At 43.8% G+C, this 49,883-nt stretch carries 45 protein-coding genes and 1 other RNA gene; 23 read left to right on the forward strand and 23 right to left on the reverse strand.

Going from position 1 to position 49,883, the window contains the following annotated elements:
- The 3 genes from JHD69_RS08530 to JHD69_RS08540 form a co-directional block, all read right to left on the reverse strand.
- Nucleotides 1-540 (reverse strand): hypothetical protein (locus JHD69_RS08530; RefSeq protein ID WP_199139323.1); only part of this gene is annotated, 540 nt, incomplete at its 3' end.
- A 350-nt stretch (nucleotides 541-890) separates the two neighbouring features.
- Complete coding sequence (locus JHD69_RS08535) at nucleotides 891-1,250, reverse strand: hypothetical protein (protein ID WP_199139325.1); 360 nt, start codon at nucleotides 1,248-1,250, stop codon at nucleotides 891-893.
- A 214-nt stretch (nucleotides 1,251-1,464) separates the two neighbouring features.
- Nucleotides 1,465-3,459, reverse strand: coding sequence for a beta-mannosidase (locus JHD69_RS08540; RefSeq protein WP_199139327.1), 1,995 nt, complete (start codon nucleotides 3,457-3,459; stop codon nucleotides 1,465-1,467).
- A 167-nt stretch (nucleotides 3,460-3,626) separates the two neighbouring features.
- Here JHD69_RS08540 and JHD69_RS08545 point away from each other — a divergent pair, with 167 nt between their 5' ends.
- The 6 genes from JHD69_RS08545 to JHD69_RS08570 all read left to right on the forward strand — a co-directional run bounded on the left by JHD69_RS08545 (nucleotide 3,627) and on the right by JHD69_RS08570 (nucleotide 8,067).
- The gene (locus JHD69_RS08545; protein WP_199139329.1) at nucleotides 3,627-4,004 is read left to right on the forward strand and encodes a hypothetical protein; all 378 of its coding nucleotides are present in this window, start codon (nucleotides 3,627-3,629) and stop codon (nucleotides 4,002-4,004) included.
- A gap of 136 nt (nucleotides 4,005-4,140) precedes the next feature.
- Nucleotides 4,141-4,914, forward strand: coding sequence for an MbnP family protein (locus JHD69_RS08550; protein ID WP_199139330.1), 774 nt, complete (start codon nucleotides 4,141-4,143; stop codon nucleotides 4,912-4,914).
- Between the two features lie 3 nt (nucleotides 4,915-4,917).
- Nucleotides 4,918-5,949, forward strand: a complete 1,032-nt coding sequence (locus JHD69_RS08555) for a cytochrome-c peroxidase (protein ID WP_199139331.1) — start codon at nucleotides 4,918-4,920, stop codon at nucleotides 5,947-5,949.
- Nucleotides 5,939-6,919: a hypothetical protein gene (locus JHD69_RS08560; RefSeq protein ID WP_199139332.1), complete on the forward strand. Its 981-nt coding sequence runs from the start codon at nucleotides 5,939-5,941 to the stop codon at nucleotides 6,917-6,919. Before JHD69_RS08555 ends, JHD69_RS08560 begins: the two co-directional genes overlap by 11 nt.
- Nucleotides 6,920-6,989: 70 nt before the next feature.
- Complete coding sequence (locus JHD69_RS08565) at nucleotides 6,990-7,643, forward strand: SCO family protein (RefSeq protein ID WP_199139333.1); 654 nt, start codon at nucleotides 6,990-6,992, stop codon at nucleotides 7,641-7,643.
- A gap of 1 nt (nucleotide 7,644) precedes the next feature.
- The gene (locus tag JHD69_RS08570) at nucleotides 7,645-8,067 is read left to right on the forward strand and encodes a c-type cytochrome (protein ID WP_199139334.1); all 423 of its coding nucleotides are present in this window, start codon (nucleotides 7,645-7,647) and stop codon (nucleotides 8,065-8,067) included.
- Between the two features lie 37 nt (nucleotides 8,068-8,104).
- Here JHD69_RS08570 and JHD69_RS08575 read toward each other — a convergent pair whose 3' ends face one another.
- A complete protein-coding gene (locus JHD69_RS08575) occupies nucleotides 8,105-9,313 on the reverse strand; it encodes a hypothetical protein (protein ID WP_199139335.1) in 1,209 nt (402 codons plus the stop codon).
- A gap of 52 nt (nucleotides 9,314-9,365) precedes the next feature.
- Between JHD69_RS08575 and rnpB the strand changes: the two genes are divergently transcribed.
- An RNA gene (gene rnpB, locus JHD69_RS08580) (RNase P RNA component class A) lies at nucleotides 9,366-9,740 on the forward strand.
- Between the two features lie 58 nt (nucleotides 9,741-9,798).
- Nucleotides 9,799-11,202 (forward strand): sigma-54-dependent transcriptional regulator, encoded by a 1,404-nt coding sequence (locus JHD69_RS08585; RefSeq protein ID WP_199139337.1) that lies wholly within the window; start codon nucleotides 9,799-9,801, stop codon nucleotides 11,200-11,202.
- Nucleotides 11,203-11,289: 87 nt separating this feature from the next.
- On the opposite strand, the gene JHD69_RS08590 is transcribed toward JHD69_RS08585, so the two are convergent.
- The 5 genes from JHD69_RS08590 to gatB form a co-directional block, all read right to left on the reverse strand.
- Nucleotides 11,290-13,080, reverse strand: coding sequence for a chloride channel protein (locus tag JHD69_RS08590; RefSeq protein WP_199139339.1), 1,791 nt, complete (start codon nucleotides 13,078-13,080; stop codon nucleotides 11,290-11,292).
- 86 nt (nucleotides 13,081-13,166) lie between these two features.
- Nucleotides 13,167-13,889, reverse strand: a complete 723-nt coding sequence (locus tag JHD69_RS08595; protein ID WP_199139341.1) for an RluA family pseudouridine synthase — start codon at nucleotides 13,887-13,889, stop codon at nucleotides 13,167-13,169.
- Between the two features lie 181 nt (nucleotides 13,890-14,070).
- Nucleotides 14,071-14,760, reverse strand: a complete 690-nt coding sequence (locus JHD69_RS08600; RefSeq protein ID WP_199139343.1) for a response regulator transcription factor — start codon at nucleotides 14,758-14,760, stop codon at nucleotides 14,071-14,073.
- Nucleotides 14,761-14,863: 103 nt separating this feature from the next.
- Nucleotides 14,864-15,973: a TlpA disulfide reductase family protein gene (locus tag JHD69_RS08605; protein WP_199139345.1), complete on the reverse strand. Its 1,110-nt coding sequence runs from the start codon at nucleotides 15,971-15,973 to the stop codon at nucleotides 14,864-14,866.
- A 1-nt stretch (nucleotide 15,974) separates the two neighbouring features.
- Nucleotides 15,975-17,438, reverse strand: coding sequence for an Asp-tRNA(Asn)/Glu-tRNA(Gln) amidotransferase subunit GatB (gatB, locus tag JHD69_RS08610; protein ID WP_199139347.1), 1,464 nt, complete (start codon nucleotides 17,436-17,438; stop codon nucleotides 15,975-15,977).
- 141 nt (nucleotides 17,439-17,579) lie between these two features.
- On the opposite strand from gatB, the gene JHD69_RS08615 reads away from it, so the two are divergent.
- Complete coding sequence (locus tag JHD69_RS08615; protein WP_199139349.1) at nucleotides 17,580-18,038, forward strand: hypothetical protein; 459 nt, start codon at nucleotides 17,580-17,582, stop codon at nucleotides 18,036-18,038.
- 18 nt (nucleotides 18,039-18,056) lie between these two features.
- Nucleotides 18,057-18,548: a hypothetical protein gene (locus JHD69_RS08620; RefSeq protein WP_199139351.1), complete on the forward strand. Its 492-nt coding sequence runs from the start codon at nucleotides 18,057-18,059 to the stop codon at nucleotides 18,546-18,548.
- Between the two features lie 203 nt (nucleotides 18,549-18,751).
- Here the strand turns inward: JHD69_RS08620 and alaS are convergent, their stop codons facing one another.
- On the reverse strand, nucleotides 18,752-21,427 hold the full coding sequence (gene alaS / locus JHD69_RS08625; protein WP_199139353.1) for an alanine--tRNA ligase: 2,676 nt from the start codon (nucleotides 21,425-21,427) through the stop codon (nucleotides 18,752-18,754).
- Nucleotides 21,428-21,545: 118 nt separating this feature from the next.
- Between alaS and JHD69_RS08630 the strand changes: the two genes are divergently transcribed.
- The gene (locus tag JHD69_RS08630) at nucleotides 21,546-21,881 is read left to right on the forward strand and encodes a MerR family transcriptional regulator (protein ID WP_199139355.1); all 336 of its coding nucleotides are present in this window, start codon (nucleotides 21,546-21,548) and stop codon (nucleotides 21,879-21,881) included.
- An 8-nt stretch (nucleotides 21,882-21,889) separates the two neighbouring features.
- The gene (locus tag JHD69_RS08635; RefSeq protein WP_199139358.1) at nucleotides 21,890-22,606 is read left to right on the forward strand and encodes a L,D-transpeptidase family protein; all 717 of its coding nucleotides are present in this window, start codon (nucleotides 21,890-21,892) and stop codon (nucleotides 22,604-22,606) included.
- On the opposite strand, the gene JHD69_RS08640 is transcribed toward JHD69_RS08635, so the two are convergent.
- From JHD69_RS08640 to JHD69_RS08665, 6 genes are all read right to left on the reverse strand, one after another.
- Nucleotides 22,607-23,701, reverse strand: a complete 1,095-nt coding sequence (locus JHD69_RS08640) for a serine hydrolase domain-containing protein (protein WP_199139360.1) — start codon at nucleotides 23,699-23,701, stop codon at nucleotides 22,607-22,609.
- Nucleotides 23,702-23,806: 105 nt separating this feature from the next.
- Nucleotides 23,807-23,989 carry a coproporphyrinogen III oxidase gene (locus JHD69_RS08645; RefSeq protein ID WP_199139362.1) on the reverse strand — a complete coding sequence of 61 codons (183 nt, stop codon included), beginning with the start codon at nucleotides 23,987-23,989 and terminating at the stop codon, nucleotides 23,807-23,809.
- A 165-nt stretch (nucleotides 23,990-24,154) separates the two neighbouring features.
- Entirely contained in the window at nucleotides 24,155-25,006 is an 852-nt protein-coding gene (locus tag JHD69_RS08650) for an NAD(P)-dependent oxidoreductase (RefSeq protein WP_199139363.1), read from the reverse strand.
- 191 nt (nucleotides 25,007-25,197) lie between these two features.
- On the reverse strand, nucleotides 25,198-27,648 hold the full coding sequence (locus JHD69_RS08655; protein WP_199139365.1) for a TonB-dependent receptor: 2,451 nt from the start codon (nucleotides 27,646-27,648) through the stop codon (nucleotides 25,198-25,200).
- 31 nt (nucleotides 27,649-27,679) lie between these two features.
- The gene (locus JHD69_RS08660) at nucleotides 27,680-29,698 is read right to left on the reverse strand and encodes a M56 family metallopeptidase (protein WP_199139367.1); all 2,019 of its coding nucleotides are present in this window, start codon (nucleotides 29,696-29,698) and stop codon (nucleotides 27,680-27,682) included.
- 33 nt (nucleotides 29,699-29,731) lie between these two features.
- A complete protein-coding gene (locus tag JHD69_RS08665) occupies nucleotides 29,732-30,109 on the reverse strand; it encodes a BlaI/MecI/CopY family transcriptional regulator (RefSeq protein ID WP_199139369.1) in 378 nt (125 codons plus the stop codon).
- A 329-nt stretch (nucleotides 30,110-30,438) separates the two neighbouring features.
- Between JHD69_RS08665 and JHD69_RS08670 the strand changes: the two genes are divergently transcribed.
- The gene (locus tag JHD69_RS08670) at nucleotides 30,439-31,248 is read left to right on the forward strand and encodes a helix-turn-helix domain-containing protein (RefSeq protein WP_199139371.1); all 810 of its coding nucleotides are present in this window, start codon (nucleotides 30,439-30,441) and stop codon (nucleotides 31,246-31,248) included.
- Nucleotides 31,249-31,311: 63 nt separating this feature from the next.
- Complete coding sequence (locus JHD69_RS08675) at nucleotides 31,312-32,751, forward strand: alpha/beta fold hydrolase (RefSeq protein WP_199139373.1); 1,440 nt, start codon at nucleotides 31,312-31,314, stop codon at nucleotides 32,749-32,751.
- 144 nt (nucleotides 32,752-32,895) lie between these two features.
- Here the strand turns inward: JHD69_RS08675 and JHD69_RS08680 are convergent, their stop codons facing one another.
- Together JHD69_RS08680 and cmoA are read right to left on the reverse strand one after the other, a co-directional pair.
- Nucleotides 32,896-33,618, reverse strand: a complete 723-nt coding sequence (locus JHD69_RS08680; RefSeq protein WP_199139375.1) for a methyltransferase family protein — start codon at nucleotides 33,616-33,618, stop codon at nucleotides 32,896-32,898.
- A 9-nt stretch (nucleotides 33,619-33,627) separates the two neighbouring features.
- On the reverse strand, nucleotides 33,628-34,368 hold the full coding sequence (gene cmoA / locus JHD69_RS08685; RefSeq protein ID WP_199139377.1) for a carboxy-S-adenosyl-L-methionine synthase CmoA: 741 nt from the start codon (nucleotides 34,366-34,368) through the stop codon (nucleotides 33,628-33,630).
- A gap of 548 nt (nucleotides 34,369-34,916) precedes the next feature.
- Here cmoA and JHD69_RS08690 point away from each other — a divergent pair.
- Together JHD69_RS08690 and JHD69_RS08695 are read left to right on the forward strand one after the other, a co-directional pair.
- Nucleotides 34,917-37,322 carry an ABC transporter permease gene (locus JHD69_RS08690; RefSeq protein WP_199139379.1) on the forward strand — a complete coding sequence of 802 codons (2,406 nt, stop codon included), beginning with the start codon at nucleotides 34,917-34,919 and terminating at the stop codon, nucleotides 37,320-37,322.
- Nucleotides 37,323-37,714: 392 nt separating this feature from the next.
- Nucleotides 37,715-38,314, forward strand: coding sequence for a prolyl oligopeptidase family serine peptidase (locus tag JHD69_RS08695; RefSeq protein WP_233165790.1), 600 nt, complete (start codon nucleotides 37,715-37,717; stop codon nucleotides 38,312-38,314).
- Between the two features lie 190 nt (nucleotides 38,315-38,504).
- Here JHD69_RS08695 and JHD69_RS08700 read toward each other — a convergent pair whose 3' ends face one another.
- Nucleotides 38,505-38,966 (reverse strand): NUDIX domain-containing protein, encoded by a 462-nt coding sequence (locus tag JHD69_RS08700; protein ID WP_199139381.1) that lies wholly within the window; start codon nucleotides 38,964-38,966, stop codon nucleotides 38,505-38,507.
- 113 nt (nucleotides 38,967-39,079) lie between these two features.
- Nucleotides 39,080-39,271 (reverse strand): cold-shock protein, encoded by a 192-nt coding sequence (locus JHD69_RS08705; RefSeq protein WP_199139383.1) that lies wholly within the window; start codon nucleotides 39,269-39,271, stop codon nucleotides 39,080-39,082.
- Between the two features lie 773 nt (nucleotides 39,272-40,044).
- On the opposite strand from JHD69_RS08705, the gene JHD69_RS08710 reads away from it, so the two are divergent.
- The 4 genes from JHD69_RS08710 to JHD69_RS08725 all read left to right on the forward strand — a co-directional run bounded on the left by JHD69_RS08710 (nucleotide 40,045) and on the right by JHD69_RS08725 (nucleotide 43,964).
- Nucleotides 40,045-41,286: an NRAMP family divalent metal transporter gene (locus JHD69_RS08710; protein WP_233165792.1), complete on the forward strand. Its 1,242-nt coding sequence runs from the start codon at nucleotides 40,045-40,047 to the stop codon at nucleotides 41,284-41,286.
- Between the two features lie 99 nt (nucleotides 41,287-41,385).
- The gene (locus tag JHD69_RS08715) at nucleotides 41,386-42,090 is read left to right on the forward strand and encodes a type 1 glutamine amidotransferase domain-containing protein (protein WP_199139387.1); all 705 of its coding nucleotides are present in this window, start codon (nucleotides 41,386-41,388) and stop codon (nucleotides 42,088-42,090) included.
- A gap of 4 nt (nucleotides 42,091-42,094) precedes the next feature.
- Nucleotides 42,095-43,036 (forward strand): NAD-dependent epimerase/dehydratase family protein, encoded by a 942-nt coding sequence (locus tag JHD69_RS08720; protein ID WP_199139389.1) that lies wholly within the window; start codon nucleotides 42,095-42,097, stop codon nucleotides 43,034-43,036.
- Nucleotides 43,037-43,052: 16 nt separating this feature from the next.
- A complete protein-coding gene (locus tag JHD69_RS08725; protein ID WP_199139403.1) occupies nucleotides 43,053-43,964 on the forward strand; it encodes a helix-turn-helix domain-containing protein in 912 nt (303 codons plus the stop codon).
- A 113-nt stretch (nucleotides 43,965-44,077) separates the two neighbouring features.
- On the opposite strand, the gene arr is transcribed toward JHD69_RS08725, so the two are convergent.
- Nucleotides 44,078-44,518: an NAD(+)--rifampin ADP-ribosyltransferase gene (gene arr / locus JHD69_RS08730; protein ID WP_199139391.1), complete on the reverse strand. Its 441-nt coding sequence runs from the start codon at nucleotides 44,516-44,518 to the stop codon at nucleotides 44,078-44,080.
- Between the two features lie 354 nt (nucleotides 44,519-44,872).
- Between arr and JHD69_RS08735 the strand changes: the two genes are divergently transcribed.
- Together JHD69_RS08735 and JHD69_RS08740 are read left to right on the forward strand one after the other, a co-directional pair.
- A complete protein-coding gene (locus JHD69_RS08735; protein WP_199139393.1) occupies nucleotides 44,873-45,442 on the forward strand; it encodes a dihydrofolate reductase family protein in 570 nt (189 codons plus the stop codon).
- 303 nt (nucleotides 45,443-45,745) lie between these two features.
- Nucleotides 45,746-46,252, forward strand: a complete 507-nt coding sequence (locus JHD69_RS08740; RefSeq protein WP_199139395.1) for a pyridoxamine 5'-phosphate oxidase family protein — start codon at nucleotides 45,746-45,748, stop codon at nucleotides 46,250-46,252.
- A 145-nt stretch (nucleotides 46,253-46,397) separates the two neighbouring features.
- On the opposite strand, the gene JHD69_RS08745 is transcribed toward JHD69_RS08740, so the two are convergent.
- The gene (locus JHD69_RS08745) at nucleotides 46,398-47,420 is read right to left on the reverse strand and encodes an LLM class flavin-dependent oxidoreductase (protein WP_199139397.1); all 1,023 of its coding nucleotides are present in this window, start codon (nucleotides 47,418-47,420) and stop codon (nucleotides 46,398-46,400) included.
- A gap of 326 nt (nucleotides 47,421-47,746) precedes the next feature.
- On the opposite strand from JHD69_RS08745, the gene JHD69_RS08750 reads away from it, so the two are divergent.
- Nucleotides 47,747-48,769: an FISUMP domain-containing protein gene (locus JHD69_RS08750; protein WP_233165794.1), complete on the forward strand. Its 1,023-nt coding sequence runs from the start codon at nucleotides 47,747-47,749 to the stop codon at nucleotides 48,767-48,769.
- A 415-nt stretch (nucleotides 48,770-49,184) separates the two neighbouring features.
- Here the strand turns inward: JHD69_RS08750 and JHD69_RS08755 are convergent.
- On the reverse strand, nucleotides 49,185-49,883 hold a 699-nt coding region (locus tag JHD69_RS08755), incomplete at its 5' end, for a DUF4231 domain-containing protein (RefSeq protein ID WP_199139401.1).

Here is a 49,883-nt window from a genome sequence, read left to right on the forward strand (position 1 = left end):
AGATGTGTATAAGAGACAGACCTCATAGGCTCCGTTAAAAGGGCTTAGTTGAGTGCTACTGTTAAAAGCCCATGCTATGGGCGATAGGATATACCAGCCAATGCACAACAATAAAACAGGCTTGACAAAGTGATGATAAGGTAGTTTTAAAGCCTCCTGATCTGATTTGAGCTGAACGAATTGCTGCCTTACAAAAAAGGCATATACCTGTTTAAGCGATGGTGAAATATTAATCGTAATTACCAAAAGTAAAAACAACGAAAAGGTTTTAACCGATATGTCAAAACCAAAATTAATGATGCAGATATTTAAAAATAAAGCAAGCGACATGTAGAAGCCAACAAGCCTGGTGCTTCTAAAAAATAAAAGCAGGGCTACAAAAACTTCAACAAATCCTATGGCAACGTTATAAAATTTAGAAGTGCCAAAGGTACTCCATAACAAAATATCCTTGTCTAAATTGCCAAAAGGCGTGTAAAGGATGTTGGCTTCTGGTGTAGAAAATTGTTGCAACAGCACTTTATCAATTCCGTATTTCAATAAAACAAGGCCTATGTAGTAAGGCGAGCAAGCATAAAATAGGCGTACAAAAACAGAAGTTTTTATTTTTAGCAGCTTTTGCCCAACAACTACAATTATTGCCAGCAAAAAAAGCAAGAGCAATAAAAGATTAAGCCCTATCGTATCAGAAGAAAAATCTATATTTCTGATTCCATTTGCGAATAGCTGTTCCTGTATAAGTTCTACAGACTTTTGAAATAAAAACAGTGTAAGGCGGAACTGAAAATCCTTACCGTTAAAAGTTAAGGGAATAAAAACAAATGCCAGTAAAGAAAACAAAGCCAATATCTCTGTAAAGCCTTTTTTAAAAGCATTCATATCCCCTTGCCCTACTTTTTGTTTAGCTTATTCTCTTTGTCAAGATCTATAAATTGTAGGTTATTGACCAGGTAGCCAACGTATTTCTTCTTTAATGCATTTTTTAGCGAATCGATGCTCTTTATCTCCAAAAAAGTTTTCGACAGGCTTAAGGTATCTTTTTTAAAAGCGGTCCGCCACACCCTTCCGTTTACTTCTTTGGTTTCGCTTTTAAAAACAATCAGCTTATTATTCTTCTTTACAACAGTATCTATCCTATTGATGTTTCTTTCTACAATTCCAAAATTAGACCTCCCAATATCAAAAAGATCCTTTTCAACTGTAGTTCTAAAATTTCGGCTGTTGCCACTGTGACTTTTAAAAGAAATCAATTTTGTTTGTCCGAAACTTGCCAAACAAAACAAACAGCATACCATGAGAAGAGTGAACCGCATCGCTTAAATTTATATTTAAATATAGACAAATATATTGTGCATGAGTTGGCATTCGGGCAATCTTTTATAATCATATTAATAGTCAATGTGGATCTCAATCGAGACAGACCCTGCGTCGGTGTTCAAGACCACGATGAGGAGGATTAACAAATTACCTCACCACTTCCCAAAGCGATTTGATCTTTACAACAGGCTTTTGACCAACCAAATCCTTCGCGTCGAAGGTGATGACCTTTTCTTTACCAGGTTCCAAATCGAAATAGTTATCGCTCAATTTGCCTGTATAGCCTGCTATATCTACAAAAACATATTTGGCAAAGGCCTTGGCTCTTAGCACGATCTGGTTGCCCTTAACCCGATACGTGATTTGTGGATCGCTCAATTTTAAATCTTTAGGCCTAACGGTATCTCTGGCTGGCCTCACATCGTCGCGATAAGCCTCTTTTACGGCATACCAGGCCGCTTTGGGCGCACGGTGGTAGTAATCGGTAATGCTCCAACTGGCTACTGGCCAGCAATCGTTCAATTGCCACAGCAAAGTACCCATGTTATAAGGTTCTTTGCTCCGGTGGATCAAAATCATGTTTTTAAAGCCATAATACTGCACGCATTGGGTCAGGTAGGTATAATCCTCCACCGACAATTTACCAATCCGACTTTCATCGATCATGTAATTTTTGAGGTAGCCGTTCAATTTTTGATAGCCATTTCCCGCCTTTTGGTGGCTTTGCATCACATCAGAGGCCAAATACCTGTCTTGCGGTTGCGTAAAGGCCAGGATACTTGAATAGTTGGGCATGGCCTGCATGCCGTATTCGCTTACAAAACGGCCGGTTTTATTTTCAAACACTTCAAAATCTTCGCCACCCCACCAAGTGCCCCAATAATGGCTGTCGCCTTCGGTAATGCTGGTTTTAACACCCCAGCCATATTTTGGCGAGGTACTGACATAAGGCCTTGCATCGCCCGCTTCCTTAATCCATTTCGGAATGCTGTCTCTGAATAACTGGGTATAATCCTGCCAAAGCTTAACCGAATCTTTTGGCCGTAGCCTGAACTGGCTTTGCCAACCCCAACGGTTAAAAGCTTCGTCAATTTCGTTGTTGCCACACCATACCACAATACTTTTATGATGCCTCAGCCGCTTTACCTGATATTTCACCTCTTCCCGCACATTATCGATAAAATGCTTGTCGCCCGGCACCATGGTACCCGCAAACATAAAATCCTGCCAAACATAAATGCCCAGCGAATCGCAGAGGTTATAAAAATCGTCTGATTCGTAAATGCCACCTCCCCAAACGCGCAACATGTTCATATGGGCATCTTTGGCCATCATGAGCATTTTTCGGTAATCAGCTTTTTTCATCCGCGTTACAAAGGCATCCGAGGGAATGTAATTGGCCCCCTTCATGTAGGTTGGCTTGCCGTTGATGCTGAAATAGAACGAACTGCCTTTATCGTCCGGTTTTTGAACCAATTCTACCTGAACCGGGGCCACAAAAGGCTTTTCGGCAGGTTTTTGGTTATAGGCCTCCAGGCGAACTTCTTTCCAAATGCCACAACCGGTCAGCTTCGGACCCCAGTCCCAGCCAAAATGAAATTGGGCCTTGCGCACATAGGCCCGCGGATCGTCTGGAATAACAAAAGGCAAATCGGCTTTGGCCATCGAATCGACTTTGTTCTGGGCCGAATAAAACCTAATGCGCAGTTGATTATCTTTAGCCTTGAGCCATTTTTTAACGTCTATACGCCATTGGCGGAACATGTTATCGGCCTGCAAAATAAGTTTTCCGTTTAAATATACATCAGCATAGGTATCTAAGCCATCAAAAACCAACTCGATCTGCTTTTGACCGAAAACCCGCGCCTCAACCCCAAAACTGCTTTTGTAATCCCAATTTTCTCGCTCTACCCATTGTACCTTTTTTTCATTGTCACGATAAAAGGGATCGTGAATGAGCTGGTTGCGCAACAAATCGGTATGCACTTCGCCCGGAACCTTTGCCGGGTACCATTTGGCCTCATCCTGCTCCTGAAACTGCCAGTTGGCATTGAGTTTTTGGACAATTACCTGTGCATCTGCCCTGCAAACAAAAAACGCAAGGAGCAACATCAAAGCAAATTGGGTGTACTTGTTTTTCATAGCCTTAAAGATGGCAAAATTCTGGAGATTTATGACAAAGGTTAAACTACTAGATGGCTTAAGGTTTGATGGCCGGACGGGAACCCAAATACATGTATTGCAAACCACCTCAAAAACATCCATTTTTTTATGGCTTAGCAACGAATTAATTCCTATTTTTGCGCCCAATGGCTGGCTACAGAAAACTCATCGCAATTTTTTTAGTCGTTGGTATAAGCACCAACTGCTTCAACTATTGGCTGTTGGCCACTTCTTATGCCTTTAACAAGGCCTACATTTCCTCCGTTTTATGTACCAACAAAGACAAGCCCGAACTGCACTGTGAGGGTAAGTGTTTTATGGACATTAAATTGAAAGAACTGGAGCAAAAGAACAAGCAGGATCAGGAAACCCTAAAAAGGATGATCGAAAGCCTGGCTCCAGAAACTGTTGCTTTTTTAGCGCCGGTTGTAGAAGTTCGTTTGGCCACGGCCGTACCTAACTATTTGCAGAAAAAGCCTATTCAAACGGCTGTATCCATCTTCCATCCGCCCCAGTTGGGCTAATCCCATCATTTTCTGGCTAATTGCAGTCGCCCGTTTTGGCGAGATGGCTTTGCTATGCAACTAGCCCATGCTACCTATTGATTTTACAACTCAATTGATGGGCATTTCATGCCTTAACCTTATTAACTTTTAAAAAATGAATATCAAAAATATATCCATCGCATTTGTTGCGCTTTTTACCCTTGTATTAACTTCTTGCAAAAAAAACGAAACCGTTACGCCAGCTGACGAAAAAGGCGCTTTTACCCTCGAGTTCGACAACGTCGTAAACGGCAATCCGCTTGTATTGGAAACCCAAAACTACACCAATGCCAATGGCGACAGCTTTAATGTGTCGGTATTCAAATATTACGTCAGCAACATCAAACTGACCAAAGCCGACGGCTCGGTTTACAGTGCACCCGAAAGCTATATGCTGGTTGATGCTTCTAAACCCGCAAGCCTGCTCAACAGCCTTAACAACGTCCCTGCCGGCGATTATACCAAAATTTCCTTCCTCATCGGCGTAGACAAGGAAAGAAACCTGGCTGGTGCGCAAACCGGCGCCCTAGATCCGGCACTAGGCATGTTCTGGACCTGGAACAGCGGCTATATCTTCGTTAAGTTTGAGGGCACTTCGCCACAATCGACCGCAACCAATAAAAGCCTTACTTTCCACATCGGAGGCATTGTGGACCCGAATAACACCATCAGAACGTTCAGCACCTCGTTTAGCGCAGCCAATCCACTGAGGATCAGGGCAGACAAAAAACCACAGCTCCATTTTAAAGTTAATGTGGCCAGTTTATTTACCGGCAAACAAAACATCAAATTCGGCAACCTTAACTTTACCATGGGTGGTGCCAACTCGGTTATTGTAGCCGATAATTATGCAGATGGCCTATTTCAGTTAGACCATATCCATAACTAGGCTATGAAGCATATTAAAATATATCTTGGCCTGCTAGCGGGTTTGGTGCTGCTTTATGCCTGCAGCAAACGGGAAGCCAGCAAACCGGCAGAAGAACCAATCGTTTTTGTAAAGCCGGCCAATTTCCCTTCGCCAACCTACAACTTTGAGGGCAATCCTTTGAGCAACAAGGCATTTGCATTAGGCAAAAAGCTGTTTTACGACGTCAGGCTCTCGGCCGATAAAAGCGTATCGTGTGGCAGCTGCCATCAGCAGTTTGCTGCTTTTGCCCAGCTTGACCATAATGTAAGCCATGGCGTAAACAATTGTTTAGGCAAACGCAATGCACCGGTGTTGTTCAACTTGGCTTGGCAAAAAGAATTTTTCTGGGATGGTGGCGCCAAAAACCTCGAAATTGTACCTGTAAACGCCATTACCGATGCCTGCGAAATGGCAACCGATCTGAATACCATTGTGAGCTTTTTGAAGGGAACCAACCCTTATCCACAGCTTTTTACCGATGCTTTTGGGCAAAATTCTATCACTTCGCAAAACCTGTTAAGAGCCCTTGCTCAATTTACGGCAACAATGGTATCGGCCAACAGCAAGTACGACAAAATCATGCGCAATCCACAACAATATGCCTTTACAGCCGACGAGCAACAGGGTTACGAACTATTTAAGGCTAAATGTGCCAGTTGCCATCAAGAGCCTTTGTTTACCGACCTCAGCTACCGAAGCAATGGCCTGGATATAAACAGTGCCGACGAAGGGCGTAAAATTATTACCGGATTGGAGAGCGACAAAGGCAAATTCAGGGTTCCAACCTTGAGAAACATCGAGTTATCAGCGCCTTACATGCACGATGGCCGTTTCAACACCCTAGAAAAGGTTTTGGAACACTATAACAGCGGCATACAACGGGTGCCAAACTTAGATCCTTTGCTCAAAACGGGTATGGCCCTGTCGACTACGCAAAAACAACAAATCATTTCTTTTCTAAAAACACTAAGCGACGATGAATTCATCAAAAATAAAATCTTTAGTGAGGAGTAAATTCCTGCTTCTCGCCTTATGTCTGAGCAGCACCAGTGCTTTTGCCTGCGATATCTGCGGCTGCTTTATGGGGCTAACGCCTTACGATAACCAGAGCAGTTTTGGCTTGCTGTACCGCTACCGTTCATTTAACGGTTATCGGGGCCAAAGCCATCAGTTTTTTCCACGGGGAAGCAGTTTCTTTATGCCGAAAGACGACAGAAGTCAACCGTTAACCGGTCACAACAACAATCCGGAAGATTATGAAGCATACCGCACCATGGAACTGCGAGGCCGTTATTTTTTGCACAAACGTATCGAATTAAATGCCATCATTCCCTACAATTCGAACAGCGAGCGCTATAATGGCTATACTTCTTCCATTTCGGGCATGGGCGACATCAACCTGTATGCGGGTTATCACCTGATCAGAAAACTGGATCAGCCTGTGCTTAACCAGCGCTTAATTGTAGGTGCAGGCCTCAAGTTGCCTACCGGGAAAAACAACATCAAGACCTTAGACGGTATCCGTTATTCGGCCCTGATGCAACCCGGGACTGGCAGTACCGATGGCTTTATTTACGCCAATTACCTGTTGGGCTTCAAAAAATTCGGCATGAGCCTGAATACTTCGTACAAAATAAATGGAGAAAACAGCGAACGCGAAGGAATTGCCAATAGCAGTACTACTTTTCTCAACTTCTTTTATACCCAAAAGTTGAGCAAAAACTGGCAGGTTATGCCATCGGTACAGTTCTTCTACGAAAATTCGGCCGGCGAAACCTATAAGGGCATCAAAACCGGAGAGCACGAAATGAACAACCTGATGGGCGGCATCGGCGCCGACCTGTACTACAAAAATATTGCGTTGAACCTGGGCATGCAAACCAATATGTGGCAGGCCAAAACCGACCATCCACAAAGCGCAGCCAAGATTTACTTGGGCATTACCTATAACATCAACCAATTGTATTATTTATTAAAATCTTAAACAAATCGTCAGGCATACGCTAAACATCTTACACGTTTAGCGTATGTTTGTAAACTAAATTTTAATCATCATGATCAAATTTAAAAACATCGCCATTGCAGGTTTTTCTATAGCACTTGCCTTTGGCTTAGCCGCCTGCAACAACAATAAGAAATTGCCTTTTTATGGTCAGCGGGAAGCAAAGGTGATCAAGGACAAAGATGGCCACGAAAGCATAGATACCGTATACCAAACCATTCCTGATTTCAAATTGCTTAACCAGGACAGTGTAGTCATTACGCAAGACCAGTTTAAGGATAAAATTTATGTGGCCGATTTCTTCTTTACCTCGTGCACTACCATTTGCCCAACCATGCACCGTAACCTTAAAACAGTTTACGAGGCCTACAAAGACAATCCCGAAGTGGCTTTCTTGTCGCATACCATTGATTTTAAATACGATAAACCTTCGGTATTGAAAAAATATGCCGAAAAACTGGGTGTAAATACCCAAAAATGGACTTTTGTTTATGGCAGCAAAGACGAAATCTATCACCTGGCCGAACATAATTACCTGGTAGCCGTACAAGAAGACAGCACGGCCAAAGACGGCTACATCCACCAAGGTTGGCTGGTATTGGTCGACAAGCACAAACGCATGCGGGGCGCTTACGACGGCACGAAAACCGAAGAGGTAGAAAAGCTGAAAAAAGACATTGCTACTTTATTGGCCGAAAAAGAATAACATGCGTAAAACCATTCTATTTACCGTTTTCTGGCTTACTGTAGCCGCTATCGTTTATTCCTGCCAAGATGCCAGCGAAATAGAAAAAGCCAAGTATATGTCCAACGGCAAGGATCTGTATAAAACCTATTGCCAAAACTGCCATGGCGAAAACGGCGAGGGTTTGGGCCAACTGGCACCACCATTAACCGATACCGTGTTTTTAAAACAAAACAAGGCTAAACTGGCCTGTATCATCAAAAACGGCACCAACGAAGCTATGACCATCAACGGCAAAGCTTACCAAGGCAAAATGCCCGATTTTTCGAACCTGCACGATATCGATTTGGCGCAGGTGATAGTTTACATTACTAACTCGTTTGGCAACAACCAAGGCATGTACGATTACCAAAAGGTTACCGCCGACCTGCAGAACTGTAAATAATCATACTTGCTAAGTTTTAAAAGCTTAGCAAGTGTTATTATTTTTCATGGTCATCTGCATGATACCAATTGGGATTGGCCTTTACCGCGGCCTTAATAATAGCATCCAATTCCGATTTTGAAGGCAGGATAGATTCGCCAAGGCTATCACCCACACTCATGACCTGAGGAACTGAGGCTTTTGATGGATCGTGTGGCCGGGCCTTAAAATCAAATTCGGCTACATTAACCAACACTTTAAAAACGGCATAAGGCATTTTTAAATCGCCATACTTCTTTTCTATAATGAAGTGGCCAGGCCTATTTTCATTCTCCCAATCCGCAAACCTATGGTTTCCGGCTAGATCCATCTTCTCTACGTCATCTGCGGGTGCTTCACTATTTCCATAAGCAGTACCCTCGTCGTTCAATCTGAGCGAAAACTCTTCATCATGTTTTTTCCTGCTGTCCAAATAATCCTTGGCATGACCAGCTACCGGCAACGCAGCCGCCACTTTTAGGGCGTTGATCAGCTCTCCACGATCATAAAGATGAGGTCTGATTACTTTCTCTGTTCCTTGATCGCTATCGCGATGGGTCCACATGTTCATCGGATGATTAGTCGAGGTTAGCTCCAATGTACGGGCCTGCAAGCCTCTTAAACCGGTTTTCAAGCTGGCACTGTCTCTTAAAACCTCCGATGAATCATCATTTAACTGGGTTTCCGCATGGAGACCGGTTGTATAGATATCCAGCTTATGGCTATGGCCATATCCCTTGGCATCTTTGTCCATCGAAGCCGTTTTCGGGAAATAATAAAATCCAGGTCCGCTATACTGCGTGGCATCGCCACCACCAGCCAACTGCTTCTGGTAATCTAAACCTTGGGCCAACGATTTCACGTTTCCAGGCGAATTAGTGCCATGCTGCCCATCAAGATCCAAGGTTCTCTTCTTGCTCATGGCCGCAAAAATGGGGTGAAGCTCTACGTATTCCTGTGCAACTTCGTGCAGATCGTGTTCGCCCCCACCACCTAAACGTATCACATATTTATCGCCTTTAACGTCAACAATCTGTCCGTACCAAGGTACTTTACCATTATTTACCTGCACATGCTTTCCCTTTTCGAGGCCCTTAACCCTCTGTATAACCGCATGGCCAGAACTTGGCCTGTTATCAACCAGATAGGCTCCATTGGTGCTGTGCTGTGGCGAGACGGTATTGGATTGCGAAGCCAATTTGGCTTTTTCAGTGGCTAAACCTTCCATTTGGGATGAGCGTTATGATATTATCATTAAATATAATGGTTATCTTTGCATAAATGCAAACCATTCTATCGCCGTTCTAGTTAAATAGAAAGGAGGAAAGTCCGGGCAACATAGAGCATCTCGCTTCCTAACGGGAAGGAACTTGGGATTGAAGACCTGAGTGACGGAAAGTGCCACAGAAAATATACCGTCCCGATCTGATCGGGATAAGGGTGAAAACGTGAGGTAAGAGCTCACGAGCTCGCTAAGTGATTAGCGTTTTGGTAAACCCCGGGAGTTGAAAGACCAAATAGGCTAACGCATGTAGGGCTGCTCGCCTGATGTTAGTGGGTAGGTCGTTAGAGATAAATGGCAACATTTATACTAGATTAATGATAGAAACCCGATTTATCGGGGACAGAACCCGGCTTACCGGTTTGCATTTTTTATTTGACGATTAAATAAAAACAATATATTAGCGAAAAGTTAAAAAGAAGAACACACCTATGGCAAAATTGCTGATAATTGATGATGAGCGGGCGATAAGGAGTACCTTGCGCGAAATTTTGGAATACGAAAGCTACGACGTTGACGATATAGACAACGGCATAGACGGACTGGATCTCATCAAAAAGAACAACTACGACCTTGTCCTTTGCGACATCAAAATGAACAAAATGGACGGTATGGAAGTGCTTGAAAATGCGCTTGCCTTAAAGCCAGACCTGCCGTTTATCATGATATCTGGCCATGGAACCGTAGAAACAGCCATAGAAGCCAGCAAAAAAGGCGCGTTCGACTTTGTGTCCAAACCACCTGATCTTAACAGGCTTTTAATTACGGTTCGCAATGCCTTAGACCGCGGTACTTTGGTTACCGAAACCAAGGTTTTAAAGCGAAAAGTAAGCAAAACCCGTCATATTCTTGGCGATTCTGAAAGCATCAGCCGCATCAAGGAAACCATCGACCGTGTAGCCCCTACCGAAGCCCGCGTATTGATTACCGGTGCCAACGGAAGTGGAAAAGAGCTGGTGGCGAGATGGATCCATGAAAAATCGAACCGTGCAGAAAGCCCTTTAATTGAGGTGAACTGTGCGGCTATACCTTCAGAGCTCATCGAAAGCGAATTGTTTGGCCACGAGAAAGGCTCGTTTACTTCTGCCGTTAAACAACGTATCGGCAAATTCGAGCTGGCCAATGGTGGCACCTTGTTTTTAGATGAAATCGGCGACATGAGCCTTTCGGCACAAGCCAAGGTATTGCGAGCCCTGCAGGAGCATAAAATAACCCGTGTGGGAGGCGAAAAAGAATTGGATGTAAACGTACGCGTAATTGCCGCCACCAACAAAGACCTCTTAAAAGAAATTGAAGACGGCAATTTTAGGATGGACCTTTACCACCGCCTCAACGTAATCAATATCCACGTACCGCACCTAACAGAACGTACCGACGATATTCCGGTTATTGCACAACACTTCTTAGAAGAAATCTGCAACGACTACGGTATGCCGGTAAAGAAAATAAACGATGCCGCCATGAACGCGCTTAAAGGCCTGCCATGGACCGGTAACGTACGCGAACTACACAACATGATTGAGCGTTTGATCATCTTAAGCGATAAAGTCATCACCGAGAATGATGTTGTGGCCTTTGCCAACCCCACTGGAGGCACCAATATAGGCGCCGCAAACGGCAATGGACACGTCACCGCTACGCATGGAGGCTCGGCAATAGATTACGACAAGTTTTCGAACTTTCAGGATTATAAAGACCACGCCGAGAAAGAATTTATCAAGTTCAAGCTGGAAAAAAACAACTGGAACGTTTCTAAAACAGCCGACGACATCGAAATCCAACGAAGTCACCTCTATAGCAAAATTGAAAAATTCGGCTTAAAAAGAAGCGAATAAACAAGCATTAGTCCGAAGTCAAAAGCCAGTAGTTTTAAATTTAAAATTACTGGCTTTTTTATTTTGGCCGCTTTAGCTTAGCTCCTGTTAACTTAAATAATCGGCCTGACGGCTCAACATGGCCCTGTATTTATTGAATATGGCCGTTTTAGAAACAAAGCCAATATATTGTTCCTGGCGGTCAACTACTGGCAAAATCCACAGGTTTTCATTTTCCATCAGCTGAAGCACCTGCTTCATATCGGCATCAATGGGCAATAATTGTGGTGCGGGCCGTACCAGTTCGTCAATAGTTAAGGTTTCGTCTATAGATTGTCCAATAGCTACCTTCAGGATATCTTCCACATACAGCAAGCCAAAGAGTTTTCCATGCGCATCAACTACCGGAAACAGGTTGCGCTTCGATTGCAGCACTTCCCCCAACCTTTCTTTGATCAAATCGCCCTGCTTTAACACCAGGTAATCCTTTTCGATCAGGTAACGCAATTTCATCATGTTCAATACCGTAGTGTCTTTGTCTTCGTGGTGCGAAAGCTGGCCTTTATCAGCCAAAGGCTTGGTATAAATAGAATACTTATTGGCACTGCGGTTAATGAGATAGGCAATAGCCGTAGTAATCATTAAAGGCACCATCAGCACATAGCCTCCGGTAATTTCGGCAATCAAAAAAATACCTGTTAAAGGCGCATGCATAATCGACCCCAACGATGCCGCCATGCCAGCTACAATAAAATTGGCAGTGTTTACCTGGGCTATCCCCAAGGTATTGATGCTAAAGGCCACACTAAAGCCGATCAATCCGCCGATAATCAAACTAGGTGCAAAAATACCTCCATTGCCGCCAGCCCCCAAAGTAACCAGCGTAGCCACCGACTTGGCAAATACGGTAACGACTGTAAAAAGAAGAATAACGGCCGGAAAAACACTATAATCGGCAAATATACTGTTGTTGATCACCGCTGTAGTATCGCCTTTTAAAAGGCTTTTGATGGTAATATAGCCTTCGCCGTATAAGGTTGGGAACAGAAAGACCAAGGCACCCAGCATCAATCCGCCAATAACCACCTTTTTGTAGGGATGCTTGATTTTATAGAAAAAGCCCTTGATGGCATAATTGGCCTTGCCAAAATAAATTGAGAACAAGCCGATCAGGCCTGCCAAAACCACATAAAACCCCAATGCGTTTACCTCCCAGCCTTCGGTTACCAGGTAGAACAATTGTTCGTTGTAAAAGAACCTGGCCACAACCGCTGCCGTAGCCGCCGATAAAAGCAAAGGTATAAACGCCGGAATGGTGAATTCGGGCAATAGGATTTCTATGGCAAATACAATTCCCGCAATGGGGCTGTTAAAAGCCCCTGCTATGGCCCCTGCTGCGCCACAAGCCAGCAAAAGCGTAATCTCGCGGTAAGAAAGGCCTAAAAAACGGCCCACTGCCGAGCCTATGGTAGAACCACTGGTTACGATAGGCGCCTCCAGTCCGGTAGAACCACCAAAACCTACGGTTAACGCCGCGGTAATAATCTGCGAATAGGAATTATGGAGCTCCAACTTGCTCGAATTTCTGGAAATGGTATACAGCAATGGCGTTAAACCGGTTTCGAACTTGCCTTTTCTGATAAAGCGGCGTACATAAGCCACCGAAAGAAAAATACCGATTAGGGGAAACAGCAAGTATAAATAGTACTTGTATTGCCAATGCAGGTCTGTTTGCAAAAATTTTTCGATATGGTGGGTAATCGTTTTGAGCAGCGCCGCTGCCAAGCCGGCCAAAACGCCAACGATCAGGGCCGCAACAACCAGGAAATTCCTGTTGGAGATTTTGCTTTTTCTATACTCATTAAGCCGATTAATATTGGTTATAAATCCTGCATACATCAGATAAGGTTGATTTGGGTTATCAAATAAATATAGAGCGTATGATAGAGCCATCTACTGACAGCCTATTTTTACCATATTTTTTTTTACGCGTCGAATTTATCGAGCAGCTTCAACAGCGTGGCAAAATCTTTTGGATAGGACGCCTCTACCGTAATGTCCTGACCGTCTAAGCCCTTAAAGGTAATCTGCTTTGCATGCAACGCAAAACGCTTCATAATGGGCTGTTCTTCTTCGTCTTTGGCCAAGCGGTAGCCTTTTTTAATATTCGATAGAAATACCGGTTTGCCACGGTACATGGAATCGCCACAAATGGCCGCACGCTGCGTAGCCAGGTGGATGCGTATCTGGTGCATCCTGCCGGTAACCGGCTTACATTCTACCAAAGTGTAATGCTTATAGTATTTTAAAGAGTTGAAATAGGTTTCGGCACGCTTGCCTTCTTGCCTATCGATGGTTACGTTTTTATTGCCGTCGTTCAAAATAGGCAAATCGACAAAAAGGTTATCGAACTGAAACTGCCCATCGACTACGGCATGGTAAATCTTGTTTACCTTTCTGCGTTCAAACTGCATAGAAAGCGACCGGTAGGCCTCGGGGTGCTTGGCGATAACAATGGCACCTGAAGTTTCCTTATCCAGTCGATGGCAAACCTGCGCATCGTCTACGTATTGCTTAGCCATGCGCAAAATGTTGATTTCGCCGGCCGCGCTGCGCTCGTCAAGCGAAGCTATAAACGGAGGTTTATTTACCACGATGTAATCATCGTTTTCAAAAAGGATCAGGTCTTTAAATGCAGGATATTTCACTCAGTAATTGAATATTTCTGCAAAAGTACGAATTTTATCTGTTCATTGGCTCATTGGGCTTTGGTTCATTCGTTGGCATGCCCTCTTTCAAATAGGCTTTGTTATTCCTGTTCACCATAATGGAAAACAAAAAAGCCTTGGCTTTAAGGCCAAGGCTTTTCATTACAAAATATGTTATGCCTTAAGAAAGTTCGAACTTATAGCCCACCCCTTTTACGGTTGCTACATAGTTCTCGCCTAATTTTTCTCTCAATTTACGGATATGCACGTCGATGGTGCGGTTGGTTACCACCACCGAATCTTCCCAAATGTTTTTCAGAATAGCCTCGCGGGTGTAAACCTTGCCTGGCTTAGAGGCCAACAGGTACAACAATTCGAATTCCTTTTTGGCCAAGATTACCTTTTCGCCATCTTTAAATACCAAATAGGCTTCTCTATCGATCACCAAATCGCCAATTTCTACTTTGTTATCAGAAACCTCGTCGCCACTGGCATTTCTGCGCAATATGGCATTGATACGGCTCACCAAAGCCCTTGGTTTAATCGGCTTGGCAATATAATCGTCGGCACCTACGTTAAAACCAGCAATCTCTGAGTATTCTTCGCTTCTCGCAGTTAAAAACACCATAAAAGTATTTTTGAATTCCGGAATGGCCCGCATTAAACGGCAAGCCTCAATCCCGTCCATTTTAGGCATCATGATATCGAGGATAATCAAATCGGGGTGTACCTTTTTAGCTACTGAAATGCCATCTTGGCCGTTGCTTGCTAAAAATACCTGGTACCCTTCCTTCTTTAAATTATATTCGATCAGCTCTAAAATATCCGGCTCATCATCAACAATTAATATCTTTTGTTTGGCTGTACTCATCGTTTATTTTTTATTACGAAAGTAAGAATACAATTGTACTACAACGTTAAAGCGAAGTTAACAAATTGTTAATACATGTAATATTTTTAACATTGATTTAGGCTTAAGGTAAGGTTTTGTTTAAGAAAGCATCCAATTCCTCGCCTCTGAGATTCTTGGCCACGATTTTGCCATTGGGATCTAAAAGGAACGAACTTGGAATGGCTTCTACTTGGTACAATCTTACCGTTGGACCTTCAAAATCCTTCAATTCGCCGGCATGGTTCCAAGTCAACCCGTCTTGTTTAATGGCCTGTTCCCAAGCGCTCTTGTCCTTATCGAGGGAAATGCCCAAGATGGTAAAGTTCCTGTTTTTGTATTTGTTGTAGGCTTTAACCACATTTGGATTTTCGTTCCTGCATGGTCCGCACCACGATGCCCAGAAATCGAGCAATACATATTTTCCTTTAAAATCGGCCAAATGCACAGGCTTGCCGTCTAACCCGTTAATAGTAAAATCAGGGGCTTGCTGCCCTATCTGTACGGCTTTGAGCTTGCTTACCTTCTCAACAAAGTTTTTAACTGCACTGTTGTTCTTTTTCAGGTTTTCGTCAACCTTTTCAGCATAGGCAACCATCGAATCTTCGTTTCCGGTTGGATTGATCAGGCTGATGGCATAAAAACTTACCAGCGATTTGGTATTGTCTAAAGCAAACTTTACGATCGCCTTGTTCAAATCATCAACCGCTTTCATATATACTGGCGAAAGTTGCGCTACCAAAGCCTCGCGCTCGGCCGGATTGGCGGCCACTTTTTTCTCAAAATCGGCTTTAATGACTTCTATTTTGTCGCTATAGCTTGTTTTTAGCTTGTTAAATTCCATCAGCTTATCGGCATCTTCTGCGCCACTCATGGTATAATCGTGCTTTTGATTGTTCAAATCGGCCTTAAAATCAACTTTATCGCCATTCTTGGCTACCAAAATATATTCGCTGGTACCGATGTTTACCCTAAAAAAGTTGGCTTCGGGCGATACGCTGCTGAATTTGAATTCTCCTTTTTCGGAAAGCGTGGTCGAATCCAGCACTTTCATGTTATTGTCGCCCATGCCATAGAGAAATACTTTTTTCTCGGCTCCCGGGTTTTCTATCTTCCCATCAATTACAAACTTGGTATTGTCTTTACAGGCGGTTAAGGCCAGGGCTAAACCCAAGACGTAGCTTAATTTCTTCATGTTATTTTAATTTTTCTATAATAAGGTCATTGATTTTCTTGGCATCTGCCTTTCCTTTGGCCAATTTCATGACCTCGCCAACAAACAATCCTAAAACGCCTTTTTTACCGGTTTTGTATGCCTGTACCTGTGGTGCATATTTGGCCAATACTTCTTCGATAAACCGGTTCAGCTCGTCGGTATTTTCAACGATCAGCAAATTGAGCTGTTCGGCAAGGTTGGTTGCATCCTGACCCGGCTGCTTGGCCAAGGCCGGCAATAACTGCTGTAAGGCATTTTGCTGACTGATTTTTTTGGCATCAACCAAGTTAATTACCTGCGCCAGTTGCTGGGGCATTACCGGATAATCGGCTATACCAATCTCCTGTTCGCTTAGCAAAGACCTGATGGCGCCAAGCAACCAATTGATTAAACTTTTGGGCTGATTGACCGTGGCCCTGCCCTGTTCAAAATACTGCAACAGCTCGCTGTCTTCGGCCAGCATGTTGGCTTCGGCTTTATTCAGGTTAAGTTCGGCCATCAACCGTTTGGCTATTTCGTTGGGCAAAGCAGGCATATTGGCCTTGATTTCGCTAAGCCACTCGTCGGAAATGACTACAGGAGGCAGGTCTGGATCGGGAAAATAACGGTAGTCGTTGGCTTCTTCCTTGGTACGCATCGGCGAAGTAGTACCCGCATCTGCGTCAAAATTCAAGGTGCTTTGCTTAATGACTCCGCCGGCTTTAAGCACCTCAACCTGACGGCCAAATTCAAAATCCATGGCCCGGCGCACATTACGTATTGAATTTAAGTTTTTTACTTCGCACCGTGTTCCAAAACTGTTTTCTCCTTTTTTGCGGATAGAGATATTGGCATCGCAGCGCAGGGAACCTTCTTCCATATTGCCATCGCTCACATCCAGGTGGCGCACCAGTTTCCTGATTTCGGTTAGCAAGGTCGCCGCCTCTTCTGCCGAACGCACATCAGGTTCGGTTACAATTTCGATCAGCGGTACGCCTGCCCTATTCAGATCAACATAAGAATACTGCGGATCCTGATCGTGCAGGCTTTTTCCTGCATCTTCTTCCAAGTGGATTCGATTGATGCCAATACGTTTTTCTTCGCCATTGGCCAATACCACATCCAGATGGCCATTTTTACAAATCGGACTGTTATCCTGAGTAATCTGGTAGCCCTTGGGCAAATCGGCATAGAAATAATTCTTGCGATCGAAGAAATTGTATTGATTGATCTGGCAATTGAGCGCCAGGCCTATCCTGATGGCTTTGGCCACTACCTCTTTGTTGAGCTTGGGCAAAGCGCCCGGCAAAGCCAAGGAAACTGCCGAAATATGCTGGTTCGGACCAGCCCCAAAAACAGCACTATCTGATGAAAAGATCTTAGATTGTGTATTTAACTGTACATGGATTTCCAGTCCAGAAACCAATTCATAGCTTACACTTTTCGTGGCAGTTTTTGTACTCATTAATAGGCAATTTTCTGTTTAAATGGGCATTGAATGCTTGCCAAATATAAATGAAAAATGTATCAATTTTATTGAAATAAGGTAATATTCTGGTTGTGGCACAGAATTGGATTTACGTTGGTACACGCAAAATCGAAAATTATGAAAAAGTTCATCCTAATCGCAGCAGTTGGCTTGGCCAGTGCCCTGTACCAACCTGCAAAAGCACAAGTTAGCGTAAGCATCAACATTGGCGCACAGCCACAATGGGGTCCTCGAGGCTACGATTATGTAGATTACTATTACCTGCCAGAAATCAACAGCTACTATTATGTACCAACCCGCCAGTTTGTTTACCTGGAACGAAACAGATGGGTGCATAGAGCTTATTTGCCTAGCAGGTACAGCAGCTATAACCTTTACAATGCCAGAAAAATAGTCATCAATAGGCCACGTCCTTATTTAGAACGCCGTGTTTATACAAATTATTCGAGGCCAGTAGCCAGGCATTCGGCATTCGGCCGACCACAATACCGTAGCGTTAGCTACGAAAGACACGAGCAAAGGTTCGACAAACACGGCCGTGGCAACCATGGAGGCGGCAAAGGCCATAGACACTAATCTTTAAATAGAACAATCATGAAAAAGCTAATATTCTTGCTCATGCTCGGAATTGCATCAGTAAGCGCCAAGGCACAGATAAACGTAAACATCAATATCGGCTCGCAACCTTTATGGGGCCCAACGGGCTATGATTATGCCGAATATTACTATTTGCCCGATATAGAGAGTTACTATTACGTACCTAAGCGCCAATTCGTTTATTTGGATGGTGGTCGCTGGATCTTCAGTACTGCCTTACCTGCCCGATATAACAATTACGATCTTTATAATGGCTATAAGGTAGTCATTAACAGAGACAGGCCTTACTTAAACTTTAACGATGACCGGGTTAAATATGTGAAGTACAAAAACTGGGGTGGCAGACAAATGGTCATCAGAAACAGCAACGACAAAAAGTACTACGTAGTAAAGGGACATCCGCATGGTATGCCTCCCGGACAAGCCAAAAAGCTTTATGGCAACGGAAACAATGGACATGGAAAAAGCCATGGCAAAGGCAAACATTAACCCTAAATCAAATCAAAAGGGCTTCAAATTATTGAAGCCCTTTTGATTTATATGCTGGTTAACACAATTGCGAAGGCCATATACCCAAAAAAATATATAAACATCTGTATTTCAATACTTTTATCATGATTTGTAATTTACTCAATATGTCGAGCAAATAAAAATAGTACACGAAAAAAGAGGCCTTCGACTGTTGGGTTATTTTATAAAAAGGTTTTGGCCTTAATTAATACTTGCTCTAATCCTTCGGCATTTTTACCACCTGCAGTTGCATAAAACGGTTGCCCGCCGCCGCCGCCCTGGATTTCCTTGCCTAATTCGCGTACAATTTTGGCTGCGTTTAGCTGTTCACTTACGGTATCTTCCGAAATCATGACGGTAATACCGGGCTTGGCATCAATCAGCGTAGTTAACACCAAATAAAGATGTGGCACCATGGCTTTTACTTCGAAAGCCAGGTTTTTTACGGCTTCCGCGTTGGGCAAATCTACATGCGCTGCAATGAAATTAACTCCGTTGATGTTTTCAGCTTTGGCTGCGATGTCTTGTTTCATATCGCCGGCTTTGGCCAAAATGTTTTTCTCAACCTCCTTTTTCAACCTGGCATTTTCTTCGATCAAGGCCTGCACCGCAGCGCTCATGCTCTGGTTGCCCTTTAAAAGCCCCTTTAACTGATTAATTTCCTTGCTTTGGTTAACGATAAATTCTTCAGCCTTGGCAGCCGTAATGGCCTCGATACGACGAACACCTGCCGCTACGGCGCTTTCTGACACAATTTTGAAATAACCGATCTGTCCGGTGGCCTTTACGTGCGTACCGCCGCAAAGCTCTTTTGAAAAATGGTCATCGAAGGTAATCATCCGTACAAAATCGCCGTATTTTTCGCCAAACAGCGCCGTTACGCCCGAACTAATGGCCTCATCGTAAGGTACGTTTCTTTGCTCTTTAAGCACAATGTTCTCTCTTATTTTTCCATTTACGATATGCTCTATGGCCTGCAAATCTTCGTCGCTGATTTTGGCAAAATGAGAAAAATCGAAACGCAGGTAATCAGCATTGACCAAACTTCCTTTCTGGTTTACATGTGTACCCAATACTTTTTTAAGCGCGGCGTGCAACAAGTGCGTAGCCGAGTGGTTATCTTCCGTCAGAGCGCGTTTGTCTTCGTCAATTACAGCCCAAAACCTGCCTTCTACATCGGTTGGCAAGGTATCGGCATAATGCACAACAATGCCGTTTTCTTTTTTTGTGTCGGTAATGGCTACCGAAAACAGGCGGCTGTGGTCTTCCAAACGACCGGTATCGCCTACCTGACCGCCACTTTCGGCATAAAATGGCGTTTGGCGCAACACGATCTGGTATTGCTCCTTGCCTTTGGCATTGATCTTTCTGTATTTTAAAATTTCGGTTTCGGCCTCAAAATCGTCGTAGCCTACAAATTCGGTGTCGTTGCCTTCATTAACAATGACCCAATCTTCGGTATCGATGGCGGTTGCCGCACGCGACCGGTTCTTTTGCGCTTCTAGGGCTTTGTTAAAGCCTTCCATATCTACCGACCAGCCCTTTTCTCTGGCCATGAGTTCGGTTAAATCGATCGGAAAGCCAAAAGTATCATAAAGTAAGAAAGCAAAGCTCCCAGGAATCATTCCCTCTTTTATTTTTTCATCTATTATACCTATTTCTGGCGAAAATGCATAAGTTTTGCTAGGGTCAAATTTATTAGAAACGTAATTACTAAATAGATTTAATCCTCTTTCCAAAGTTCTCAAGAAGGAAACCTCTTCTTCTAAAACCACTTTTTGTACAAAGTCTTTTTGCAGGTAAAGCTCATCAAAAACACCCTTAAACTGTTCGGCCAATACGGGTACCAATTGGTTAAGGAAAGGCTCCTTAAGGTTTAAGAATGTATAGGCATAGCGAACGGCCCTGCGCAAAATGCGACGGATCACATAGCCTGCCTTGTTGTTTGATGGCAATTGGCCATCGGCTATAACAAAAGAAATGGCACGGATATGATCGGCCATTACGCGCATGGCGATATCGGTTTGTTCGGCATTGCCATAGGCGATACCACATTTATCGGCCACAAACTGGATCAATGGCTGGAAAACATCGGTATCGTAGTTTGACGATTTGCCTTGCAGCACGCGCACCAAACGCTCAAAACCCATTCCGGTATCTACATGTTGTGCCGGAAGCGGCTTTAACGAACCATCTTTTAAGCGGTTAAACTGCATAAATACATTGTTCCAGATTTCGATAACCTGGGGATGGTCGGCATTAACAAGGTCTTTGCCCTTGCCATCCATACGTTCTTCGGCACTGCGGCAATCGACGTGGATTTCTGAGCAAGGTCCGCAAGGCCCTGTATCGCCCATTTCCCAGAAATTATCTTTCTTATTGCCTAAAATGATGCGGTCTTCGGGTACATATTGCTTCCAAAGCTCGTAAGCTTCTGTATCGCGTGGCAGGCCTTCCTTCTCATCGCCTTCAAAAATAGACACGTACAATTGGTCTTTCGGAATTTTGTAGACTTCGGTCAGCAGTTCCCAGCTCCAGGCAATGGCTTCTTTTTTGAAATAATCGCCAAAGCTCCAGTTGCCCAGCATTTCGAACATGGTATGGTGGTAGGTATCGATACCCACCTCCTCTAAATCGTTGTGCTTGCCCGAAACGCGTAAACAGCGTTGGGTATCGGCAACGCGCGGATATTTGATGGCAGCCTCGCCCAAAAACAAATCTTTAAACTGGTTCATGCCGGCGTTGGTAAACATGAGGGTTGGATCGTTTTTAACCACGATGGGCGCCGACGGAACAATATGATGTTGTTTGCTTTTGAAAAAACTCAGATAGGTTTGTCTTATTTCTTTTGCTGTCATCTCGTGTAGAAAATTTAGGAGAACAAAATTAAAATTTTATTGCGGTATTCTACTAAAATCCCTTTACATTTGAGCACTTCAAATAAAAGCCACAAATTACTCATTATCAGTTTAGAACATGCCGTACAAAGAGAGAGAAATCAATAAAATGTATTATACCATGGGCGAGGTTACCGAAATGTTTGGCGTAAATGCTTCGCAAATCAGGTTCTACGAAAAGGAATTCGACGTGCTGCAGCCCAAGAAAAACAAGAAGGGAAACCGGCTTTTTACACCTGAAGATATTGAAAACCTGAAGATCATCTTCCACCTGGTAGACGAAAAAGGCTTTACCCTAAAAGGGGCCAAAGAACACCTCAAAAACAACAGCAGCGACGTGAAGGAAAACCAGAAGGTCATTGCCTCTTTAGAACGCCTGAAAGATTTTTTGCTTAAATTGAACGAAGAAATCTAATAACCGCCATGCTCAGGTACCTTTTGTTTTTGATAGCAGTCTTATGCGTTTCGTGCCATTCTGGTGCCCAAAACGACCCGAGGGCCAAGGTTTTATTTGCCGATACCTCATCAACCTTTGCCAAACAGCAAAACATTGTGGTTACGCAAGGCGATTTAGCCGATTATTTAGCTTATAAAAAAATAACCGGCGACACGACGGGCCAAACCAAGAAGTACCTCAAGATACTCTTCTCTGTGAAGTCGATATTAAAATGGGGAATGAAAAAAAGCTACGAAGAAGCCATCGCCCTAGCAGAAGAAAACTTTAGGCGCCGCGATCAGGTGAATAAGGTACTGGTGGTTAAAAGCGAGCGAAAGATGTATTTGCTAAAAGACGGCAAAACCATAAAAACCTTTCCTGTTGCGCTCGGCCCTAATCCGGTAGGCCAAAAAGAATATGAAGGCGATGGCCGTACGCCTGAAGGAACATATACGCTGGACTGGCAAAAATGGAACAGTTCTACCTTTCATTCTTTCCACATTTCCTACCCTAACAAAATCGATTCGGCAAGGGCCAAAGCCAAGGGACTAACACCGGGCAGCAACATCATGGTGCACGGCACTTCTAAAGGCGAAAAAAAGAAAAAAGACTGGACCAATGGCTGCGTAGCCTTGAGCAATGCCGACATGGCCCAATTTAGGGAATTGGTTTACCAAGATACGCCCATTGAAATCAAGAAATAACTATTTTACAGCTTCATTAATCAATTGCCTCAGGGTTTCGTACTGCGCTTGCCTGCCTTTATTTTTCAGGTTGTAAGTCATTAAAACGGCGATGTAGCCATGGTCCTTCTCCAATAACGGAAAACTGCCAAACAAACCCGGACTGCTGACATAAGGGCTCAAATTGGCCAAGGTTGAGCTTTTGGTTACCCACTCGCCGTAGCCATAACCCAAACCGGTGCCAGCTTCTGCAGGGGTATAAGCTACTTTTACATCGGGCGTTATACGGTTTACCTGCATCTGGGCAATGCTGGCTTCGCTTAAAATCCTTTTGCCCTTGTACAGTCCTTTATTTTGGATCATGGTCAAAAAGCTGCTGTAATCTTCGGCGGTACTGCTGGCGCCACCTGCGGGCAAAACCACCTTTTTCTGGCCATAACTTGTATGTTGCATGCCTAAAGGCCGCGCAATTCGTTCTTGAAACAGGGATTCGAAGCTCTTGCCACTTATTTTTTCCAGCACAGCCCCTGCTATTTGCAAACCAACATTGCTGTAATGAAATACTTTGCCGGGTTGACCCTCCATGGGTAAAGCCGCAATAAAGGCGATAGTTTCATCCATACTGTTGGCTTTTCTCATCTCCGCAAGGTCATCCCGTAAAGCAGTAGCTTTGATGCCCGTGAGGTGTGAAAGGCATTGGCTAATGGTAATGTTCCCCTTTCCGTTCTGACTCAATACCGGCAAAAACCGGCCTACCGTATCGCTTAGCTTAAGTTTGCCTTCGTCAACAAAGGTCATGACCAAGGCGGCGCTGAGCCACTTGCTACAACTGGCAATGGGCAATTGGGTTTGGGCATTGTAATCGCCATTACCAACGGTGAGGTTTTGTTTGCGCGCCATCATGCGTGTGGCTATTTTCTGCCTTAGGTTTTGCTGGTTGGCCGAATTGGAATAGATCACCTTGCCGTCCTTATAAACCATGATGAAGGCACGGCCACCAAGATCGTCTACATTGGCATCAAGCCAACTGTCTACCTTACTAAAGTTGTATTGGGCTTTGCCTTGCAGCGCACCAAGGCAAAGCAAGCAGAGCAGGGAGATTTTAAATGCTTTCATTACTATAAAGATGCCAAAATCCAGAAAAGGTTTAATCTGGCGGCCATAAACTATAAATGCACCAGTCGCTATCGACTGGTGCATTTATTTTAATAGGCAAAATATTTATGGATTACCTTGCTTTTTAGTGGTATCGGGAGGTGTTTTAGTGGTATCTTTCAGCATCGAGTCCCTTCTTGAACTGTCTACTGCCGACGAATCCATGGTTCCGTTGCCGCTTTTGCTCGAGCTACATCCCACCATAGCCATACCGGCTATGGCAAGCACTATTAAAAATTTGAATTTCATTGTTATTTCTTTAAGGTTAATAATTATTCTCTTATTAAATAGCAGCTTATCTATTAAATAAACTTTGGCTCGAAAAAGTTTTAATTATTTTACAACCTACTTTCAAAAGAAAGGATTAGGTTTTCTTAAAAAAATGCCATTAAACAAAGAATTTTAATTATTTGTTTAATCCAGCTTTTTGATAATAGCAATGAGGTCTTCTTCTGCCAATTGGTTATTGGCAGCTTCAAACGTAGCGAAAGCCGTTTGCGCCAACGGCGACTGCAGGCCTTCGTTTTTGGCCAATCCGAGGTCTTTTACAATGTGCTTAAGGGCAAAGGCCGCTTCGTAATTATCCTGTAGAATGGCATCGCCTTTTATTTTGGTAAATACATTGCTTAACGCACCATTATTGAGCAATTGCAGCAAATCGGCAACTTGAATGCCTTGATTACGGGCAAATACAACGGTTTCGGCCAAACCCAAAGCGTAGAGTGCCAGCAAACTATTGATGGCCAATTTGGCCGCGTTTCCTGCCCCTGCAGGGCCTAGCCATAAAGCCATTTTGCCCAGCACATCAAACAATGGTCTTACTTGTGCTGTTGTTTCCTCCCTGCCGCCCACCATAATCACCAGCGAGCCTTCCTGGGCCTGCTTTACGCTGCCAGATACCGGTGCATCAAGATAGGAAGCCCCATTTTGCTGGCATAATTCGGCCATTTCCCTGCTGATTTGCGGAGAAACCGTGCTCATGTTGACCACAACCTTACCGGTTAGATCATTGGAAAGCAATCCGTTTTGGGCGCTGAAAACCTCCTTAACCGCCGCATCATCGCTTACCATTAAAAACACAACTGTTGCTTTTTGAATGAGCTCGGCGGGCGAATTAGCCCACATAGCCCCTTCTTGCAATAAGGTATCGGCTTTAGCCTGATTTCTATTGTATACCGAAACGGGATACCCTGCCTTCATTAAGTTACCGGCCATAGGAATGCCCATTTTACCCAGGCCTATCCAGCCGATTTGTATTTGTTCCATTTTTGTAGTGTTGAAAGGTTGGAAACCGCAAAGTTATGGATTGTCTAAGCAATAACCGCCACCAACGGCAAACCTGAACAGATAACCATAAAAAAATGCCTAAGCGGCATCCTACAGGTATATCGACATCAGACATTGGCCCAGGTTTTATCCCAAGCCAAGTCCTGCACGACGATTTTATACGAACTAAACTAATTTTTAACCCTGTTTTTCTCGCTTTCCGCACCAGATTGTTCACTTCTAGCCTTGGTAGAGAAGTTTTTTCCGAAACGATAACTCAAGCTCAAGGCCACATTTCTAGAATCGCTTCTATTGCGCCAATTGGCTTCGGTATTGGCCAGGTTGTTGATTACGCCATTGAACACACGTGTCCTGAAAATATCGTTCATGGCCAATTTCAAAGTGGTTTTTTGCGACAGCTTTTTTTGCACGGCCAATCCGGCTTCTTGCAAGGAGCCTATATCAAACTGCACGTCGCGAAAGTTGCTTTGGTACCTGTAGTTCAATTCGCCGCTCCAGGTAGGCGTAAATTTGAGCTGTACATTGGTATTTCCGGCAAACAGGTTCCCGTTGGTTTTTAAGAACCCGGTATAGAAATCGGTTTTGGATCGGAAATTTGAAAATTCGGCATAGGCATGAATGCTGAGCCATTTGGTGAGGTCAAAATTCCCATCCATCGAAAGACTCAGGATTTTCTTTTTTCCCACGTTTCCAGGCCTGCTGTAATAGGTTCCATCCACAATTTCGATGGTTTCGTTTACATCGTCTTTAATGCTGCTGAAGCTAAACGTAGTGGTTAGCATGTTTTTAAAGCTGTGCGAAATTTCAATACTCTGCGTGTAGGCAGGTTTCAGGAAAGGGTTTCCTACATAATAGGTAAACTTGTCTAAGGGCGAGAAAAAAGGATTCAGATCCTGATAATAAGGCCTGTCTATCCGTTTGCCATAATTGAATCCCAATTGGTGGTGGCCCGAAGTATCGAGTTTATAGGTCAGGTAAAAAGTAGGAAACAAACTGGTGTAGCTTCTTTTGAAACTCGAATCGGGTTTCATGGCATTGCCCAGCTGATGGCCGTCGGAAACCGTATTTTCTAAGCGCAAACCGGCCTGAACCGAAAACCGTTTGCCTTCGTTGCTCATGTTCAGGTAAGCGGCATTGATGTTTTCCTTGTACAAAAAGTGGTTGCTTTTGTTGTAGTCGGGCGTAGTTACATCATTTACCGTATTGCGGTAATCGGCGGTATTGTCGGTTTTGGTATAACTGGTTTTCAGGCCCGATGCCAATTTCCAGGTTTTGCCCAGGGGATAGCTGTAATCGGTTTTTAACGAATAGATATCGATGTTTGAAGGAAGATTGCCACTCAAAATATCATGCGATTTGAGGGTTCTATCGGCAAAATAGCTATAGTTGTAATACACCTGGTCGGTTTGGTTGCGATAGGCAATGTAATCGGCATCGAAAGTAAGCTCACTTCCTTCCTTCTTGAATTTGTGCCTCATGTTGAGGTTAACGCCTCCATTTTTGAAGTGGATATCGTCTACATTTCGGGCAACGATAATCGAATCGGGCTGCATGGCTGGATTAAAAAGGTTGCTGGTATTGTTGTTGACCTGGTTCGAAGCCCGGTTCATGCCACTGAGCACTACACCCCAAGTAGTTTGCTCCGAAGCATAAAAGTCTAAGCCTGTTTTAAGGTTAAAGGTATTGCCATGCCTTTTGAAATAACTGTTCTGGTTAAAGAACGATTTTACGCTTTGATCTGGATTTTTGTAAACGCGGTTCAGGTCAAGATCGGTAAAACTGTTGTTCAGGTTATAGCTCAGGTTGCCAAACAGGTTGATTTTGTTGTTGCGGTAATTGAAATTGAAGCTGTTGTTAGAGCGGGTTAGTTCGCCCTGGTTCAGACCTAGGTTCAAACCGCCGTTAAAGCCTACCACTTTGCTTTTTTTGGTTTTGATGTTGATTACGCCCGCATTGCCCGCTGCATCGTACTTGGCTGGCGGATTGGTCATGAGTTCGATCTGATCGATGGCTGAAGATGGCAGGGATTTGAGGTAGTTCTCCAAATCGGCACCGGATAAATAAGCCGGTTTGTCATCGATAAAAACATTTACGCCTTTTTTGCCTTTCAGGCTAATGCCTCCATCTTGATCAACCAAAACTCCTGGCGACTTGCTGAGTACATCGAGTGCCGTAGTGCCCGCATTTGAAATCAATGCATCTACATTAACCACCGTCCGGTCTATTTTACGTTCTACAAATGCCTTTTTCTGCGTAATGTTTACTTCTTTGAGGGTATTGGCCGTTGCGCTTAGCCTGATATCGCCAAGGTCGATGTTTTGCTGGGAGGCATCCATTTGCAACGGCGCGCTTTTGTAGCTGCCATAACCCATGGCTGCAATCCTGATCAGGTAGGTATTGTTGGCCAATTGCTCAAAGCCAAATTTGCCATCGGCTTCGGTAAAGGCGCTTTTGACCAATACCGAATCTTTTGCCCGATACAAAGCCACGGTAGCATATTCAATTTTTTTGCCATCGTTGTCTTTTACGGTGCCATATATTTTGGCTACAGGCTGCTGGGCACGAACGGTTAGGGCAATATTTATCCAGATGGCTAAAAAAGCCAGTAATTTCAGTTTCATAAATTGAGGAAAGTTAGTTTGGGTAAGGTGATTATTTAGAACGCACTTCGTAATTGTAAACCAGTGCCGTTCCTGGCTTTTTCAGGTATTTGGTTTTGTATTTTTGATGTGTTTCTGCATCAATGGCCTGTCCATTTACCATAAAACTGGTTCCATCTAGGCGATAACTCAAGTTGTTTGTGGTTTTGATGATGCCATCTTTTAACATTTCGCGGTTCACCTGATCAGAAAATTCCTTGCCGCTCATATCGCCACCATCGGTTACCGAAATACTTTCGGTGGTTCTGCCTACCTTGGTTGATGTTTTAGGAGCAACTGGCACCGCAGGTGGATTAACTGCTGCCGGAACATTGAGGTTTCCATGCAAAGGAGTTAAAGGCGTGGCTGGTGTATGCGGGGCTCTTGGGCTTGGCAGGGGCTTGGCAAGCGGCGATAGTTTTCTTTTGGCCGAATCGAGCTTGTGATTCCTATTGCTATTGGTATTTTGCATCCTATAACCAGCTGCCATTTGTTTATCAATCTCAGCCCTTTTTCTATCTATTTCAGCTGCTTTACGTTCTATTTCGCTTTGTGACCTTGCACGTTGGTCAAGCAATTGCTGGCTTCTACTATAGCGCTTTTCCTGCTCATAGTATTGTCGTTGCTTTTTGGCATCTTCCTGCATTCTTTTGTAATCGGCGCTGTTCTGTTTGTATAGCGCTTTATGTTTCTCGTAGTTGAGACTATCGGCTATATAACGTGCCTCGTATTGCGCTTTATTTTTTTCGTAATGAAGGCTATCGGCTATATATCGTGCCTTGTCTTCGGCATTAACTTCTCTATACTCATTCTTTACTACTACACCGTTCTTAGTTACCACTTCATGTTCTTTGATGACGGTTTTTTGGCTTGAACCAGCCTTAGGCTTTGTATTGTTCTTCTGGTTTTGGGTGGCGTTTTGCTGTTTTTTAGGCTTATCTTGAAAAAGACCGATGCTGTTTAATGATCCAGCAGCCATAGCCGTATGCACCTGTGTAAAGGCGGCCGAACACACAAAAACCGTTACCAGGGCCATAGCCAGAATTGCCTTTTCCATCTTGTTTAAACTAGTTCTCGTATCGAACAACATTCTCTTTACGCGATCCAACAATTGGTTTTTGCCACCCGTAAGCGCCATGGCATAGCCTAGAGCACTAGCCTGAAATTCCTGGCAGTACAGCAAGGCATTCACATAGTTCTTTTTGTCGCCTACGCATTGCAGGGCCAAATCGTCGCAGCAGTGCTCTCTTTCCGTTCTGATCAGTTTAGACATCCATAATACCGCAGGATTGAAGAAAAACACGATTTCCAACAAATTCTGCAAGAGGTTTACCAAATAATCGCGCCTTTTTACGTGTGCCAGCTCGTGCGCCAAAATAGCTTCTACTTCTGCCATGCCTAAGCCGTTAATCAGTCCCAATGGCAAAAGGATGACCGGTTTAAAATGGCCAACCACCATGGGTACCTTGGCAATGCCCGACTGTACCAGCTTAATGGTCTTACTCAGGCCCAGTTTGTGGCCAAGCTCTATCACTTTTACCTCCCAAAACTTGCCTGCATCGAAAGTCTGGTTCTTCTTTAAAAAGGCAATGCCGCTTAAGCCTACCCATAAATGGATGCTTTTGGCACAAATAATCAAAAACCATATCAATACGATTTGTGCCGAATAGGCATTCCACAAATCCATGAGGTTGCGGATCTTAAAGTCAAACTGATTGCCTGCAGGCACCATGGTGGCCACCTGTTGGGCAACAATGGGCTGTGCACTTGTTTGGTTTGCAACAGGTGTGGCCAACGTGGCTGTTCCATTGCCCAGTTCGTATATAAAGCTGGCGCCAACACCCGCTACAAAAAGCAACAGGCAACCTACCAAAAGCTTATAACGCATTGCCGAACTCGACTTACGTGAAAATGATAGCAAGAAAGCGGTAATAACCGACAATACAACGCCAATCCATAGCGAATGGAACAAGGAAGCGCCAATGGCATGGAGCCAGTTTTCGGGAATAAGGTTAACAAATAGAGATTTCATGGTGTGGTTCTTAAGGTTTAATCTGTTTATTGGTTACAACATCTTTTTGATGGCTTCTATTTCTTCTTTAGAGATTTTTTCATTGCCCAACAGCTGCATCATCAGGCGCGAAGCGGAACCTTTGTACAAGGTGTTCACGAAACGGTCTAACAACTGGTCTTTCGTTTTCTCTTCTGCTTCTACCGGAATATAAATGTGCTTCATCTGGCTTTCGTCTCTTTTTAATATCCCCTTCTCGGTCATGATCTGCATCTGCTTCAGGGTCGATGTATAATTGACGTCTTTTTGCAGATTTAGTTGCTCGTTCACAAAACGAACTGTCGACGGACCGAATTCCCACAGCACTTGTAAAATCTCAAGTTCGGCCTTTGTTGGTTCAGGCAGTTGCTTTCCAGTTGATATATTTTCCATATTCCAAAGGTACGATACTTTTCGTACGATGCAAATATTAGGATGAATTTTTTTGAGAAATATTTTAAATAATGTGAATAGGCATTTTAAAGAGCGTTTTTATTTTGAAAAAAATATCCCCAGCCTTACAAACCAAGGGCACCCAAACGAAAATTTTAGGCAAGAACTATTTCAATGTACCACACAATATTTCCTTTTTGCCATCAATTAGCACCCCCTTAGCCCAGTGAAGTTGCCTCTTTATTGAAACCTTGGTTTTGACCCTTCTTACGCTGTAGCGTAACTATTTTTTTTATTTAGCGTCATATACGGTAGATTAGCATTAAAGCATGACCGAGATTTTCGAAAACATAAAAAAGCTTTATGAGTTTGAACAACCATGCGAAGAGCTCTCGACCTATATCGAGTTCTTTTCGGAAACCTCGCTCGTGGCCACCCAAAGCTACGTAGCAAGCGAAGAGTTTACCGTAAAGCTCTTTCCCAGCTATACTCCTACTATTTGGATCAATCTGGGTTCGCCCTATTTTTTAAAAAACGGAAGTGACTGGAAAAACGTAGACCAGCAGACAGACGTTCTGGTATTGCGCAACGAAATTATAGAGCGTCGAAATCTGCCAACCGACAATATTTTCACCATCAAGTTCTTCCCAGGCGCTATCGAAGCCCTATTTGGCACCAGTCAGGCGCAAATCGGTAGCCAGATTTTAGAAGCAACCGAGCTTATCCCCTACACCATCCTGCAAAAACTCAAAAATCTCAGCGATTTTAAAGACCGTATCAAACTGCTGGAAGCTTTCTTTTTAGGCAAGCTCTATCAAAAAAACAAAGTTGGCCATGATTATACCTATGTGCAAAAAGCCATCGCCCTGTTTGCCAGTTCTGGCCTGGCCAACAAAAACAGCGAACTGGCTCGGCAACTGGCCTTAACCGATAAAAGCCTTTACCGTTATTTTACGCAAACCGTGGGCGCCAGTCCCAAAACCTACATGGCTATGCTCAGGGCCAGAACAGCACTAACCGCCTACATTGCAGATACGCCAAACTTTAACCCTTATGCATATGGCTATTATGACCGCAGCCATTTTTACAAAGACGTATACAATTTTACAGGCCAGCGATTGGGCAGGCAACTCAATTAAGATTGTCCGATTTTTACTTTACCGGTGTTTGCAATTGGCGTTTCTTTGTTCAAAAAGAATATTATGAGAGTTTTCATCATCCTACTGTATCTTTCCCTGATGGTTCAATTGGCCAATGCCCAAGGCTATCAGGCTGAAATTGAACCTATGTTGTGTCCCATAAAAATTGGAGAAGGCGTAATTGCCCAATGCGGCTATTTGGTGGTACCCGAAAATAGGCAAAAGCCTAAGGGCCGGAAAATAAAGGTGCCATTTATATTTGCACGCAAAGCCGATGCAGATTCTACACAAAACGTGAGCTTATATACCACTGGTGGCCCAGGTTACAGCACCATTTCCTATATTTCCGAAATCAATGCCAACTCTGGTTTTTTAAAATATGGCGGTTTTATTGCCTTTGATCAGCGTGGCACCCAAAAATCAATTCCTGCGCTCGAAAGCCCGGAAATTGAAGAAGCCCTTAAGCGTTCTTACCGCGAAAACCTCAGCAAAGACAGCCTGATGCTTATCGCTACCCAGCAAATGCGGCAAAGATTGACTGATCAAGGTATCGATCTTTCGGCCTATAACACTGTAGAAAGCGCGGCCGACATTAACGACCTTAGGGCTGCCCTTCACCTCAAACAGCTTAACCTGGTCGGCATTTCGTACAGCGGTGGGCTAATGCTTACCGTAGCGCGCCTCTATCCTGAAATGGTGCGAACCCTGATTTTAAACAGTCCTTTGCCGAGCTATGTTAACTACGAAGAACATGCTTTGTTTAACATGAACGAGGCCTTGGATCAGGTTTTTGCCAATTGCGAGGCCGATTCGACCAACAAGGGGCTTTACGGCAACCTGAAAAAACGATTTCAGGATTATTTCACTTCGATAACCAACAAGCGCTTTACCATCAGCTACCAGGAAAAGGGAAGCAACGAAAGGCTGACGATCACCTATGGCAAAGCCGAACTGCTGGATGCTATTTTTACCCGCATGAACCCCAGCCAACTCAAGGGCGTACCTTTTGCCATTTACGAAATTACCAGTGGCAAGCACGATTCGTATGTGAAAGCGGTATTAGACGGAGTTTTTGCCGGCAATCCAGGCTACACTTTAGGCATGCGCTATTCGGTTTACTGCAGCGAGCAGATTGCTTATGCCAACCCCAAGCTGATTAAGCAACAAGAAAAAGACCTGCCCTGGTTTGCCGGATATCCTTTTAACAACGTTAATCAGACGCTATGCAACTGCTGGATGGTAAAACCAGCCCCTTCGTACATGAAAGAAGCGCTTTATAGCAACATACCGGTACTGGCTTCGGCTGGTGATGCCGATCCTTTTTGCAGGCCGTTTTATAACCGTCTCATTAAAAAAACCATGCCTAATGCGCAATTGCTCATCGTGCATAACCGCGGACATGGCGCCGGTTTTGGAAGTGCCAATTCAGATTTTCTCGATCAATTTTTGAAAAACCCTTACCAAAAGCTGGTTTCGAATGACCCGAATATTAAGGTGGAGTGAGGAGGTTGGAAGGCGGAAGGTAGAAGGTGGAAGGTAGAAAGGTGGAAAGTGGAAAGCAAATAACATCGCTAGTGGGGATGTGCCATCTATCCTTAACTTAAAGAGATTGTTTCGTCGTTTGTAACCACTGTCGACTATTATTTTCTAACCAACCCAGGTGCCGCTCTTTTTAAGGTAACGGATCAGCAGGTAATACACCGCTAAAAAAACGCCCCCTGCCACAGCCAAGGCATTTCTTAGCCCGATATTGCCTTGGGTTATTTGTGGGTAATAGAACAACAGGATGACAAAAATACCCAACAGCCAAATGGTTTGCGTATTGTATTCTTTAATGAGCCAACGCTTGCCGTTAAAGCGCATGCTCGAAATGGTTTTGCCCATGCCTCGAAAGTTAATCAGCCAACGGCTAACCCTGTTGCAATATTCATCGAACTGGCCGCCAAACTTGTTACGCAAAAAATTTTCTTCGGCCAGAACAATGGCTTGGTAGATAAAAAGAAACAAGGGCATCAAAACAGCCACAAACAATAGCGAATTGATCAACAAACCTACGCCAAGCAACATCAGGATATTACCTACATACAGAGGATTGCGGCAATGGTTAAACAACCCTTCGGTTACCAAGTCATCGGCATGTACCTTTTTGTCTTTGCCACCACGTACAATATAGGCCAATGCAATGGTCACTCCGCGAATGAGCTGTCCACTTATGGTCACACCCAGCCCTATAATTAACGGATAAAGGTAATAATCTGGGCCAAATACGCTTGCCCTAAAGATTTTTGGCGAAGGAATAAACAAGCCCAGGTAGAGAAAGATAAACAAGAAATTACGATACCTGAAAAAGAAATTGCCAATTGCGATCATATCGGTTGATTAGTTCTTGATGGCAATAAATCCCGAAAAATTGTACCATTTAAAGAAGTTTTCTACATGCTGAAAGCCAGCTTCCTTTAAAATCTTGAAATTCTCGCTCAACTTATAAGGAATGAGCACATTTTCGAGGGCTTCGCGCTTCTGCGAAATCTCCAATTCGCTATATTGATTGCGGCGCTTGTAATCGTAGTAGTATTTGATAAAGTTTCTGTTGAACAGGCTATCTTCGGCCAATATTTTTTCCGAAATAATCAATACGCCTCCCGGCACCAATGCATTGTAAATTTTCCTGAGCAGGCGTTCTCTATAAATTGGCCTTACAAACTGTAAGGTTAAGCAGAGAATAACCACCGAAGCATTCTCAATCTGCAGTTCGTTGTGCAAATCGGCCAGCACCAGTTCATAATTACGTTCAAACCTGGCTTCTTTAAGCTTGGCTTCACATTTTTTGAGCATTTCGGCCGAATCGTCAACACCTACAAACCTGATGTTTTTTGCTACATGGGGATCGAGGCCGATCATAGTGGTTCCGGTAGAACATCCCAAATCGATTACCTGCGTATGCGGCATGGCGTGTTCGGCCGCCAGTTCAATAATCATGCGTTGTATTTCGTTGTAAAATGGTACCGAGCGTTCTACCATGTCGTCGAATGCGTTGGCTACCGTTGCACCAAATTTGAAATCTGAAGGTTTTTTGATTTCCTCGCTAAATACCTTATCTACCTGCGGGTTTTTGCTCATCTAGTCGTCAATCTTTTTCCAGTTAATCGGTTCCGTCCCTTATGTGCATTACCTGACCTGTAAGCTATTGCTAACTATCTGTTTACGTAATACCTACATCTGACAAACACTGGGCTAAATAGTTTAAGAAACCGGATTTTGCAACATAAATATTACAGAAAAGCGAGTGGCTGGTCTCAACAAGAAAGCGGGAACGATCCGAAGACTGTTCCCGCTTAAATTAACGCTCTCACCTATATAAGCGATTCTTTTGGGCAAATATTGTGCTGCCCCGAATATTTTTTTTGCAAACCGGTTTTAAGCCTCTAAATAAGAACAAGCTGCCGACCGCCTTATGGAAGTGCAATGCCATTTTTTTGATAACTTGCCCAAATGCTTTAAAACAACCGAAACAGGTTAAACAAGTTTGTCCGATGGCGCACAGTAATTGTCCGATTACGAACATCAACCCCAACCCAAATCAACCTTAAAACACTGATAATAAACCATATAAAACATTTTATCAATTTGGCATCAGCTTCGCTATAAACAGTAAAAATTAAACAAACATGTTTGCACTTAACCTCAAAATAGCCTTTCGCAACCTTTGGAAACATAGAGGATATGCCATTTTTAATATCATCGGCTTAGCCATCAGTCTAACCTGTGTATTGATCATCTTCCTTTTTATACACCAATGGCTGAGCGCCGACAACTTCCATCCCAAAGCCAACCGCACTTATCGTGTAGTGTCTATTGGCAATAACAAAGGCGTAAGAAATCCAATGATGGGCGTTCCTGCGCCAATGGCCAATGCGCTGAGGGCCGAATTTCCGCAACTGGAAAAAGTGGCCAATATTGCCCAATCATTTCAAGTGGTGGATGTTCCAGAAAGCAACGGCACTATTAAACAACATTTTAGGGAATATGGCAGTCTCTTTTATACCGATCCAGCGTTTTTCGAAATTTTGAATTTCCCTTGGCTCATGGGCAGTCCCAGCTCGCTCAATGCCCCCCTACACATGGCGCTTACCCAGAGTACTGCGGTTAAGTATTTCGGAAACTGGCAAAATGCGATGGGCAAAAAACTCAAGTTGGCAGGCGACGACCGGCTCTATGAGGTAACGGGCATTATGAAGGATATTCCGTCAAACTCCGACTTCCCCATTCATGTGGCGGTTTCGTTCCAAAATTATTACAATGCAACAAGTACCCGCTGGAATTCGGTAGATCAAGGGCACCACTGCTATGTATTGGCTAAACCAGGCACCGATATGGCCAGCCTGCAGCAACAATTAAGTACCTTTACCAAGAAATATTACGATCCGAAAGATCCCTTATCCAACACCCACGAATTCCAAAGCTTTGCAACCATCCATACCGACGATAACTATGGCACTTTCTCGGGCAAGCATTACACCAACGGCCAGTTAAACGCCCTAAAAATCATCGGTGCGTTCTTATTGCTCATCGCCTGTATCAATTTCATCAACATGGCTACGGCACAGGCCGTAAGCCGATCGAAGGAAGTAGGTGTTAGAAAAGTATTGGGCAGTACCCGCAAGCAGTTAATGGTGAGGTTTTTGGGCGAGACTTTTATCATTACGCTCATAGCCATTATCATAGCCTGCATCCTGACCGAAACCTGCCTGCCCATTGTCGGCAATTTTCTCGACCAGCAGATTTCGTTCAATATTCAGCAATATCCTGTTTTGTTGGTGTTTATTTTTACCTTGTGGGTCTGCATCAGCTTTTTGGCGGGTACGTACCCAGCGCTTATCATATCGGGCTACAACCCTATCAGCGCACTAAAAAGCAAGATAAGAGCCCAAAAAGTTGATGCGTTTAGCCTTAGAAACATATTGGTGGTGTTGCAATTCAGTGTAACGCTGGTGCTGATTATTGCCACGCTGATTGTGGTTAAACAGATCAATTTCTTTAAAAACAAGCCTTTGGGCTTTAACGACAGGGCCATCGTCCAACTTAATGTGCCGAGCGACAGCCTGAGCAAGCTGCGCTTTGCCTCGTTCAAGCAAAAACTCATGGCCAATAGCGGCATAGAAATGGTTAGCTATGCTTACACGGCGCCCAGTACCTCTTCCAATAATTTCACCAGTTTTTACCTCAACAATTCGTCAGAGAAAGGAGATTTTTTAGTCTGCAACAAACCAGCCGACGAAGATTACTTTAAACTCTTTGGCTTGCGGCTTCTTGCCGGAAAGCCATTGAGCAAAACCGATACAACTACCGGCTACATCCTGAACGAAACCATGCTTCATCAGCTTAACTTTAAAAAGCCTGATGAAGCCATAGGCAAAATGCTGAAGCTGAACAAAAGGGCAAATGCGCCAATTATTGGCGTGGTGCAAAATTTCAACAACCTTTCATTGCATGGCGAAATTACTCCTGTTGTGCTTTATACCAGCAAAGACGAGTACCAAACCTTGTTTGTTAAACTTGCGCCATCGCATATGCAAGCTACCCTCAAAGCAATTGCCAACGACTTCAGTTCGTTTTTTCCGAACCAGTTTTACGAACAGCCAAGCTTTTACGACCAGTATATTGCCAATTATTACCTGGTAGAAGAAAAAACGGCCACCCTGCTCAGCACGTTTACCGGAATTGCCATCTTTATTTCCTGCTTTGGGCTTTTCTCGCTGATTTCTTTTGTAGCTGTACAGCGAACCAAGGAAATGGCCATTCGTAAGGTACTTGGCGCCACCACTGTCGAGCTGGTTAAGCAACTGAACCATTCATTTGTAAAGATGATGCTGATTGCCAACCTCATTGCCTGGCCTTTGTCTTATATTTTGCTGACCAAATGGTTGCAGACTTTTGCCTACAAGATCGATTTTCCTTGGCAGCCTTTTATTTGGGCAGGTTTATCGTCGGTACTCATCTTGGTGGTTACGGTAAGTTTCAGGGCTTACAAAACCGCGGTATCAAACCCAATAAATGCCCTGAAATACGAATAGGTGAACGATTTCAACTTTCCAACATTACCACCTGACCACAAAAAAGCGGGAACCATCCGTAGACGATTCCCGCTTTCAAATTAACGCTCTCCTACTATTAGACGATCTTTTGAACGAAATATTGTGCAAATAGCCAATTTTGCTTGTTGGCTAAGCCAGAAGCCCATTTAAAGTCGGGCCACTTGAAACGAATCAACAAATCCATCAACTAATTTTCTATTTTTGGAGATGAGGAAATCTTATATCACGGTGTTCATGCTGATGGCCTTTGCTTCGTTGCTTCAGGCGCAAGAGCTTCCTGTTTTTGAAAAAGCAGTATACCAAACCCGGCAAGACAGTCTGCCCTACCGCTTGCTTTACCCTCAAAATTACAATCCTAAGCAAAATATCCCTTGCTCCTCTTTCTGCACGGCATGGGCGTTCGGGGCAACGACAATCAAAAACAAATCGTTAACCTTCCGAAAGCTTTGTTAACGGCTCAAGGCCGAGCAGCTTATCATTGTTTCATTTTGGTGCCTCAATGTCCGGGCAATGATGTTTGGGTAAAATTCCCCGAATTTCCAAAAAGCCTTTCGGCAACTGTCAAGCCCACCAAAAGCACGGCTTCGGCTTTGGCTTTATTGGCCAACTTGCAACAGCAATTGCCAATAGACCGCAACAGAATTTATGTGATGGGCAATTCTATGGGTGGCGAGGCCACTTTCGATTTCCTGGCGCGAAAACCCAAGCTATTTGCTGGCGCAATCCCGATATGTGCCGTGGCCGATACGGCAACAGCCAGACGGATTTACCGTACCCCGATTTGGGCCTTTCATGGCAACCAAGATGATGTAAACGATGTAAAATATACCCGAATGATGATCGATGCGCTTAGGCAACGGGGAGGAAAACCAAAATATACCGAATATCCCGGCATTAAGCACAACAGCTGGGATAAAGCCTATGCCGAGCCCGAACTATTCGACTGGTTGTTTGCCCAAAGCAAAAAATAAGTTTGAGTGTTTAGTTTTTTGAAGTTAAAATTTTTACGCAAAGCAATTAACCAAGGATGCTTATTTTAAAAAAGTATTTGAACGATTGCCCGACAGTTTACGCCTCGAATTTGAAAAGGGAACAGATGCCCAAGCCAATTACATCGACAGCCCATCGCATTACCTGGAACGTGAACCATAATTGGTTCGATTAGCCATTTTTTTCGAGTTCGAGCAAACGCAAGAGGAAATCGGCCTGTGCGGGATTGATTTTTTCTTGAGCCGTAGCCAAATCAAACCAGTCGGCGCGGTCTACTTCGGCAAAAGTGGTCATTTTGCCCGAGCGCGGTGGCCATTCCAGGCTGAAAGTATTGCTCGACAATTGGCTGGCATCGAATTCAAATGCGAGGGCAAAGGCATGGACTATTTTACCCCCCTGTTGCTTAACGCTGCCCAATGGCATAAAATCTCCTTCTGGTGTAAAGCCAACTTCTTCGGCAAACTCCCTAACAGCCGCCTGCAAAGGGTCTTCGCCATTTTCGATCAGGCCTTTGGGTATGGTCCAAGCGCCTAAATCTTTTTTGGCAAAAAACGGACCTCCCGGATGGACGAGAAAAAACATGAGGCCATTATCGGCTTGTTTGTAGCCTAATATCCCTGCGCTTTCTTGCATGATCCAAGTTACTCAATTAACCCCATATACCATGATTTTTCTTTGATAAAGCCCATAAAAAAAAGCATCCAACTTTACGCTGGATGCTTTTACCAATTTATGAAGGATTCTAATTAGCTGATCTTAACATTAATTGCGTTTAGGCCTTTTTTACCTTGCTCTACGTCATAGCTTACGGTATCATTCTCGCGAATGTTATCTAATAGGCCTGAAACATGAACAAAGATTTCAGAATCGCCATTTGCTGGCACGATAAATCCAAAACCTTTTGTCTCATTGAAAAATTTTACTGTTCCTTGTTGCATTATATTTTATTTAAATTATACCCAAAGGTAACATAATTTATTGATAACCAATTTTTTATTATTCAAAACCTACCACAGCGCTTTAATTTTACACCAGTCGTTTGCAGCAAATACCGGCTTTAAACGCCTTTGAGGCAACACAATGGCTACAAAGCCTGATTTTAAAAAAAATACAAATTTCTTCAGGAGCTAAGCTGGTTTTAGTAGATTTGCCTATCAAAACAATAAATCAACTATGGGACCACAATCAACAGACGGACTTATTCTACTTGTAACTTTGGCCAGTATCTGTGCAGTTATCTTAATTACTGCCTTTTCTTTAACTTTCTTCGCCAAAAGAGACACTAGCGATAAAGCGCACTAGACATTAAAGATATAAGCTTGGGGGCTCAAGTATCGATTCGCTACCTCATAATTACCTTTGGTATGCCAAGTGTATAGCAAGGCTTGTGGCTTTCAACTTCGTTTTTTTAAACATTAATGAGGTTCTGTTTTAAAACAGGACCTTTTTTTGTTGACTGCTTAAACTTTCATTTACGTCCGAGCGCTTATATACTATGTAACTGTTTCAGTTTGCCGCCGGCCATGTATTGCCATAAGCAGATCGATATGGTTAACTTATAGCTTACTAATTTGATTTAAATGAAATATCTGTTATTGTTGAAATTTAGATAGTATATTTAGTTAACCATTAGCTTAACTACTTTCTGCTTATGCCTGTAAAGCACAATTCGAAATTCCGGATAAGAAAAATAAAAAAATTCTTTGGCCTCTTGGGGCCTGGATTAACTACCGGCGCTGCCGACGATGATCCTTCGGGTATTGCCACCTATTCGCAAACAGGCGCACAATTCGGCTACGGACAGTTATGGACCGCTTTGTACATGCTTCCATTTATGACGGCCGTGCAGGAAGCCTGTGCCAGAATAGGCTTGGTAACCGGAAAAGGCCTGGCAGCCGTTATTAAAGAGCATTATAGCCGAAAGGTGCTTTATGCCGTAGTTGGGTTGGTGGTGGTGGCCAATACCATTAATATTGGGGCCGATATTGGAGCCATGGCCGCGGCTGCGCAGTTGTTGGTTCCGGTTCATTTTGTGGTGCTTACCTTGTTTTTTACCACTACGGTGCTACTGCTCGAAATCTTTACCAGCTATCGGGCGTATTCTAAAATACTGAAGTGGCTGGCACTGGCCTTGTTGGCCTACCCTATTACGGTATTTATTATCGACCAGCCTTGGCCAACGGTACTTAAGGCAACCATAGTCCCACACTTCGAGTTTTCTTTCGATTTCCTGTTTATCATTACAGGCGTATTCGGCACCACCATTACACCCTACATGTTTTTCTGGCAGGCCTCGCAAGAGGTAGAAGAAGAACAGGCCAAAGGATTATTCAGGGATGGAAAACCACGGATTGGCTGGCCACATATCCATGCCATGCGCAAAGACAATAACATGGGCATGATCATTTCCGAATTTACCACCTGGTGCATCCTTTTGGTAGGCGCTACGGTTTTGCATAACAGTGGCGTAACCGATATTAAGGATGCCGCCGATGCCGCCAAGGCGCTCGAGCCATTGGTCCATTCTTTCGAACATTCGGGCTATCTGGCCAAACTGATATTTTCTGTGGGTATTATCGGGCTTGGCATGCTTGCCGTTCCGGTGCTTTCGGGCTCAGCGGCCTATGCTGTGTCAGAAGCTTTTAACTGGAGCGCCAGCCTCAACCTCAAGCTTCAGAAAGCCTATGGTTTTTATGCGGTCATCATTGTTTCTACGCTCATTGGCCTAACCATCAATTTTATAGGCATTGACCCCGTAAAAGCATTGGTTTATACGGCTGTAATCAATGGCGTAGCTGCCGTTCCGCTGTTGTTTCTGATTGTTAAGATCGCGGCCAGCGATAAAATCATGGGCGAATACAAAAGTGGCTGGCTATCTAAAACCTTGTTGTGGATTACCTTTTTTATTATGGGTGCGGCTGCCATTGCCCTATTCTTTACCACTTGGAGCTAAACCCGAGCACACAACAGAGATTGTGTTACAACTTTAGTTAATTGGGTTACGTATTTCTTAACATGGGCCCGGAACTTTGTACTATCATAAAATAGAAAGATGGACAAGCTAAAAATATTATTGGTTGCAACCAATACCAGCCAATATGCCAGTGGCAAACTGGCTACCGGTTTATGGCTCAGCGAACTTACGCATATTTACCATGCAGCCACTGCAAAAGGCTACGCCATGACCATCGCAAGTCCCAACGGCGGCTCCATACCCATCGACCCCGAAAGCCTCAAAAGCTTTATGCTCGATGGCATGACCAAGGCCTACCTGAACGATAGCCGATTTATGGAGCTTTTAAAGCGCAGCAAGCCTTTGACGGAAGTATTAAACGACGAATTTGATTTGGTTTACCTGGCCGGTGGTCATGGTACCATGTACGATTTCCCCAACAATAAAGCTTTGCAAGCCCTGGTTAGCAGACAATATGAAAGCGGAAAAATGGTAGCCGCTATTTGCCATGGTGTTTGTGGCCTGCTCAATGTTAAATTGACCGACGACACATTGTTGATCAAAGGAAAAACCATAACGGGTTTCAATTGGTTTGAAGAAAGCCTGGCCAGCAGGAAAAAGGAAGTTCCTTTTAACTTGGAAGCCAGTTTGAAAGAAAGAGGGGCCGATTATAGGAAAGCTTTTATCCCCATGACCGCTCATGTAGTGGTTGACGGAAATTTAATAACCGGACAAAACCCCTTCAGCTCTAAGAAAATGGCAAAAGTAGTGATGCGTGAACTGGACAACAACTCAAACCGATAAAGCTATGCAAACCATACTGGGTGCCAACGGACAAATTGGCGAAGAACTGGCCATGGCGCTAAAAAGAGACTTTACTTCCGATATCCGGATTGTAGGCCGTAAACCTCAAAAAGTAAACGATACCGACCATATTTTGATGGCCGACCTGTCAGTAAGAGCAAATGCTATAGCCGCCGTTAAAGACAGCGAAATAGCCTATTTTACCTTGGGACTGCCCATGGATTCGGCCTTGTGGGAAAAACAATTTTTGCAAATTACCCAAAACGTAATCGATGCCTGCATAGTCAATGGCACCAAATTGGTGTTTTTCGATAATACCTACATGTATCCGCAAGACGGGCGCGTGCTGACCGAGCAAACGCCATTCGAGCCCGTAGGGCGCAAAGGCCAAGTAAGAAGCGAAATGGCCAGCCTGTTACTCAAAACAATGGAGACTGGCCGACTGGAAGCCGTTATTTGCCGCGCGCCCGAATTTTATGGTTCGGGCAAAACGCAGAGCATCACCAATTCATTGCTGTTTGATAATGCAAAGGTCAACAAAAAGCTTAAAGTTCCGTTGAGAGACGACAAAGCGAGAAGCCTGATCTGGACACCTGATGCCAGCAGGGCCACGGCTTTGATTGGAAATACCCCCGATGCGTTTGGCCAAACCTGGCATTTGCCGATCGACGAGAACAGGCCCACTTATAAACAGCTGATTGCGATGGCATCGGAAGTATATGGCAAACCATTGCAATATACCGTCATCCCCAAATTCTTTTTTAAGATGGGCGCCATATTGAACAGCCGGCTAAAAGAACTACAGGAATTATTGCCGAGATACGAGCACAACAATATTTTTGACGATAGCAAATTCAGGAAACATTTTCCCGATTTCAGGCCCACCAGCTTCATACAAGGTATAAAGCAAATAAAAAACGAACAAGAAGCAAGCAAGCATGAGTAAATTGGCGTTAGATTACATGAAAGTACCCAGCAACATCACCTCAATTACCGCCCTACATAGACTCTTGAATTTGAAAGGACCTTCAAATCCACTGATCAGCGTATTTGACTTCAACCAAATTCAAATTGCTCCAGAAACAGTGCTCAGCGCCATCACTACTGATTTTTATGTGGTAGCACTGAAAAAGGATTGCGCTGGCAACAAATGCAGATATGGGCAGCAATATTATGATTTTGCAGAAGGGATCATGTATTTTATTGCTCCAGGACAGGTTTTGCAATTTGATGATATTTTACTGACCGAAGTAAAGGGCTTTGTATTGGCTGTACATCCCGATTTTTTGTATGGCTATGCCTTAGCCACACAAGTTAAAAGCTATGGCTATTTCGCGTACGCCAGCAACGAAGCGTTGCATCTTTCTGAAAAGGAAGAAAAGTCTATCATGGATATCATAGCGAACATAGACAGGGAAATAGAGGCCAACATTGATGCTTTTACGCAGGATCTGCTGATTGCTAACCTAGAACTGCTGCTCAAGTACTGCGACCGTTTTTATAACCGTCAATTTTTGACCAGGAAAAAAGTCAGCAGCGATTTGCTAAGCAAACTAGAAATTCTGCTCGACGATTATTTTACCCACGAAAAGCTGGCTACAAATGGCATCCCAACGGTTCAGCTTATCGCCGACCACTTGCACCTTAGTCCCAATTACCTGAGCGATATGCTTCGGGTACAAACTGGACAAACCACGCAACAGCACATCCAAAACCGGTTGATTGGCAAGGCCAAAGAATTATTGTCGACCACCCAGCTATCGGTATCAGAAATTGCTTATCAGTTGGGTTTCGAGCATCCGCAATCTTTCCACAGGTTGTTCAAAAACAGAACGGCTGTTTCTCCGTTGGCATTTCGACAGTCGTTTAACTGAGCGCCCGTTCCATAAAAAACTTCATGGCAGGGCTTTTTAAGAGTTTATCCTAACAACCCACCCTCAACTACGTAAAGCGAAAGTCTTGATATGTGGCTATGCGAGGCGACCCATCAATCTATAATATGATTTAGCCCTTGTCTCGTCAATTTTTCGAGACCGTGTTGCATGGCCTTAACCTGTTCCGGCGTATGTGCCATCCAGCTGGCCACCTCGCCTATTACCCTGAAAGGATGTACCGAACGATAAGACATGGTTGGGTTTCCCGGAAATTTTTTATCGGTTACGTTGGGATCGTCTTCAACCGCTCCTGTTGCTTCTACCAAATAGATGCGTTGTTTGCCATCGCCTTGGGCCAATTCTGCACCCCAAATTGCAGCTGTTAACGTAGCGGCTACGTACACATGGCTCAGCTTCCTGTCGGCATAATTGCATGGATAGCCTGGGCTGATGTAATCGCCGATTTTAAGATCGGCCTTGGTCCCGTGAAAAAAAGTCTGTGCAAAAGGGCTGTGTGTAGGCGCAGAGGATTGTTCGTTTTGAGGATGATGCATTGGCAATTCTTGTATGTTTTATTTGGGCATTAGTTCATGATAAAGTTACCACTTGTAACCATATATCATAAATTTATAAGCAAGTTGAAGATGTCTTTTTTTATAATTTCGGGTCTTCCGTTTGAAAACCTTCCTATTATAAAAATGGCTTTATCAAGGCAAGGACTTCTATCGCATGCCTTTTCAACCATTAGCTGTAAATATGTTTGAAGAATATTGTGAAAGATTAACAGAGCAAAACAGAACAACGACAGCATTTGTCCTGAATGCACCCAAGATTTGTCTTTTTCAGGCCAATCTAATCTACTACATTTATGCGAGATTTGTACCAAACACAAAGCAAATACAAAAAACATGGGAAAGATTGTACTATTCATGCATAGCTCACTGGATGGCTTTGCAGCAGGCACTAAAGGCGAAATGAACTGGATTCATGTAGATCAAGAGATTTTTGACTATGTAGCGGAAAGGATTGCCGCAACCCATACTGCGCTTTACGGCCGAACCACTTTTGAGATGATGGAAAGCTACTGGCCTACCGCTGCCGACCAGCCCGGGGCGAGCAAACATGACATCGAACATGCCGCTTGGTACAAAACCGCGCACAAAATAGTGCTGTCAAACACCTTAGATCAGACAAAATTTGCCAACACGACCGTCATCGGAGCAAATTACGCTGCAGAACTCCGCAAAATCAAACAGGACACAAGCGGAGAAATCCTGTTGTTTGGAAGCCCAAGTACGGCCCATGCCTTGCTTAAAGAAAACCTCATCGACGAATGCTGGCTATTTGTTAATCCGGTACTTTTGGGCGAAGGTATTCCTGTTTTCGAGGGCATCCAGGCAAAACAGCCCCTCAAGCTCGTAAAAACACAAGTATTCAGTTCGGGAGTGGTCTGCTTGCATCATGAAATGAAAAAGTAGGCACATAACTTGTAAGTTTTTGAAAATTAAGGATTGCCGACTTCCAAGTGATGCCGCCACATTTCTTTTTAAAAGAATTTTATTCCTAGCAATAGGATGATTTTCCTGCGCTTTTTCCTTACTGGCGACCTCCCCTTTTCGCTGGGTCTAGAATTTTACGTGCAATGAATAGAACCATTTTCGGTTTTAGCTGTTTTTAACCTAAGAAACCTCGAAAGGATTGTCCAAGAAATAAAACTTGGCTACATTCAAAATCCGGGTTCTATCAATTCAAAAAATATTAGCCACATCAATCTCCTAAACATGAGCGTAGAAAACTTGAAAAACGAAGAAGCCATCTCGAAACTGAAGAAAATGATAGATGATATTGACATTGGAATACTCTGTTCCAATGTATCAGGAAGCGAGTATATCCATGCTGTCCCAATGAGTCGACAAGAGGTTGACGATGAAGGAAATATATGGTTTTTGATTTCGGCCACAAGCCAGTCGCACCAAAACCTTTTACAGAACAATAAAACCAGCCTGCTTTACTCCGACGTTAAAAACTATGCTTTTTTGAGCCTCAGTGGCACTGCGGAAATTTCGAGCGACCGCAATAGGATAGACAAATATTGGAACAAAATTATAGAGGCCTGGTTTGAAGGTGGCAAAGAAGACCCGAATATAAGGGTGCTGAAAGTAACCCCCTTAGAAGCCCATTATTGGGATAACAAGGCAGGCAAATTGGTTACCTTTTTAAAAGTGGCCGCCAGTGCCATTTCGGGCGCAAAAATGGATATTGGACGAGAGGGCGATTTAGCGGTTTAGCTATCAATGACTATTTAATTAACCGCAAGTTCTAACGGAACTGAAACAAATGTTGTTTGTTTCAGTTCCCAAGCAAAAATCAGCGGCGAACCTTTCTCGCCTAATCATGTTCTCCAAAATTCTTAGCTGGAAGCTGTCTGCATTCCTATCTCCAGCCTAGTCCGGGGGCAACATGCTCAAGAATAGAAGACAGCACATGAATGTTGTAATCAACGCCCAAGGTATTTGGAATGGTTAATAGTATAGTATCTGCTTCCTGTAGCGCCTCATCGAGCGCCAATTCCTTGAGCAGCACATCAGGTTCTGCGGCATAGCTTTTACCAAAAACCGCTCTTTGCGTAGGTTCGATATAGCCGAAACTGTCTGAATCTTTGCCTTGTCCGCCAAAATAGTACCTATCCTGTTCGTTCATGATGGCAAATATCGAACGGCTCACCGATACCCTTGGCTCGCGATCATGGCCTGCTTTCTTCCAAGCTTCTTTATACATTCTAATTTGCTCGGCCTGTTGGATATGAAAGGGTTTGCCATTTTCATCGAATTTCAAGGTCGAGCTTTGGAGGTACATCCCGTTTTCTGCCGCCCATACCGCGGTGGCATTCGAAGCCGCACCCCACCAAATGCGTTCACGCAGTCCCTGCGAATAAGGTTCGAGCCTTAAAAGTCCTGGTGGATTGGGAAACATCGGATTGGGGTTGGGTTGCGCAAAACCCTGGCCTTTTAACCGCTCCAAAAACTCCAAGGCCTTTTGCCTGCCCATGTCGGCATCATTCTCTCCTTCATTGGGCGAATATCCGAAATACCTCCATCCATCGATCACCTGTTCGGGCGAACCCCTACTGATGCCTAGCTGTAGCCTGCCACCCGATATCAGGTCGGCAGCTCCTGCATCTTCTACCATGTAGAGCGGATTTTCATAACGCATATCAATCACTCCTGTACCGATCTCGATCTTCGACGTTTTGGCGCCAATGGCCGAAAGCAACGGAAATGGAGAAGCGAGCTGCTTGGCAAAATGATGAACCCGGAAGTAGGCGCCATCCAAGCCGATCTCTTCGGCAGCTACAGCAAGGTCAATCGACTGCAGCAAGGTATCTCCCGCAGTGCGGGTCTGGTATGAGGGGTGGTTAGACCAATGCCCAAACGATAAAAATCCTATTTTTTTCATGGTAAAGAATTTGCTCAAATGTAAACAATCATTCCTGAGAATGGGGTCACTTGACAGTCAAAACCAAGAACACTAAGAAATAGCTTACTGCTAACCAACCTGCGCCATGCGACAGAAGCGCTCACAGCGAATCAAAGCCACTTTTAGCTCAAAAGGTTCTTGCCAAAAGACCAGGACAGAACAATGGCCAGGATTAAAAAGAATACCAAAAATTAGGTATTGATTACAAATGTGCCGACTGATAAATTTATCGGAACAAACAAAAAACGACACGTATGAAGATAAGCAAACTAGTATGGATGGCATTGCTCGTGCAATTCCTCTTGATGGAAAATTCAATCGCCCAGGTCAAAAAAACGCCGACAAAAGCGCCAGTCACCGCCCAGACCAAATACGGAGCCCTAGCTGTAGATCGGTCAAACGGCTTTTATTATGGCTTTTCTTTCGATCAGCCCAACAGGGCCGAAGCCGAAAATAGAGCTGTGGCCGAATGCAACAAACGCGGAGGCGCATGCACAATTGTACTGACCTATTCGGGGCCGGGCTGCGCCGCCTACCGTACCATCAACGGTAACGTGGGCACCGCCTTTGGTTGGGGAGTTGCAAAAACCAAGGAAGCGGCCGATGAGATCGCAACCAAAGAGGCTCTGAAAAGAAGTGGCGGCATACAGCCTACCAACTTCGTGTGGGCCTGCAACAGCGCACCGGGAGCACAGCTGAAGGAAATCTATAACGCCTCTCCAGAAATCACCGGACCGGTAAAAATCGGCGACCAGATCTGGACCACCACAAACCTCAACGTAAGCACTTATAGGAACGGAGATCCGATCTATTATGCGGCAAACCAGAAGGAATGGGAAAAAGTAAGCCGCGAAAAGATCCCTGCCTATTGCTACCTTAATTTCGATAGCAACAACGATAAAAAATACGGAAAACTCTATAATTTCTATGCCGTTTCCGATCCGCGTGGCCTGGCTCCGGCGGGTTGGCATGTACCTAGCTCAAGGGAATTTCTGACGCTTATCAATGCCTTGGGTGGCGAAAAGGTCGCCGGGAAAAAAATGCGCGGTCTCTCTGGCTGGGACATAAAGGACTCGTACAATTTTGCACATGGCAATGGCGATAACTCATCTGGCCTGAACCTGCTTACCAGCGGCAGCGCCGGTGGCGACGAGTATGGCGGGGGCCAGTCTTTCAAATATGGGATATGGCTAAGCTACTGGTGGTCGAGCACCGCCAAACCGGGCGATAGCTTTGCCTATTATCTTGACTTCAACAAATACAGCGAACCCCGGGTAACCGACTACAGCAAGACGACCGGTTGCGCGGTAAGGCTGGTGAAAGACTGATAGTCACTGCCACCGGAACTTGTCGACTGATCGGAAATCCCACATATCTACAAAAAACCGCTTACAATTGATTTATAAGCGGTTTTTTATTTACTTGCGTTTACTTTCCGATGCAAGATATTTATCTGATTAAAAACCAATAACTTATCCAATCAAAGGAACAAATGGGGCACAAGAAAGAATATAATGAAAAATGATTGATATTAAAAGAAATAGTTTTCAAAATTTCTCACCCAAAAGAAAACACTTTTAATAATCAACCATTTAACATTTTTTTCAGGGAGAAAACTTGACGAAATATCGTTTTTTTCAAATATTTTTCAACACATCGATTTCAGGTCCTAGAGGCTTTTGCTCCGTTTCAAAAGCTGCCGACTAAAAGTTTGCTTTATTAAATCTTACTTTATATGTTTCGTTATCTCCTTTTTTGAGCCAGCCACATGGTATGCTCTCTAGACATAGCATTTTCAGAGTCGAGTACAAATTTCGAGAATTGTTGCTCCGTTACTTGTATATTTACTTCTGCTTTAATTAAATTAAGTTCTGATGTTGCGGTAGTATAAGCTTGTTTATTCTCTTGGTATTTTTTTAATTGCAACCAACTAAAACCACTTGCGGATATAGTTGAAAACAACCCTACTAGATTAAAATCAGACATTGGTCGAAAAACCAAATATGCAATAGACAAAAGTGCTAAAAATTGAAATATAATTACTAACAAAAACCAATTTTCATACTTAGACTTATTATTATCTGCCTTTGAAGAATACCAGTCAATTTGATTTTGTATCCTTTCATTTAAATAATAAGTTTTTCGGTCATTTAGTGATAGTAGCCTAATTCTTCTCATCTCATTCGTAATTATTGGCAATGCAATTTCGGAAGCACGAAGTTCGTTGTGGAGATCATTGAACTCATTATTTACTTCTTTTATCCTATTAATAAATCTACTATCCGCCTCATTTGGTGCTAAGCTGTTTTCAAAGTATTCTGAACACGTAATAAATCTCCATGTAAGTGTTTTACAAGACTCTGCTAAAGCCCTTCCTCTATACCAAACATCTTCGTACTTTTTGTATTTCAACATGATTGATATAAACATTGCAGATATAAG

The sequence above is a fragment of the Pedobacter sp. ASV12 genome, from assembly GCF_016429155.1.
Classification (GTDB): Bacteria; Bacteroidota; Bacteroidia; order Sphingobacteriales; family Sphingobacteriaceae; genus Pedobacter.

Excerpts from the sequence above, each read along its gene's own strand:
- JHD69_RS08540 (WP_199139327.1), bottom strand. The coding sequence starts at position 3,459 with ATGAAAAACAAGTACACCCAATTTGCTTTGATGTTGCTCCTTGCGTTT.
- JHD69_RS08545 (WP_199139329.1), top strand. The coding sequence starts at position 3,627 with ATGGCTGGCTACAGAAAACTCATCGCAATTTTTTTAGTCGTTGGTATA.
- JHD69_RS08550 (WP_199139330.1), top strand. The coding sequence starts at position 4,141 with ATGAATATCAAAAATATATCCATCGCATTTGTTGCGCTTTTTACCCTT.
- JHD69_RS08555 (WP_199139331.1), top strand. The coding sequence starts at position 4,918 with ATGAAGCATATTAAAATATATCTTGGCCTGCTAGCGGGTTTGGTGCTG.
- JHD69_RS08565 (WP_199139333.1), top strand. The coding sequence starts at position 6,990 with ATGATCAAATTTAAAAACATCGCCATTGCAGGTTTTTCTATAGCACTT.
- JHD69_RS08570 (WP_199139334.1), top strand. The coding sequence starts at position 7,645 with ATGCGTAAAACCATTCTATTTACCGTTTTCTGGCTTACTGTAGCCGCT.
- JHD69_RS08575 (WP_199139335.1), bottom strand. The coding sequence starts at position 9,313 with ATGGAAGGTTTAGCCACTGAAAAAGCCAAATTGGCTTCGCAATCCAAT.
- JHD69_RS08585 (WP_199139337.1), top strand. The coding sequence starts at position 9,799 with ATGGCAAAATTGCTGATAATTGATGATGAGCGGGCGATAAGGAGTACC.
- JHD69_RS08590 (WP_199139339.1), bottom strand. The coding sequence starts at position 13,080 with ATGTATGCAGGATTTATAACCAATATTAATCGGCTTAATGAGTATAGA.
- JHD69_RS08600 (WP_199139343.1), bottom strand. The coding sequence starts at position 14,760 with ATGAGTACAGCCAAACAAAAGATATTAATTGTTGATGATGAGCCGGAT.
- JHD69_RS08605 (WP_199139345.1), bottom strand. The coding sequence starts at position 15,973 with ATGAAGAAATTAAGCTACGTCTTGGGTTTAGCCCTGGCCTTAACCGCC.
- gatB (WP_199139347.1), bottom strand. The coding sequence starts at position 17,438 with ATGAGTACAAAAACTGCCACGAAAAGTGTAAGCTATGAATTGGTTTCT.
- JHD69_RS08615 (WP_199139349.1), top strand. The coding sequence starts at position 17,580 with ATGAAAAAGTTCATCCTAATCGCAGCAGTTGGCTTGGCCAGTGCCCTG.
- JHD69_RS08620 (WP_199139351.1), top strand. The coding sequence starts at position 18,057 with ATGAAAAAGCTAATATTCTTGCTCATGCTCGGAATTGCATCAGTAAGC.
- alaS (WP_199139353.1), bottom strand. The coding sequence starts at position 21,427 with ATGACAGCAAAAGAAATAAGACAAACCTATCTGAGTTTTTTCAAAAGC.
- JHD69_RS08630 (WP_199139355.1), top strand. The coding sequence starts at position 21,546 with ATGCCGTACAAAGAGAGAGAAATCAATAAAATGTATTATACCATGGGC.
- JHD69_RS08635 (WP_199139358.1), top strand. The coding sequence starts at position 21,890 with ATGCTCAGGTACCTTTTGTTTTTGATAGCAGTCTTATGCGTTTCGTGC.
- JHD69_RS08640 (WP_199139360.1), bottom strand. The coding sequence starts at position 23,701 with ATGAAAGCATTTAAAATCTCCCTGCTCTGCTTGCTTTGCCTTGGTGCG.
- JHD69_RS08645 (WP_199139362.1), bottom strand. The coding sequence starts at position 23,989 with ATGAAATTCAAATTTTTAATAGTGCTTGCCATAGCCGGTATGGCTATG.
- JHD69_RS08650 (WP_199139363.1), bottom strand. The coding sequence starts at position 25,006 with ATGGAACAAATACAAATCGGCTGGATAGGCCTGGGTAAAATGGGCATT.
- JHD69_RS08655 (WP_199139365.1), bottom strand. The coding sequence starts at position 27,648 with ATGAAACTGAAATTACTGGCTTTTTTAGCCATCTGGATAAATATTGCC.
- JHD69_RS08660 (WP_199139367.1), bottom strand. The coding sequence starts at position 29,698 with ATGAAATCTCTATTTGTTAACCTTATTCCCGAAAACTGGCTCCATGCC.
- JHD69_RS08665 (WP_199139369.1), bottom strand. The coding sequence starts at position 30,109 with ATGGAAAATATATCAACTGGAAAGCAACTGCCTGAACCAACAAAGGCC.
- JHD69_RS08670 (WP_199139371.1), top strand. The coding sequence starts at position 30,439 with ATGACCGAGATTTTCGAAAACATAAAAAAGCTTTATGAGTTTGAACAA.
- JHD69_RS08675 (WP_199139373.1), top strand. The coding sequence starts at position 31,312 with ATGAGAGTTTTCATCATCCTACTGTATCTTTCCCTGATGGTTCAATTG.
- JHD69_RS08680 (WP_199139375.1), bottom strand. The coding sequence starts at position 33,618 with ATGATCGCAATTGGCAATTTCTTTTTCAGGTATCGTAATTTCTTGTTT.
- cmoA (WP_199139377.1), bottom strand. The coding sequence starts at position 34,368 with ATGAGCAAAAACCCGCAGGTAGATAAGGTATTTAGCGAGGAAATCAAA.
- JHD69_RS08690 (WP_199139379.1), top strand. The coding sequence starts at position 34,917 with ATGTTTGCACTTAACCTCAAAATAGCCTTTCGCAACCTTTGGAAACAT.
- JHD69_RS08700 (WP_199139381.1), bottom strand. The coding sequence starts at position 38,966 with ATGCAAGAAAGCGCAGGGATATTAGGCTACAAACAAGCCGATAATGGC.
- JHD69_RS08705 (WP_199139383.1), bottom strand. The coding sequence starts at position 39,271 with ATGCAACAAGGAACAGTAAAATTTTTCAATGAGACAAAAGGTTTTGGA.
- JHD69_RS08715 (WP_199139387.1), top strand. The coding sequence starts at position 41,386 with ATGGACAAGCTAAAAATATTATTGGTTGCAACCAATACCAGCCAATAT.
- JHD69_RS08720 (WP_199139389.1), top strand. The coding sequence starts at position 42,095 with ATGCAAACCATACTGGGTGCCAACGGACAAATTGGCGAAGAACTGGCC.
- JHD69_RS08725 (WP_199139403.1), top strand. The coding sequence starts at position 43,053 with ATGAAAGTACCCAGCAACATCACCTCAATTACCGCCCTACATAGACTC.
- arr (WP_199139391.1), bottom strand. The coding sequence starts at position 44,518 with ATGCATCATCCTCAAAACGAACAATCCTCTGCGCCTACACACAGCCCT.
- JHD69_RS08735 (WP_199139393.1), top strand. The coding sequence starts at position 44,873 with ATGGGAAAGATTGTACTATTCATGCATAGCTCACTGGATGGCTTTGCA.
- JHD69_RS08740 (WP_199139395.1), top strand. The coding sequence starts at position 45,746 with ATGAGCGTAGAAAACTTGAAAAACGAAGAAGCCATCTCGAAACTGAAG.
- JHD69_RS08745 (WP_199139397.1), bottom strand. The coding sequence starts at position 47,420 with ATGAAAAAAATAGGATTTTTATCGTTTGGGCATTGGTCTAACCACCCC.
- JHD69_RS08750 (WP_233165794.1), top strand. The coding sequence starts at position 47,747 with ATGGAAAATTCAATCGCCCAGGTCAAAAAAACGCCGACAAAAGCGCCA.